This is a genomic window from Rhodococcus sp. DN22 (genome assembly GCF_036669995.1).
In the GTDB taxonomy this organism is placed as follows: domain Bacteria; phylum Actinomycetota; class Actinomycetes; order Mycobacteriales; family Mycobacteriaceae; genus Rhodococcus_F; species Rhodococcus_F erythropolis.
This window is the reverse complement of sequence record NZ_CP133326.1, coordinates 4,210,172-4,266,808: the sequence shown is the minus strand read 5'-3', so window position 1 is coordinate 4,266,808 and position 56,637 is coordinate 4,210,172. Positions and strand designations below refer to the sequence as shown.

The following is a 56,637-nucleotide window of genomic DNA, read 5'->3' as shown; positions in this document are numbered from 1 at the left end:
CACAAAAAATCTCGCTGAGCCGATGGCATTCGACTCAGCGAGACTTGGGTAACGACTAGTTGGTGGGCAGGGCCTTCAACGACTTGACGGTGACGTCGACCGCACGCGCAGCCTCGGCGCCCTTCTTCACGAAATGCGTGCTGAAGTAGTCGACGTGCTCGGCGTGCTCGTGGAAGTGATGCGGCGTCAAGACCACCGAGAAAACCGGAACGTCGGTGTCGAGCTGCACGCGCATCAGACCGTCGATGACAGCCGTCGCCACGAAGTCATGCCGGTAGATACCGCCGTCGACGACCAGACCTGCGGCAACGATCGCCTGGTAGCGGCCGGTCTTGGCCAACCGCCGGGCGTGCAGCGGGATCTCGAAAGCTCCCGGTACCTCGAAGAAATCAACCGTGTCCTTGGGGTAGCCGAGCTCGACGATCGCGTCGGTGAATCCGTCGCGTGCACGGTCGACGATGTTGCGATGCCACGTCGCCTGAATGAACGCGATGCGCTGTCCCTGGATCTCACTCATAACCATGAAACTAGCGCACTGGGAAGCATCGACGCGACCACCCGTCCTAGTCCTGCTGACGGGGGAAGGCGGTCGAACGACCCCAGCCGGCGTCATTGGTGAGGTGCTCGAGGAGAGGCTGAATTCGATACGGAAGGGGATTGGTCAGAGCGATGGTCGTGGTCGAATGCGTGACGCCTGGAAGTGACACGATCTGCTCGGCCAACTTCTGCAGGGCCGCGTGCGTCGAGGTGGCGACGCGAACGAGCAAATCCTCGCGACCGGTCGTGGCGTGAATTTCGATCACCTCGGGCAACTCGGTCAGACTCCGAGCGACTGCACTGATCTTGCCCTGCTCGAGTTCCAGACCGACAAATGCCTGAATCGGGATACCGACCTCGGGGAGATTGAGATTCGGCCGAAACCCGGTGAGAAGTCCGTTGGATTCCATGCGCTTCATTCGCGACTGGACGGTGTTGCGGGCGACGCCCAACGAGTTGGCCAACTCGGCCACACTCATCCTCGAGTCCTTGCTGAGCAGACCGAGCAACTGGACGTCGAGCTTGTCGATGCTGAGCACTTTGTGAACCTCTCCTCAGTGATATGAGTCACTGGATGATCGAATTGACTAGTTCAAGAGATTTGCATTGACCAAATCGTAACTCAGGCAGAGCATTGGTTCCACGAATTGCTCAGCGGGATTCTCTTTGGGTTATTTGTCCCCAATAGTACCCAACGGCCAATTCGTCCCAATATTTCGACTGCGCCCCGTTTATCCTTCGGAAAGGTCTATCCCACAATGACTCTCACCGCCGAGCCCGTGAACTCCGTTGTTTCCCATGACGACACTGCGGGCGTGTTCGATCGCGCCGACTACCTGCGCGATTACCCCCACGAGCAGGTGAGCTTCTTCCAGGATCCCGCGAGCGGCCTCAAGGCCATCGTCGCCATCCACTCCACGACGCTCGGTCCCGCGCTCGGCGGAACGCGCTTCTACCCGTACTCCGACGAATCTGCCGCAGTCACAGACGTTTTGCGCCTCTCGCGCGGCATGACCTACAAGGCTGCGGTTGCCGGCGTCGACCTCGGCGGCGGCAAGGCTGTCATCATCGGCGACCCCGCAACGGCCAAGACCGACGAATTGCTCGGCGCCTACGCAAAATTCGTCCAGACCCTCGGCGGTCGCTACATCACCGCTGGTGATGTCGGAACCAACTCCAACGATCTCGACATCATCGGTCGTAACACCGACTACGTCGTCGGCCGCAACGCTACGGTCGGCGGTTCCGGCGACAGCGCTCCGATGACGGCCCTCGGCGTATTCCAGTCGATGCGCGCCGCGGCACAGTCGCATTGGGGCACTCCGTCGCTCGCAGGCAAGACTGTTGGTGTCGAGGGCACAGGCAAGGTCGGCTACGAGCTGATCAAGCTTCTCCTCGCAGACGGCGCAACCGTGTTGGCGACTGACGTCAACGCCGGAGCGCTCGATCGCGTCAAGGCGGACTTCCCGCAGGTGAGCATCGTCGACAGCATCATCGACGCTGATCTCGACGTTTACGCACCGTGTGCGATGGGCGCAACACTCACCGACACGACCGCACGCTCGATCAAGGCCGAGGTTGTCTGCGGCGCTGCCAACAACCAGCTCACCGTGCCCGAGGTCGAGAACATCCTCCGCGACCGCGGCATCACCTGGACCCCCGATTACGTCGCCAACGGCGGCGGCCTCATCCAGGTTGCCGGCGAGCTGAAGGGCAACTCGGCCGAAGAGGTCAAGCTCAAGGTCGAGAAGATCTTCGACACGGTCACCGAGATCTTCGCGAAGTCGAAGAACGACGGAATCCTCGCCGGCGAGGCTGCTGACGCGGTCGCCGAGGCTCGGATCGCCGAGGTAGCTCGCGTAGCCAAGGGCTGACATCCCTCTCGCAGTCATGTAGCGCGGCCGGTCCCGACTAGTGTGGACACCAGACGAGCAGATTTTGCAGATCTGGACCACATCAGCCGGTAGACCGGCCGCTATGCGTCGGACGCCGGAAGGGCTTACATGACTGAACAATTCGCAGTGTGGACCGAGAACGACGTCGAGCAATCGGCCCGTTGGGGTTCGACGAGCAACGCCCCGGTGCCCAAGCGCATCGTTGTCGCCGACGACACGATGAAGGCCGACGACGCCTATCGCTTGGCATGCGAAGGCACGGCGTTGTTGTGGCGCGGAGATTTTCAGAACGCTCGCCAACTGTCGAAGGCCGTCGCGTCGCGCATCGACCGCAAGCCGCGCCGAGCGTCCGACGACCCAGCCAAAGCCTTCCATCTCCACCGGCAGACCCAAGGACGCCGCGCGCAGATCCTCGGCATGCTGCTCATTCCCTTGGATGCAGATCTGTCGATTCCACTCCGGCGAGCCCCGGACGCGCAAGTCGCGTTGACCGAAGCTTTCGGGATTACCGGTGAGCCTTCGGTTCGCTCGTTGCGTGACATCCTCGGCGCGATCGGCGCTCACGAGTGGCACCGCAAAGGTGTTTTCATCGAGGCTCTCGACGCACGAGTGCATCCCGCCTTCGGAGTGTTCTCACCCGTCCGCGGGGAGTATGTCGATCTTGTCGCGTCTGCGCCACTGCCGTCGACGGAATCGGCTTTCGACATCGGCACCGGCACCGGCGTTCTTGCTGCCGTACTGGCGCAGCGCGGTGTCAAGGCAGTGACGGCCACCGACCAGGACCCCCGGGCACTGCAATGCGCTCGTAGCAACCTCTCGCGGCTTGGCTACGGCGATCAGGTGACCGTGGTGGAAGCAGACCTCTTTCCCGAAGGCACCGCTCCGTTGGTGGTCTGCAATCCTCCCTGGATTCCGGCCAAGGCCACCTCGCCCATCGAATACGCCGTCTACGACCCCGCTGGAGCGATGCTGAAGGGCTTCCTGACTGGTGTCGCAGCGCATCTGGACGACGGGGGAGAAGCGTGGCTGATCCTCTCGGACATTGCCGAACACCTCGGTCTCCGAACGCGATCCGAACTACACGACCTGATTGCGGCCGGTGGACTCACTGTTGTCGATCGCATGGACGTCAAACCGACGCACGCAAAGGTCAGTGACCGAACCGATGCGCTTCACGCTGCCCGGGCACGAGAGACGACCTCGCTCTGGCGGCTTCGCCGTCGCTGAATTCATTCTCAGTCAGCGGTATTTCCTTGCCATGAAATGGTAATGAACGAGTAACAAATCGGGTCTAGCTTTCTTCGCAGTCGCACATCGTCACGCACTCCGGAGGAATCTCGATGGAATACACTCTTGCCCGCAACGCAGCCGAAGACCTGACGAAAGGTCTTGGCCGACGCGGATTCATGAGGGCAGTCGCTGCCCTCGGTGCGGGCGTAGGAGTTGCCGGTGTGGCTTCGGGATGCGCGCACTCGAACGCGTCACCGGCTGGATCGTCCTCCTCTGCACTACCGTTCGCCGATGGCATTCCGATTCTGCAACCGGGCAGCGGAAACGTCAGTGGCGATCACTATCTGAGTTCGGATCCGTCGGACGTCATGTGGGGTTATGTGCCCAACATCCACACCCGCGAGGTGATGCGGATGAAGTCGGGCCAGACCGTCACGATCGACGCCCTCTCGCACGAGGGAATTCTCGAGGATCAAGGGCGCAATCCTCTCGAATACTTCGGTAGCAAAGGCGTTTCCGAGAAGGACGTGCTCGAGGATGCGATTGCCGTTGCGGCCGAATACAACCGAACCGAACGAAACTTCGACAAGGACGGACCGCACGTCGTCACCGGCCCGGTCTTCGTCGAAGGCGCCCAGCCTGGAGACGTACTCAAGATCGAGACTCTCGAAGCCATTCCCCGCGTGCCGTACGGCGTTGTGTCGAGCAGACACGGCAAGGGCGCTCTCGCCGTCACAGCAGACGGAACCGCTCCAGCGGGAATCACTCTGGACGAAGTCATGCCGCCGGTCGCCACAGACGGGCGCGCAACAAAGGACCCGTTGAAGTACGGCGGTGTTTCCACTTTCACGGCGATCGAAGACGGCAAGGGCGTGATGCCTTTCGGACAGTCGAAGGTGCGGTTTCCCCTGCGGCCCTTCATGGGAATGATGGGAGTTGCCTATTCCTCGGATGCCGACCCGACATCCCCGTCGTCGAACTCCATTCCTCCGACGCTGGGCGGCGGAAACATCGACATCAGGCATCTCGGTGTTGGATCAACCTTCTATTTGCCGGTCTTTGCCGAAGGCGCCCTGTTCTACGTCGGTGACCCCCACATGGCGATGGGAGACGGTGAGGCAGCGTTGACCGCGATGGAAGGATCGCTGCGCGGCACGTTCCGACTCAGCGTGTGTAAGAAGGATTCCGGTGACGCTCCATCGGTGGCTTTCGGATACCCGTTCGCTGAGACCGAGGAGGCCTGGATTCCGATCGGCCTGTCCGACCCCAACGGTTCGGTCGATGGGCAGAACAGTGACCTCAACGGCGCCATGCGGCGCGCGGTGGTCAACGCGCTCGACTTCCTCGAGCATGATCGCGGAATGGATCGAGCGACGGCCTACGCCTATCTTTCTGCCGCAGCCGATTTCACGGTCTCGCAGGTAGTCGATCGAACCGTGGGCGTCCACGGACAGATCGTCAAATCCCACTTCGAATAGCGGGAAAGGCGATCCGTGTTATCAGGACGGATCGTCGAAGAGGCTCTGTTGCAAGGGATCGGCAAACAAGCCCATCTGCTCAGGTTGCGGCTTTGCCGGCGTCTCGGTCCGAGAATTGGGCAGGACCACCAGTCGCAAAGCCCCGCGCAGACGGTCGACCATGAGTTCCCACCCGCCGACCTGATCCTCGTAGCCCGCCGCCTCTTCGGCGTCCCCGCGACTGTGGGCGTCCACAGCCTGACTACGCAGCTGAATCTGCCATTCGTTGCTGATGTGGAGGAGCTGAAGAATCAGATCGCGATCACGACCGCAGACATCGGCTACCGCGTCGAGATCCTCGGCCACATCCAGATCGAGGTGCAGCAGGGTCTCGAGTTCGGGAGGCAGGTCCTCGGCTGTCAGATCGGGCTGCAGCGAGGAGGAATCACCGCTCTTGTTCGCGAAGAAGAGGTCTCCGCCGACGCGTGCGGCGAACTCGTCGTCCACGGTACGCAGGAACGATGTCAGGGCGGCGCACGTATCGGTGAGTTGCTTGGGAACGAATGGTGAACCCGCCACCTCGAGGAACACCGACAGACGGTCGTCGATCAAGACGAACTTGATGCGCGACCACTTGCGGTTGAGATCGGCGATGACCTCGGCTGCACGGGTGCGGTTGCTGATGTCCTGAACGAGCGGCGAGAACAACTGCACGTCCATGGACTCGGAAAGTGGACCGACGAACATGACAGTCGAACCGACACGAATGGGTATGTCGCCGTCGCTGTCTCGCTCGGGAAGAGTGCCGAGCATGGGAAGCAAAGCGAGAGTGACCAACTCCTTGAGATGGTCGATGTCGTTGGGCATGTAGGCCGCGGTGGGGTCGAGGGTCGGAAGTTCTGTCGACTCGACGACCGACGGATCGAAATCCGGAGTCTGCTCGTTGCCGGTGAGATCGCTGGATAGAAAAGCCGGGTGCTGCACACCGAACACATCACGGAATGCAGCGACAGTCATCGCTGCGAGCTGATCGGCCCAGTTCTGTGCCTTGTCGACGCAGAAGGCGGGGGAGTTGTTCGGATCCTCGAGATTCTCGGAAGGCGGATTCCAGCCGAGTGCGATCAACTTTTGTTCGTCGGCATCTTCGAGTCGATAGCGTGGATGAAGGAAGTCGTTGGAAGGAACCTCGCAGCGGACTGTGTTCTTGTCCCACACGAGGAACTGAACGCATGGCGCTGCGCCGTCAGCTGGATCGAAGTCGCCGGTGGACGATTCCACGGCAAGCACGTCGCCGTCGACCATGATGGAAATGTGATCGCCGAGGCGACGTTGAAATTCTGCCCACGCCCGGTCGACACTGACATCGAGATCGAAGCCCATTGCGCTCATCAGCCACCTCCTTCCGCAAAAGCTCAGACCTATACGGTATCGCGAGGCTCCGACAATGCTGCTGTCCTTTTCCGGTCGACCGGATTGCAGCGGACCACGAACCGTGACGGCGAGGAAGGTAGTCGCAGGTAGATCGGTTATTCGAGAGCGGCGACTGAAGTGTGCCTGTAACCGCCGTCACGCCAGGCGGTGTGCGGGCGAAAGGGCGAGGGTTATCCGGCGAGAACGGGCGAGACCTCGACGACGGGCGGCGTGGACCCGGTCGTGACAACGGGGGTGGTGCTGGTCTTGGTGGTTGTGGCCGTCGCGGTCGGTGACGAGGTCGCGGTAGCCGACGCAGTTGTGGTGGATGAGACGGGTGTTGTCGTACTGGTGGCCGTCGTAGTCGAGGTGGCGGAGCTCGTGCTTGTCGCGGTCACCACAAGCGGCTGATTGCGAGGAGCGGTCGTCTCGTCGGCGATTCGCCAGGTCGGCGTCGGCGGGATGACAACCGTGGGGACTGCAACCGAGCTGTAAAACGCGGCCGGTTCGATCCCGGCGACGGACTCCACGGAAACCGACGAGACCAGAGTGGGAGGCTTCACCACAGGGCCGCCGGCACCGAATGCGCCGGCTGCTCCGCCGAAAACGAGGCCTGATGTCAGAGAAAGAGCGGCCACTGCGACAGCGCCGATCATGACTGTTCTGTCTTTCATGCACACCTGTCCTTCGGGAGCAGTACGGAAGTACTGTAGGCGAAAAGATGCCGCAATGGAGTATCAGGGTCTGCTGGGCGGGACGCGAATCTGTGTGGCGTAGAACACAAAAGGCCCTGGGTGCCGACGCGGACGTCGGCACCCAGGGCCAGGTCAAGCAGTGAATCAGGCGGGGATCGTCAGTACCTGACCGGCGTTGATGAGATCCGGGTTCGGGATGCCGTTTGCATCCGCGATGCGCTGGTACTGGTTGCCGTCACCGTAGAAACGCTCTGCGATCGCCCACAGGGTGTCGCCGCTTTCGACGGTGTAGCTCTGCGCTGCCGGAGCGGCGGGGGCAGGCTCGGGCTCGGGTGCCGGAGCGGGCTCCGGGGCAGCCTCGGCGGCCGGCGCTGCGATTGCAGTGTCCGACGACCACAGAGCATTTCCGCCGGCGGACAGAACGACGTTGCGATCGTCTTGAACCGAGAGGGAGGCACCGTCGTTGCCTGCGGTCTGCGATGCCCACACGGCGTCGGAGTCCTTGTAGATGACGAAGTTTCCGTCAGCCTGCACCTCGGCGCGGTTGGCGCCGGATCCGTTGGTGCCTGCGGCCCAAACAGCCTGTCCGCCCTCGGACAGAACCAGGTTGCCGTCGTCCTGCAAGGTGAGGGTGTATGCGCCGTTGTCGGACTTGAGTTCCTGGCCGACTCCGAGGCTCTGACCTGACTGCAGTGTGCTCACGCTGTCCCTTTCCAAATCTGTTGCGATGACTGTGCCTCCACGATTCCGCTTTACCGTCCAGTTACCTTCTGGCCGTTGGTCTCGTAGGCGACCGAGTGTACGTTACCGAAGAGTACAGAGAATTGTGCAGCGTTGACGGATTGCGTGTCGAGCGTTCGGATCTTGCTGACATTAAGGCGTTTTGGGCGAACGCGCCGCGACATCCTACGCGAAGTTGCACCGTTGCGATGCACTTTCTCTTGAACGGCAGGTGAAATCGGCGCGCTCTCAGCGCATTGTCAGTAACCGCTAGGGGTGTAGCGACTTGCGAGTCTCGTCGTGGAGTACGGCAAGCAGCTCACGCTCGACGTCGGCGAACTCGGGCGAGGTGATCATGTCCAGTTCGCGTGGCCTCGGCAAGGGAACGTCGACGACGCACCTGACCGTTGCCGGCCTCGCCGACAGAACGACCACGCGATCGGACAGATAGATCGCTTCACGAATATCGTGCGTGATCATCAGCACGGTCCACCGGTACTGCTGCCACACGTCTTGTAACCAGGCCTGCATCTCGGTCCGAGTCAACGAGTCCAGTGCGCCGAACGGCTCGTCGAGCAGCAGGACAGGTTTGCCCTGAACAACGGTGCGCAGCATCGCCGCTCGCTGGCGCATGCCGCCGGACAGCTGTGACGGCCGGGCGTCCTCGAATCCGGACAGTCCGAACGCCGGGAACAACTCGCGAGCGCGCTCGCGTGCTTCCTTCTTGCCGACTCCCTGCACTTCCAAACCGAGGGCCGTGTTGTCCAATACCGAACGCCAAGGGAACAGAAGATCTTTCTGCGGCATGTACGCGGTATGCACCTCGGTGGCTGGTTCGGATTCCGTTGCGCGCGTGCCCACACGGACCGAACCCGCGGTCGGGGATTCGAGCCCGGCCAGGACGTTGAAGATCGTGCTCTTGCCGCAGCCGCTCGGCCCGATCACCGACACGAATTCGCCCGCGTCGGCGCCAAAGGACACCGAATCGAGCACGAGACGCGATTCTCCGGCCGTGTCGAACCTCTTGGTCAGGTCCTGGATTTCGACCATTGCATCCTCGACCATCGGGTCAGTCATGTCCGCGACCTTTCGTTCATCGCCCATGGTGCAACGATGCGCTCGATGGCGAACGTCAGCAAGTACAGCGTGACGCTGATCAACGCGGTCACCAGTACGGCCGCCAACACCAGGTCGGTGCGGAAGGAGTTCTTCTGGGTGCTCATGTAGATACCCAAACCGGAAGTAGCGCCGACGTATTCGGAGAACACCGCACCCACGACCGCATACGTGATGCCGATGCGCAGGGCAGTGAAGAATCGCGGAATTGCCGAAGGAAGGCGAACGTATCGGAACTCCTGCCAGCGAGTGCTGCCCATACTGCGCAGGAGAGCGCCCGCTTCCCGGTCGGCTGCGGCAAATCCCTCGATGAGTCCGATGGTCATGGGGAAGAACGTCGCAAGGGCGATCACCAACACCTTCGGCAACAGCCCGAAGCCGAACCAGATGATCATCAGCGGCGCGATGGCGATGATCGGCAGCGTCTGCGAGACGACGAAAAGTGGTACCAGCGCGCGTGACAACCACGGCGAAAAGTCCACGACCACGGCAAGAATCCAGGCCAACACCAATGAAACAGTGAAGCCGACCAACGTGACCTGCAATGTCGACCAGGCGTGGCCGGAGATGATCTCGCGGTTGTCCCACCCCTGGGACAGAACGCGCCCCGGAGACGGAAGTACTTGCGGCCGAATCCCACTGATCTCGACGTAGATCTGCCACGCCGCCACGAGGAGCACCACCACGGCGAGCGCGGGAAGCGCCCGCCGCATGGTCGAGACCAACCGTCCGCTCACGTCAGGACGCGTCGAGATACTCATTGGTGAAGTACTCCGACCAGTCCGGCTTCTGGGTCAACGGCTTCCCATCGGGTCCGGCGAGCAATCCGTTCTCGAAGAGGAATCCCGAGTAGCCCGACCAGGTTTCGAGATTCTGGGCGCCCACAACGCCGTTGGCGTCTTTCATGTAGTCGGCGGCGAGCATCCGCTGACTCTCACGCACGAGGTCTTCGTCGGTGAATGCTCCGGGGTTCGCGTCGATGAGATCCTGCGCGGCCTGGTCCGGGTTGTCGGCAGCAGTCTGATATCCGCGTTGAACGGCTTTGACGAACTTGCGTGCCTCGTCGGGATGGTCCTTCAACCACTGCTGGTTGCCGTTGATCACGATCGAATATGCATCGGGGAAGCCGTAATCGGTGTACTGGAAGTACCGCATCGGAGTTCCGTTTCGCTCCGCTTCGAGGCCTTCCCAAGCAAAGTAGGAGACGGTGAAGTCTGCCTGGCCCGAGTACACGGCTTCGTACGCGGAAGTTCCGAGCGTGACCGTCGTGAAGTTCCCGGTCCCGCCGTCGTTGCGGATGATCTGCTGCAGCGTTTCGACTTCGCCGGGATCACCGAACCCGGCGTACGTCTTCCCGTCGAGATCACGTGGGCGCGTGATGTCCGCACGATCCGCCTTCACGCCGATGCCGGTGGCGCGGTGCTGAAGTGGCGCGATGACGGACGTCGTGGCGGCGCCGGCTGCACGGGCGAACGTGGCCTGACTCTGTGTGCTGATGCCGAACTCCGCATTGCCGGCATCGACCAGGGTGTCGGGCGAGGTGTTGTTGTACGGCAGGATCGAGACGTCCAGGCCGGCGTCCTCGAAGTAGCCCTCTTGGAGTGCTACGTACAAACCGGTGTGGTTCGTGTTCGGTGTCCAGTCGAGTGCGAACCGAATGGTCCCGTCGGAAGAGCCGGTGTCAGAGGCGCATCCGGTCAGAACTGTGAACGCGGCTGCGATCGCGGCAGACGTGGCAAGCGTGCGGCGCAGCGCCGCAAACGACATCACGACGCCGGCCAAGGCTGCTGGTGGAGTGCGGAATCCCAGAACATCAGCTCATAGCGGCTGGCGATGCGGAATGCTTCACTCATCGCCTCACGCTCTGTCTCGGTGGCAGCTTCGGCCGCAGCATCGACCAGTACGCGGGCCTGCGCCACCGACTCGTGGAATTCGGGTGCGTCGTAGGTCGTGACCCACTGTGCGTACGGATGCGACGGATCGGCGTCGAGTACCTCGCGCGCTGAAGCGGCAAGATCGCGGCCGACCTCGGCGTAGATCCAGAAGCAGGGGAGTACTGCCGCTGCGGAGACCGGGTAAGGCGCAGTTGCTGCAGTCGCCGTCAGATACGAGACGTATCCCAGGCAGGCCTGCGAATGCTCGAGCCTTCCCGATCCCGCTGGAAGAATTCCACCGGTGAGAAGTCCGTCGTGAAGCGCAGATTCCACTGTCGCTGCCGTGGACGCGGAATTCGACCAGAAGCCCGCGGACTGCGGATCCGGGGCATGGGCCGCGACCAGGGACAACGCTTTCGAATACCCCTCGAGATAAAGCTTGTCTTGCTCGATGTACGTGCGGAACGCGTCGAGAGGCAATGTTCCGTCGCCGAGGCGGCGGAGGAACTCCAGTGAGTCGATCGACTCGCGGAGGGCCTTCGTCTCGGCCCAGAGTCGATCTGTGAACCGATCCGTCGACGGCGCTGTGGCCACCGAGTTTTCGGCAGAATTGTATGCAGGCTGCGTAGTAGCCATGACATCCCTTCGTCAGCATTACCTGATCAGGTTCCCGGGTGTGTTCTCAGCCCCGCCCATGCGGAGCACCCCGTGTCAGAACTAGGCGACCTTAACACCGAGGGGTTGTGTACTCGGCGCACACCCGTCCGAGATTGGTAGGTTTGGTCTTGATTGCCACACGCGCGGGTCGGGAGGGGATTCAGACATGGAGACCGACGTTCGACCAAATCTCGGCGAGGACGGAACTCTGGTGATCCGGGCGCGAGGCGGAGAAGCCCGCGGGTATCCGGATGGCGGTGTATTCGCGTGGAAGGGCATGCCCTACGCAGCGGCGCCGGTGGGTGAGCGGAGGTTCCGAGCGCCACAACCCGCACAGCCGTGGGACGGGGTGCGCGACTGTCGTGAGTTCGGGCCGATCGCGCCGCAAGGCCAGAGTCCGGCGGTTCCGATCGATCGGGCCTTCAAAATCGACGAGGACTGCCTGTCGATCAACGTCTGGGCCCCGCGACCCGACGGCACGCCGCGACCGGTGATGGTGTGGATTCACGGCGGCGCCTACTGCCTCGGATCCGCCGCCCAAACGATCTACGACGGCCGTCATCTGGCTGAAACCGGTGACGTCGTTCTCGTCTCCTTCAACTATCGCGTCGGCGCACTCGGATTCCTGGACCTGTCTGCATTCTCCACCGCGGATACTGTTTTCGAATCGAACTGTGGTCTGCGAGACCAGATTGCGGCACTCGAATGGGTTCGAGACAACATCGACGCCTTCGGTGGTGACCCGAGTGCGGTGACCGTGTTCGGTGAGTCCTCCGGCGCAGGATCCATCACGACGCTCATGACCTGTCCGAGCGCCGAAGGTCTGTTCCATCGTGCGATTGCCCAGAGTCCGCCCGCGACCTCCGTCTACGGGGCCGAGCGCGCCAAGACCGTGGCGGAGCGGTTTCTCGAACTGCTCTCGATCGACCCCGAAGACGCAGGCGATCTGCTGACCACGGATCTGGAACTGCTCGTCAAGGCAAGCGATGATTTGGTCAACGAAATTCCGACCCGGATTCCGGGAACTTTGGCGATGGCACCCGTTGTCGATCGCGATCTGGTGCCGCACTACCCGGTTGCGGCTTTCCAGAAGGGTTACGCGCACCGAATCCCACTGATCATCGGTTCCAACAAGGACGAGGCGTCGATCTTCAAGTTCATGAAGTCTCCGCTGATGCCGGTGAGTGCGCAGTCCGTCGAGGCAATGCTCCAATTACTGGCCGACGATCACCCCGACATCTCCGCGACCAAACTTGCCGAGATCATGTCGGCTTACCCTGACCATGCGAAACCGAGTGGCGCGCTGGCACTGTCACGGGACGCTGCGTTTCGCATGCCGACCCTCTGGATCGCCGACGCGCACTGCAGGCATTCCCCTACATGGGTCTACCGCTTCGATCACGCGACGCCGATGCTCAAGGCGGCGCGGATCGGCGCGGGCCACGCGACCGAATTACCTTATGTATTCGGCAATTTCGGAACCCTGAACGTCGACCCCACGTTCTGGCTCGGCGGTCGGAAGGCCGCGATGGAGGTGGCCGGCCGTATCCAACGGCGATGGTTGGCCTTCGCCAGGCATGCCGTGCCGGCGGCCCTCGACGGCTCGAAGCACTGGGCGCCGTACGAGGAAGAGAAGCGGTCGACGCTGTTGATCGACTCCGCCGACACCCTCGTCAGCGACCCCGATCACGGATTGCGCGTCGCCTGGGGCAACGACGTGATGGGGTTCAACTGACGTCGGTCGAGTGCCGCGGACGATCCAGTTCGCGAAGCACCGGCAGAGAGGCACAGACTGCGGCGATCAGGATGATCGGAATCGACAGGGCCACAAAGGTCGACGCGATTCCGAGTTGATCGAGCAGCGGGCCGACCGCGAGGTAGCCGAGCGGGCCTGCGGCGTAGGCCGTCGACGTCATGACACCGACGACGCGTCCACGCATGTGCTCCGGGCTGTGCGTCTGCATGGCGTAGTTGGCGATCGGGCCGACTGGTCCGTAGACGAGGCCCTGCAGTCCGGCAAGTACGAGGATCACCCACAGTGGAGGTAGGAGCGCCATGGCCAGCATCGCTATGCCGAGAACGGCGACGGCAAAAATCATGATCAGCCGCCGGGACATGATCGGCGCCAGTGGGGCGTAGGCGAGAGAGCCGATGATGCCGCCGATCGCCAAGGCCATCAACACCGATCCGAGTTGGGCCGGTTGATCCAACTCTGTGAAGTACACCGGGAACACGACACTCTCCACAGGCATGTAGAGCGCGACGACTGCCATGTCGATCAGCGCCAGGGTGCGCAGCAGTTTGTTGTTCCAGACGAACCGAAGACCGTCGAGTGTGCCGTGCCAGATCGATTTCGGACGGTGTTCGTGTTCGGGCACTCCGGCGCCGGGAAGCCGGATGAAGGCGACCACGACTATCGAGAACACAAAACCTGCCGCCGTGACCCAGAGCGTGTTCACCGCTCCGATCGTTGCGATGAGGACACCGCCGATGCCAGGGCCGATCAGATACGCGACGTTGAAGTTGGCCTCGTACACACTGTTGGTTCGATCGAGCTTCCACTTGGCGGTCCGAGTCGCTGCAGGCAGCATGGACTCCCTCGCCGCCATTCCGGCGGGGTCGAACACGGCGCCGAGTGCGGCCAACGCCGCGATCACCGGGATCGTCAAGCCCGCGGTGGCCGCGATGATCGGAATCGCTGCAACGGACATCGCAGAGAGAGCGTCGGAAATCATCGACGTTCGACGGCGTCCGAACTTGTCGACGAATGTCCCCGAAAACAGGCTCGACACGAGTAGCGGAATGGCTGCTGCGCCGGCAACTATCGCCGCGTCGGTAGCCTTACCGGTTCGTTCGAGAACCAGCCAGGGGAGCACGACGATGGCGATACCGTTGCCGATCGCCGAGAACAGCGTCGCGAGATTGACCAGTACGAGAGGGAGATAGCTGGGGATAACTACGTCCGTGGACGCAGGTGGACGCCGATCTGCTGAGGCGACCACGTTCTTTCCTTCCCCGAGATGGTGCCGCCCAGGATTTCGACGACGGCACCATCGACGCTAGCAGCGGGGTCTGCAGGTTCGCGACTGGTTTTTCGCCGGCCGTTCTCGTTCGGTTATGCCTGGTAGACGGGGTTCTCCGCAACAAACTTCTCGACGTACGAGCACGTCGGAAGGATCTTCAATCCCTCGTTCCGGGTCTGATCGAGCGCTTCACGCACCACGATGGCGGCAAGCCCGCGCCCACGAAACTGCGGATAGGTCACCGTGTGGTGGAAATCACGGACGCCGGAATGGTCCGAGTGCTCGGCGAAACCGGCGAGTTCGCCGTCGACTCGGATCTCGAAACGCGTTTCCGCGGGATTGTGCGCCACTGTCTCGGTCATCTTCGGGCTCCGTTTCGAAAGGGCGGCCGGTTGCGCCGCGCCGCGTCTACGTTCTCTGGAGCACGCTACCTGGCAGGCCGTCCGCAATATCGGTTGCCGACGTGGGATCCGTTACTTAGCGCAACTACAACTGGACGACCGTTCAAGGGACCTTCGTCGCCATGGAGAACGAACAAAACTGGTCTGTACGTGCCGATTTGCCCGTACTTTTGTGCCCACAACGGGTGATACATATGCATCACGATCGTAACTATCCCAATATGTGGGACCGGTCACAAAGTTTTTTGTCGTCTGTTCGGATGGATTAAGTGGAGGGCCTGAAACGGGCAAATTGCAGGTCAGCGGCGCGCTGGTTGCGTGTCGATGATGGGTGCGAGCGGCCGGAAACCCCAGGGGTATTGCGTTGGTCATCAGATCGTTTCTCGGACGTGATCCCAAAGACCCGCTCGGGGGGTTAGCGTTTGAATCGTCGGGGATAGAAGAAGCGTTACAACTTCGCCAAAAAAACTTTGGCGTCGCTGCTCAACGGTTCGATTTCGAGTCTTCGTCGGACAACTTCGAGGAAGGAACGCACATGATTTTCGGGCAGCGTGAGTCGAACAGTTACTTTGCCGCAATTTTTTCGTACGACTTCCTTGACGAAGGTCTGGGATACGAGACCATCGCACGGATTCACCGAGGCGAGATCTGCGAATGGATTCGTGATCTCGAGGCTTCCGGGTTGTTCTCGGCTGCGGAAGTCCATGCCGCTGAACTGGCATGGCGCGAAAATCCACGCCTGCTCCTCGACGCCCTTCTCGAGGACGCTGACGAGGTCTCTGTCAAGCGCTGGGAGATCGCGTGGACGAGGCTCGAGCGTCAGTCGCCGGCAGCCGGAACCGCGGTGGCAGAGCACGGCTGATCCGGTCGGGCCGAGTCGACTGCTCAGTCTGCGTCAAGATCAACTGTCTGCGTTACATCAACGGTCGACGAGTATCACCTCGTGATCTGTAAGCACGGTGAATTGCGAGCCCGCCGTGGTCAGGGTCGCAACCGTCCGCGCAGTCACCTGTGGATCTTCGAGTAGCGAATCGCCGCCGTGCGGCACTATCGCGAAGTCGATCAGCGCGAGCCCGGACCAGATCGGGTCGATACCGCACGTTGGCATGACTTCAGCGGGGTCGTCCGACGCGTCCAGCCCGATCAGAGTCGGAGTCGCCAGGCACGCTCCGGCGCTGTATCCCGCATAGGCCACGACGCCTGAACGAACCAGCATCTCGATGACCCTGTCAGCGCCACTTCGAGCTAGCTGAGCTCGCAGGACGAACGTGTTTCCGCCGCGAACCCACAGGCAGTCGAATTCGCGGAGCCGGAGTTCGAGTGCTTCCGATGCACCCAGGAAGTCTCGGACATCCACTTCCTCTGCGGTGAAGCCCGCTGCCCGTAGCGGAGTCAATTCGCTGGTGACTGCTGAACTGCGGGCATTGGCGGGCCACGAATCTGCAGCCGCGGCGATGACCGCGATGCGAGCGCCGCGGCCTACGAGATCGACAAAAGCCTCGCGGTGGTCGCCGAATCGGTAGGACGAGAGAAACAGTTTCACTTCTCAGTACCTTCGCGACCTACCCACCCAGCCCTCAAATCGTGAACGCCAGATTGTCGACGACGCGTGTGCCCACCGTGGTGTCACCGCGAAGCGAGATGTCGGTTCGGTGATCCGACGCGTGGACGCGGCCACCGGCAATTCGGGTGAAGAGCGGTGAGCTCATCGAGATGGTCGTGGTCGCCGGACCGTCCAACTCCGGGACGAGTGTTGCTCGCGCGTCGACCGAGACGTGAAGTGAACGGGCAAGTGGCCCTTCGAGTTCGAAAGTGATCCGTGCTCCCTCTGGCGCCTTTCCTCGTTTTCCGACGACGAATCCGAGCGCGCTGGTGATTTCGCCGAATGCAGTCTCCGCGCGCAATCCGCCTTCCTCACCCCGAATGCCAACTGCATCTCTGATGTCGAGTTCGTGCATCCAACAGTCGAAGGTCCGAATACGCATGAACCGGCCATAGGGCGCAAGACCGACCGGTGTTTGTGTCTCGGCGTCCCAGTCCGCGCTGGTCATCGAGCGCAGCGCTTCGGTTCGTTCGGCGGTGATCTCGCGATATCGGGTCAGCAGGTCCGAGTGCAGTGTCCGCCGCAGGCCTTCGACCCAGCGCTCGTTGAACGCCGCAATCTCGTTGTGGACGTGGGGCAATGCGTGCACGTCCAGATTGATCGACGGCGGATTGATGCCCGAGAGCAGTGATTCCGTACCGATCAGATGGGACACGATGTCGTGAACCGTCCACCCCGGAAGGTTCGACGGTGCCAACCACTGATCGCCGTCGAGTTCGGCCAGCAGTGCGTCGATGACTCTCCATTCCTCGGTCAATGCGTCGACTACTGAGTCCTGGGGCCAACCACTCATGTGGACATCTCCTGTTTCGGACGGTGCGGTTCTCCTCACTGTATGTCCCGGCGGATAAGTGAGCGGGCATTCCCATGCTTCGAGTCGGTGTCACCAAACCTCCGAGGGTGGCAGAGTTCCTGTGGTAGACCAGGATTGTCGACGCCGAAGCAGGCTCACGCGGCGTTGTCGTCACCGACAGAGGAGTCTTCGTGTTTCCAGGAAATTTTGTCCAGTCCACGCCGGACAAGCCCGCCGTCATTCGCCCTGCGACGGGTGAGTCCATCACCTATCGGGAACTCGACGAACGGTCGACGCAGTTGGCGCGATACTTCCGAAGTGTCGGTGCCAAGCCTGGGGACCACGTCGCTCTCATCTCGAACAACGATCTCCGGGCGTTCGAGGTGTACTGGGCAGCGTTGAGATCCGGCCTCTACATCACCGCGGTGAACTGGCATCTCACGGCTTCGGAGGCTGCCTACATCGTCGACGACTGCGAGGCGACAATTCTGGTGGCGTCGGGGCAGGCGTCCGCAGCAGTTCCGTTGGACGAGAAGCTGATTCCACGCGTGCGGCACCGATTGGTGTACGGCGGCGCCCTCGAGGGCTTCGACGACTACGAAGAAGCGGTCGATGCGCAGTCCACTGCTCCACTCGACTCGCAGCCGCGTGGGGCTGACATGCTGTATTCGTCGGGAACCACCGGCAGGCCGAAGGGGATCAAAGGAGATCTCCCGGAGGGTGAGGTGAACACCACCATGGATCCGTACACCGCGGTGTTCGCACCGATGTACGGGTTCGATTCCGACACAGTCTATTTGTGCCCGGCTCCGGTCTATCACGCGGCGCCCCTGCGTTTTTGCGGCGTGATCAATTCGGTCGGCGGAACCGTGATCTTGATGGATGCATTCGAAGCCGAAACCGCGCTGGAGTTGATCGGTAAATACGCTGTGACGCACAGTCAGTGGGTACCGACGATGTTCGTTCGAATGTTGAAACTTCCGAAGGAGACCCGTGATCGTTACGACGTCTCGACGGTGAAGGTCGCCATTCACGCTGCTGCTCCCTGCCCGCCCGAAGTGAAGACGGCAATGATCGACTGGTGGGGGCCGGTGATCTACGAGTACTACGCCTCGACCGAGGGTTCGGGCGCTACCTTCATCAACAGTGAGCAGGCCTTGTCGCATCCGGGTTCCGTCGGGCGTGACGGAGTGATGGGGATCGTGCACATCTGTGACGACGCCGGGCGCGATCTTCCGGTCGGCGAGATCGGTACCGTGTTCTGGGAGCGGGAGACTTTGCCGTTCCGGTACCACAATGATCCCGAGAAAACGGCTGCCGCGCAGCATCCGGATCATCCGACGTGGACGACGAGTGGAGATATCGGCTATATCGACTCCGAGCGTTTCCTTTATCTGACCGACCGCGCCGCGTTCACGATTATCTCCGGTGGTGTGAATATCTACCCACAGGAGTCCGAGAACATCCTTACTTTGCACCCGAAGGTGTTCGACGTGGCGGTCATCGGTGTTCCCGACGAGGAAATGGGTGAGCAGGTCAAGGCGGTTGTCCAACTAGCGGAGGGAATCGAGCCCGGTGCCCATGTCGCCGAGGAATTGCTGGAATACGTTCGCAGTCAGGTCGCACATTTCAAAGCTCCGAGAAGCATTGACTTTGCCGACGAATTGCCTCGGACCGCTACAGGAAAGCTCGTCAAGCACAAGTTGCGGTCTCAATATGTGAGCAATTGATGCTCTAGTGAAATGCTAGGACATCAGAGTAATTCTGCGAGATAGTCGGCAAGGACCTGCGCGTGACCGTACGGCAGGTCCTTGCTTGCTGTCAGTAGAACAACGGGTCGAGCATCCGAGGACGGTGCGAGGCGTACTGCAGGTTTTCGCGTTTGAGGCCGCGTGGCCGGAGTCGGTCTACGCGGAGTCGGACGGCGTTACATTCGGAAGCCGGTTCGTAAACTCGCTCGACGGTGATTATTCGGCGCGTCATTCTGATGCCTTTACGTCTTTCGGCCGTTTCAAATAGTGGAATAGTCCGCCATTCCGGTGTGATCGGCCTCACAGTAGGCTTCTTCAGGTATGTCCAAACATACTGTTCGGACTCGATTCAGATGGAGAAAGTGCGTCGTCGGTTTCCCTACGCCGCGTTAACTCTGGCTACTATCAGTCACCATTCACCCAAAAGCGGGTCATCTTCCGCTCATCACATGCTGGTTGCCGCTCGTCGCAGCAGGCGAACCACCAACCGCAGAAGGTAATGGAAAATGGAAACATCGAAGAGCGCACAAGTGCGTCCGTCGGTCGGCGTCCCTCGAGAATCGAGTGATGGTGAGCGTCGGGTCGCATTGGTGCCGAAAATTGTGTCCGCTTTGATCGGCAAGGGTGTCGACGTGGTCGTCGAGTCCGGGGCCGGTCTCGGGGCGTTGATTCCCGACGAGTTGTACACCGCTGCCGGCGCGAAGATCGGCGATCCGTGGACTGCTGACGTGGTCGTCAAGGTTGCGCCTCCGTCGACAGAAGAGATCGCCCGGATCAGTACCGGCGCGAAGCTCATCGGTTTCCTGAATCCGCGTAATGCGGACAACCGCATCGCCGAGTTGAAGGCCGCCGGCATCGAGGGATACGCCGTGGAGGCGATTCCTCGTATCTCCCGCGCGCAGGTGATGGACGCGTTGTCCTCGCAGGCGAACGTGTCCGGGTACAAGGCTGTTCTGTTGGCAGCATCGGAGTCGACGCGGTTCTTCCCGATGCTCACCACCGCTGCGGGCACGGTGAAGCCTGCGACGGTTCTGGTCCTCGGAGTGGGTGTGGCAGGTCTGCAGGCGCTGGCGACAGCCAAGCGTCTCGGTGGCCGCGCTACCGGGTACGACGTGCGTCCTGAGGTCGCCGACCAGGTGCGTTCGGTGGGTGCACAGTGGCTCGACCTCGGAATCGATGCGGCGGGCGAGGGTGGATACGCCCGCGAGTTGACCGACGACGAGCGAGCGAAGCAGCAGCAGGCACTCGAAGATGCGATCAAGGGCTTCGACGTTGTGATCACCACAGCTCTGGTTCCGGGTCGTCCCGCGCCGCGCCTGGTGACCGCTGCCGCGGTCGAAGGCATGAAGCCGGGCAGTGTCGTGGTCGACCTCGCGGGTGAAACCGGTGGTAACTGCGAGCTGACCGAGCCGGGTCAAACCGTCGTCAAGCACGGCGTGACCATTTGCTCTCCGCTGAATTTGCCGGCGTCCATGCCGGAGCATGCGTCCGAGTTGTACTCGAAGAACATTTCCGCGCTGATCGAACTCATGTTGGTGGAAGGTGCCTTGGCGCCTGATTTCTCCGACGAGGTTCTTGCCGGTGCGTGCGTCACCCGTGAAGAGAAGGGCGCCTGATGTACACATCACTGCTGGCGAACATCGCGATCCTGGTGTTGTCCGGGTTCGTCGGTTTCGCTGTGATCTCCAAAGTTCCGAACACCCTGCACACCCCGTTGATGTCCGGTACGAACGCCATCCACGGCATCGTCGTCCTGGGTGCGTTGGTCGTCCTGGGCAAGGTGCACGATCCCTCGATCGGGTTGCAGATCATCTTGTTCGTCGCGCTCGTCTTCGGAACCGTGAACGTTGTCGGTGGTTTTGTGGTCACGGACCGCATGTTGGCGATGTTCAAGGCCAAGCCGGCCGCCAAGTCTGTGTCGAAGGATGGTGACCAGTAATGGAATACCTGGTCAATGCGCTCTACATTGTCGCGTTCTCGATGTTCATCTACGGCCTCATGGGTCTTACCGGCCCGAAGACTGCAGTCCGCGGTAACCAGATCGCCGCGGTCGGCATGCTCATCGCCGTCGTTGCAACTCTGATCTCCATTCGTGATGCGGAGATGGGGAACTGGATCCTCATCGCTGCCGGCCTTGTCATCGGTGTCGTGCTCGGTGTGCCGCCGGCGCTCCGGACGAAGATGACGGCCATGCCGCAGTTGGTGGCGCTGTTCAATGGTGTGGGTGGCGGCACGGTCGCGTTGATCGCGTACGCGGAGTTCTTGGACTCGGACGGTTTCACGGCATTCCAGCACGGCGAGTCGCCGACGGTGCATATCGTCATCGCTTCGCTCTTTGCCGCGGTGATCGGATCGATCTCCTTCTGGGGCAGCGTGATCGCGTTCCTGAAGCTGCAGGAAACTCTGCCTGGTCGTCCGATCGGAATCGGTAAGCTCCAGCAGCCGCTCAATGCTCTGCTGCTCATTGCCGCCGTCGCGTTCTCGGTGATCATCGGTATCAAGGCGATCTCACCGGAAGGCCCGACCAGCTCACTGTGGATCGTCGGCGTGCTCGTGCTCTCGGGCATCCTCGGACTGATGGTTGTGCTGCCCATCGGCGGCGCGGACATGCCCGTCGTCATCTCGCTGCTCAACGCTCTGACCGGTTTGTCAGCTGCTGCTGCAGGTTTGGCGCTCAACAACCAGGCGATGATCGTCGCCGGCATGATCGTGGGTGCTTCGGGCACCATCTTGACCAACCTCATGGCCAAGGCCATGAACCGGTCCATCCCGGCCATCGTTGCCGGCGGCTTCGGTGGTGGTGGCGGTGAAGCCGCATCCTCCGACGGTGTCGTGCGCACGGCAAAGGCGACTTCGGCCGCCGACGCGGCTATCCAGATGGCCTACGCCAACCAGGTCATCGTCGTACCCGGCTACGGACTTGCGGTCGCGCAGGCTCAGCATGCCGTCAAGGACATGGCGAAGTTGCTCGAGTCGAAGGGTGTCGAGGTCAAGTACGCCATTCACCCGGTCGCCGGCCGTATGCCCGGTCACATGAACGTTCTTCTCGCAGAGGCGGATGTCTCGTACGACGCGATGAAGGAAATGGACGACATCAACGACGAGTTCTCTCGTACCGATGTCACCTTGGTGATCGGTGCGAACGATGTCACCAACCCGGCGGCGCGCAACGATCCGAGCTCACCGATTCACGGAATGCCGATCCTCAACGTCGACCAGTCGAAGTCGGTCATCGTGCTCAAGCGTTCGATGAACTCCGGTTTCGCCGGTATCGAGAACCCGCTCTTCTTCGCGGAGGGCACTTCGATGCTCTTCGGTGACGCCAAGAAGTCGGTCTCCGAAGTAACCGAGGAGCTCAAGGCGCTCTAGCGCTGGTACTCGGAAGGGGCGTCCACTCGCAGCTGCGAGTGGACGCCTTTTTTCGTGGCCGTGTGTTGCAAAGATGTCGTGTGTTGCAACGACTTCTTGTGCTGAAACGACTTCTTGTGCTGAAACGACAAAGGCGCCTGGTCCGAGACGAAACTCGGAACAGGCGCCTCTGGCGACGTTTTACGGAACCTCGGGGGTTTCGGGGTCGGAAGAGAAGCCGGAAAGTAGTTCGATCAACTTCTGGATCAGTTCGAGCGGGTTCAGATCTTCGAGGCTCACGGTAAAGACTCCTTCGCTGTGGAACTACTTGATTCGGACATTTCAGAACATACGTCATGTCCAACCGTGGCGGGAGAGCTATCGGCGAAAATCTCTGAATCCCAAAGATTTAGGACTAAAGTCGGATGCTCCGGTGCCTGGAGAACGCGATGGCTGCCGTATCTGGGCGCAGCTCTTCACGTTTCGCGGCGATGGGCGATCGTGCCATCAAAATGGCTGCGGCACAGGCCCATACCAGGGTGATCAGAATGCCAGCTATCACTCCGAAAAGGCCGCTCAGCTCGGCGGCGAGCGCGCTGGCACCGATCGCAGCAACTCCGACGAATCCGAGCCCGGCGACCACCGGACGCCACTGCGGGGCGGAGATCAAGATCGCCGAGCAGTACAGCGCGGTCGCCGCTGCGACGTGACCGCTGGGCAATAGGTCCTGGGGAACATCGGGGAGCCAGGAACCGAATGCCGCGTTGGTGAGATTGGCGCCCATTCCGAGGAGCAGGATCGCGCCGATGCCGTATGGCAGTCCGCGGACCATCGAGACGACGGCCAGAGCGGTAGTGGCTGCGAGTACAGCGGTGACGTCGAATCGGCCTACCGTCCACTCGGCAAGTGCGCGCACCTGTTCCGGGACGCTCAAACCGGGCGAGGTGGGTCGCACGAAATACAAGACGCCCAGCGCTACGACGGCGATCGCGGCAAGGACGAGGAAGCGAGTGGTTGTGGAGGGAGCGGGGTGCTGGGTGGAGGTCGAGACGGTCACGAGTACCAGCATCCTTGTTGAGTCTGTGCCGATCGTGAGGATCAGCTGTGAGGTCTGTAGGCGGTCGGAGAATCGCGCCGAACGACACCCGCACAACCAGCTGCGACCAGGACGCATGCAAACGGGATCAACATTGCTGTGGTGAGAGGCACAAGCTTGGTGACCCAGCCGATGGTTGCCGGACCGGCGAGGAATCCGATGTATCCCATGCCGACGACGCGAGACATGTTGGTGCCGGCCGAACCTGAGCCCAGATTTCCGGCCGTGGTGAAGATCTGCGGAATGCAGCCCGACAGGCCGGCGCCGAACAGGGCCCAACCGAGCAACGTCAGTGGTAGCCAGCCGGATACCACGACGGTCAGCATTCCGATGGACGACAGCAACGCACCGTAGCGAACCACTGCCACCGGGCCTACCGCCGCGCTGATCCGATCCGCGGTGAACCGGCCGACGGTCATCATGGCGGAGAATGCGCCGAACGACAGTGCGGCAACGGCATTCGAAACACCGAGATCTTCCTTGACCTGCAGCGCGCTCCAGTCGTTTGCCACTCCCTCGGCCAGCATCAGAACAAAGGCGAGGGTTCCGAGGGCAAGTACGCGAGCCGAGAATCTGCCGTGTGTCTTTCCGGTAGTCGACGCGGTTTCGGCATGCACGTCGACGTGAGGGAGAAGGGGTCGCGAGCACAACCAGACTGCCAGCAAGCCGATTGCCGACGCGATGCTGAGCGTGACATACGGCGGAAGATCCAGTGCGAGAGTGCCGAATCCGATGACAGAGCCCAATACGCCACCGACCGAGAACATGCCGTGAAAGGCCGCCATGATCGGGCGCCGGTACAACTGTTCGGCCTCGACGGCCTGCGAGTTCATCGACACGTCCAACGCGCCGTTCGCAAAGCCGAACACGACAAGTGCAGCGCCCAGTTGCCAGGTGTTCGTGGCAAACCCCGGGCCGAGAGTGGCGAATGCCAGCCCGCTACCCGCCAGGACGACCATGCGTCTGCTGCCGTATCGATCTGCGAGCGGACCGCTCAACTGCATGCCGGCAATGGCTCCGACTGCAAGAAGGAGAAGAAGTGAGCCGAGCGTCGAGTGACTGATTCCCACACGGTGTTCGATGGACGGAATGTGGACGACCCACATCGCGAGTAGAAATCCGTTGATGCCGAAGATGCCGAAGATGCCGGCCCGGGCGCGTACCAGGGCGGAGGTGGGGACTGCTCGGTCGGTGGGGTTGACGCTCACTCGTTCCTTTTTACAGGTGAGACAGCAACAGGTCCGGGTCCGCGAGCATCTGTGCGACAAATGAGAGGAATCTCGCGGCCTGCTCACCATCGAGTACCCGGTGGTCGAACGTCAACGTCAGTGTCGCGACGCTCCGCACTTCGATCTTGCGCTCGATCACCCACGGACGCTCGCTTACCGAGCCCAGGCAGAGGATGACGGCTTCTCCTGGATTGAGAAGCGGAATGCCGCCGTCGACGCCGAAGACTCCGACATTGGTGATCGTGACGGTGCCACCGGTCAGGTGACGGACGTCCGTCTTTCCCTCACGGGCAGCGACGGTCAGTTCGGTCACCGCGCGTGCGAGTTGGACCAGGCTCAGGGTCTGGGCGCTCTTGATGTTGGGCACGGACAGTCCACGTTCGGAGGCGACGGCGATGCCGAGATTCACGTGATCGTCGATGACGGCGCCGCCGCGGGCCTCGTCCCAATGCGCGTTCACCATCGGGTGCGAGGCGATGGCGGCCACCATTGCCTTGGCAGCGAGAGTCAGCGGAGTGAGGGACAGTCCGGTGAACGCCTCCGAGGAACGGAGCCTGCCGAGCAGTTCCATCGAAGGCGTGACATCAGCGGTGAGGAAGACGCTGGCCTGCGGAGCGCGGGTGCTGGCAACCATCGCCGACGCCATCTGTTTTCGTATGCCGGACGGGGCCAGGCGTGTCGCGTTATCCGAAGGCGCCTGCACGGTAAGCGCGTCTGCGACGTCAGCCGCGGTGACGGCACCGTCGAATCCGCTGCCGGTGATTTCGCTCAGATCGATGCCGGCTTCGCGGGCCGCGCGCCGCGCCGCGGGGGTTGCGGGCCGTCGCTCGGTACTCGCCGCGGATTGCGAGTCCGGCGTGATCCTGCTCCGTCGTCGGCTCGGTCTCTCGGCCGCGGGTCCGTACCCGACCAGCACACTCGGAGACTGCGAATCACTTGGAGACGGTGAATCTGAAGACTCCTCGATGCGGATGATCGGAGTGCCGACCGGGACGGTAGAGCCAGCTTCGACGAGGAGTGACCTGACAACGCCGACGTAGGGCGACGGTAGTTCGACAAGAGCTTTGGCTGTCTCTACCTGGGCGAGAACTTGATTGAGTGCCACAGTGTCGCCGACGCCGACCGCCCACTCGACCAGATCGGCGGACGTCAGGCCCTCGCCGAGATCCGGTAACCGGAATTCGTGCGCCGTGCTCATGCTGCCAGCGTTCGATCGAGCGCCGCGAGGATCCGGTCGGCGTCCGGAAGGTGAAATCGCTCGAGCTTGGCGGGCGGGTAGGGGATGTCGAATCCGGTGACCCGCAGGATCGGTGACTCCAGCTGATAGAAGCAGTGTTCCGCGACGTGTGCTGCGATTTCGGCGCCGACGCCGAGAAACTTCTGCGCCTCATGGACGACGACAAGCCGGCCTGTCTTGTTCACCGAAGCCTCGATCGTGTCGAAGTCGATGGGCGAGAGTGAACGCAGATCCACGACCTCCAGATCGTGGCCTTCTTCTTCGGAAATCCTCGCGGCGTCGAGCGCGGTGGCGACCATGGATCCGTACGCAACCACTGTCGCGTCGTTCCCCGAGCGGGCGACGCGAGCACGGTGGAGCGGAAGCTCGGGCGCGGCATCGGTATTCACGTCGGCGGTATCCCAGTAGCGCCGTTTGGGTTCGAGGAATATCACCGGGTCGTCGGCCGCAATGGATTGGCGGATCATGTGAAAACCGTCGATCGGATTGCTCGGGTACACCACCCGCAGTCCCGCGGTGTGAGCGAAGTACGCTTCGGGCGACTCCGAATGATGTTCCACCGCACCGATTCCGCCGCCACTGGGAATCCGAATCGTCAGTGGCGCAGAGGCAGCGCCTCGGGTGCGGTACTGGATCTTGGCCACCTGCGAGACGATCTGATCGAAAGCCGGGTAGACAAACCCGTCGAATTGAATTTCGCAGACAGGCCGATATCCGCGCAAGGCAAGCCCGAAAGCTGTTCCCACGATCCCTGATTCGGCGAGGGGCATGTCGATCACCCGAGTGTCGCCGAAGTCCTTCTGCAGGGCGTCGGTAACCCGGAATACGCCGCCGAGACGGCCGACGTCCTCGCCCATGATGACAACGCGACGATCGTCTTCGAGTGCGCGTCGAAGGCCGGTGTTGAGCGCGGTCACCAGATTCATGACGGTCATGACGAAGCCCCTTCCAGGCTGCCCAGATACGCGCGATGCTCTTCGCGTTCAGCGTCGACCAGTGGGTGTGCCTCGGCGTAGACGTGATCGAAGAGCGCTGACGGGGGCGGATCGGCGAGCGCGATGGTTGCGCGTCGCAGTCCAGCGGCGACGTCGTCGGCGGCTGCCGCGATGGTGCTGAGTTCGTTTTCTCCGAGAAGATCGCGACGGCCGAGGAGCAGACGCATTCGCTCGAGCGGATCGCGGCTTTTCCACTCCGACATATCCGTATCGGTGCGGTACCTGCTCGGATCGTCGGAGGTCGTGTGCGGGCCCATCCGGCAGGTGATCGCCTCGATGAACGTCGGGCCGCTGCCTTCGCGTGCGCGATAGAGCGCCGAGCGCGTCACGGCGAGCACGGCAAGGACGTCGTTACCGTCGACGCGGATCGCCGGAATACCGTAACCGATCGCCCGATGCGAGATGGGTGCACGGGACTGCAGGGATACCGGTTCACTGATTGCCCACTGGTTGTTCTGGCAGAAGAAGACAACGCCGACACGGAAACTGGCGGCAAATCCCATCGCCTCGGCGATGTCACCCTGACTTGTGGCGCCGTCGCCGAAGTACGCGATCGTTGCGATCTCGGCGCCGTCCAGGTGTGCGCCGAGTGCGTATCCGGTGGCGTGCAGCCCTTGGGAGCCGACGACGATCGCCGGATTGGTGACGTTGAATTGTTCTGGATCCCAACCGGAATGGGAGATTCCTCGCCACATGGTGGTCAGCAATTCGGGGGGAACACCCCGGCAGTACGCGACGGCATGTTCGCGGTAGCTGGTGAACGCGAAGTCGTCTGGGGCGAGCGCTCTCGCGGAACCGACCTGGGCGGCTTCTTGGCCTAGCATCGGAGCCCATAAACCGATTTCGCCTTGACGCTGCAGGGCAACAGCTTCGGTGTCGATGCGGCGACTCACGACGAGATCGCGATACAACGACAGCAGTTCGTCAGGCCCGATGTCTGTTATCAGGCGGTCGAATTCGGGACGGCACACCCGTGCGCCGTTCGGTTGGATGAGTTGGACCGGATAATCGAGGTTGTCGATCATCTTCGCTCACCTCGGTTTCTGCTCATGCCCGGCGCGCCTCGTGAGTACGCCGCACAATCCCGATGTGTCGTATGCAGTTGTCGCTCTACCATCAGGATCCCCCTGATTGGGAAATCCGCAAGTATTTTCACTGCCGTATCAAGACCTGAACTGCGAACTGGCGAGTAACAAACGTGTCGGTACGGCCAACCGATCGGACTTCAACCGCTAGCATCGGTGCGGTGACTGCAGTCGGTTTGAACGAAGAAGCTGTTTCCGCGTGGATCGCCGGACTGGGGGTCGGCGCCACGACACCACTGACTTTCGAGAGGATCGGTAACGGGCAATCGAACCTGACCTACTCCGTGACGGATGCGGGCGGAGGACGGTGGGTACTGCGCAGACCTCCACTCGGCACGTTGTTGGCGTCCGCGCACGACGTCGTTCGCGAGCACCGCATCCTGTCCTCGCTCCAGGGAACCAAAGTGCCGGTTCCGAAGATCCTCGGCATCACGGAAGATCCGGAGATCACGGACGCTCCGCTGGTCCTCATGAGCTACATCGACGGCGTTGTGATCGACGGCGTTCCGGTTGCTCAGAAGTTGACCGAGGACGAGCGTCGCGCGGTCGGCTTGGCGATGCCCAAAACCCTCGCCAGCATCCACGGAGTTGACCTGGAAGAGACCGGGCTGGACGACCTGGCCAGCCGCAAGCCTTTTGCCGAGCGTCAGCTCAAGCGGTGGTCGGCGCAGTGGGAGAAGTCGAAGACCCGCGATGTTCCGGATGTCGACCGATTGGCCGAGATTCTGCACCGAAACATTCCGGAACAGAACGAAGTGACGTTGGTTCACGGCGACTTCCACCTCAACAACGTCATCACCGATCCGGCCGAGGGGCGCATCGTTGCCGTCGTCGACTGGGAGCTGTGCACGTTGGGGGAGCCGCTCGCGGACCTCGGTGCGCTACTCGCGTACTGGCCGGAAGCCGGTGACAAGGTTGCCGGTCCGTTCATGGCGTCCACGCTGGAAGGCTTCCCGAACCGTGACGAGCTGGTCGCTGCCTACGTCGAGGCGACTGGCCGCGACGTGTCAGCGGTCGGATACTGGCACGTACTCGCTCTGTGGAAGCTCTCGATCATCGCGGAGGGCGTGCTGCGACGCATCCTCGACGATCCGCGCAACAAGGCCGAGCACGGCGGCCCGACCGTCGCGCTGATCGACGGAATCGTTGCACGCGCCGTCTTGACGGCAGATCAGCTCGGCCTGAGCTAGTTTTCGGTCAAGGTCCCGGCTGCCGATCTGATGGCCGCCGGGATCTCCACCGGCTTACGGGTGTCGGCGTCGACGTAGACGTGCACGAAGCGCCCGGTCGCGGCAGGTTCCCAATGGCCGCTTTCGACCTCGTGGAATATCGCCAGCGCGTAGACGATGCTCTTGGTGCCGAGCTTCTCGACGGAGATACCCACCTGCAACTGCTCGGGGAACGACAGCTCGCTCAGGTACCGGCACGACGTCTCGGCGACGACGCCGATGGCAGGCAGGGTGCGGATGTCGGTTCCAGTGGAAGACATCAGCCAGGCGTTGACCGCGGTGTCGAAGTACGAGTAGTAGGTCACGTTGTTGACGTGGCCGTAGTGATCGTTGTCGTCCCACCGCGTCGGGACGGGCCAGAGAACGGGAAACTCGCTGATCGACGGGGGCGTCTGCGCTGTGCTCACGGCTTCGACTGTAGTGAGGACTTTCGCGAGAGTGAGGGCAGGGTGGTGCCCTGTAGGACTGCACGCACGATCAGCCCCACCAACAGTGCCCAGAATGCCGAACCGATTCCCAGGATACTGACCCCGGATGCGGCGATCAGAAACGTGACCACGGCGCCTTCACGTTCACTCGCCTCGCTCAGCGCCGACGTGAGGGCGCCGGCAAGCGTTGCCAGGAGCGCCAGTCCGGCAACAGTTTCCACGACTCCGGCCGGTGCGGCGGCTACCAGAGCGGCCACCGCGGCCGCGCCGGCAGCGAGAACGAGATACGCCCAGCCTGCGGTGAAGGCAGCGATCCATCGACGTTTGGGATCCGGATGTGCGGTGGGGGCGGCGGCCAGGGCTGCGCTGATCGCCGCGAGGTTGATCGCATGGCCACCGGCCGGTGCGCCGACGATGGTGCCGATACCCGTCACGATCATCGACGGTCGCCAGGGAACGGTGTATCCGAACGAATTCATCACGGCCACACCGGGAATGTTCTGCGAAGCCATCGTGACGATGTAGAGGGGAATCGCAATGCCGATCATTGCCTGCCAGGTCCACGACGGCGCGGTGAGATCGATGCGGGGAATCATGGCGCCGGCGTCGAGCACTCGATCCGACGTGACGAGGCTGATCCCGATCACGACCGCGGCGGTGAGGAACGCGAGCGGAACCGCCCATCGCTTGGAGAAGCGCTGCGCGGCAAGCCAAACCAGGATGACGGGCGCGACCGCTGCGGGGGCGTCCCGGACGGCGATGATCGGCGCCAGGCACAACGGCATCAGAACCCCGGCGAGCATCGCCTGCGCGAGGGGCGTCGGGATTGCCGAGATGATCCTTCCGAGCGTCGGCCACAGTCCGGTCAGAACAATCGCGATTCCGACGACGATGAATGCTCCGACCGCCGCCGGCCACCCACCCTCGACGGCTCCGGCGCCGGCGAGCAGAGCGGCACCGGGAGTCGACCAGGCCAGGGTGATCGGCATCCGATACCGGCGTGAGAGCCAGAGCATTCCCAACGCTTGGGTCACACACAGAACCAGCAGTCCGGACGCCGCCTCGGTCGCGTCCGCGCCGACAGCGGCGAGGCCGGTGAGGACCACCGCGAACGAACTGGTGAAGCCGACGAGGGCCGTGACGATGCCTGCGCTCATCGGTTGCGAGTTGCTGCGAACGGCTTCCGGTTCGGTGGTATCTGTGGAGTCCGACATGGTCAGTGATTCTGCCCGACCCGCTCGAGGCCCGATTTACCTGTCCGGTCGGATGGGTGAGGTGACCGCTTTGCCGTAGATGAGGTGCGTTTGGGCGTGCCAGACCTCGGGATGTGCGGCGAGGTGGTCGATCAATACCCGTTGTAGATGAGCGCTGTCACGGACCGCGACGTGGAGGAAGAAGTCCTCGGGCCCCGAGACGTTGAAGAGCGCAAGCGTTTCCGGCAGCGCTAGCGCGTCGGCGGTGAACCGGTCGACGAGGTCGCGGCGGTGTGGTCGCAATTGAACGGCGATGATCGCCTGCATCGACCGGCCAACGGCTGCCGGATCGACAACCGCATGGATGCCGCTGATCGTGCCGTTGGCGCGTAGGCGTCGTACGCGCTCGTGGCACGAGGACGTCGCCAAACCGACTCGATCGGCCAACACCTTGTTGGTGATCGACGCGTCGTTCTGCAATTCGGCCAAAATCTTCCAGTCCACCGGATCCAGAGGCTCATTCTTCGTCATCTGCCGAACTATATCCGGAGTCGTTTTGAACTTCCCGGATCCAGTTGCACACTCCTGGCATGAACATGTGTCTCGAATCAGCTCGGGTGTGAGGTATTTCGGATGAGTGTCGGTCAATGGCTCGCTTTCGGCTCCCTGCTATCCATCGTCCTGTTCACGCCGGGACCGGATTTTGTCCTGATCCTGCGTCATTCTCTAGCAGATCGTCGGACCGGCGCGGTGGTGGCCGCCGGTGTGATTTCCGGGCTCTTCGTTCACACCGCTGCCGCGTCACTGGGTCTCTCCGCACTTGTGGCGACACGGCCACAGTTGCTCTCCGCGCTCACCTACGCCGGGGCGGCATATCTGACCTGGCTCGGCATCTCCGCGATTCGAAGTGCTTTCAAAGCCCGCGCCTCGGACGAGGGAATTCCGGCAGCGAAAGAACCGATCGCGGTCACCACGGCATTTCGCTACGGCTTCCTCTCGAACCTGCTGAACCCGAAGGCGTTGTTGTTCTTTCTCGGGCTACTCCCGCAATTCATCGAGCCGGGTGAAGGCGCAGGGCTGCGGACGTTGATGTTGGCGGGCGCGACGGTGGTCGCCGCGGCACTGTGGTGGGCGATCGTGGTGGTGTTGGCGGCCGGAGCCGGCAAGAAGCTGCGTCGCCCTGGCGTCGGGAAGCGAATCGACGTGGTGACGGGAGTGTTGTTGGTGGGCCTCGGTGCCTTCTTCGGGGTTGCATGAGTGGTCGTGTCAGGATGGGCTCATGACACTTCCCGTGCTGATCGACGTCGAAGAACTGTCCGCTCTCATCGAGGCCGGCGCTGCGCCGCGATTGCTCGATGTCCGATGGGCGCTGGGTGATTCGAACGGCGAGCAGCATTTTCGCGACGGCCATATTCCCGGTGCGGTATTCGTGAACCTCGACGAGGAACTTGCCTCGCCGCCGTCGCCGGACGAGGGGAGGCATCCGCTGCCGAGTCTCGAAGACCTGCAGGCCGCTGCGCGTCGTTGGGGAATCGACGACGGTGATTCGGTGGTGCTCTACGACGCCACCGGCAACACGGCCGCGGCCCGTGGTTGGTGGCTGCTGCGGTGGGCCGGGCTCTCGGACGTCCGACTGCTCGACGGCGGGCTGCAGGCCTGGGAGTCCGCAGGACTGCCGTTGGCGGCCGGTATCGGCGAGTCCGTCAGCCCGGGCAACGTGACTGTCACCGGCGGCAACATGCCGACTGTCGACATCGACGGTGTCGGCAACTGGACGAGCGAGGGCGGTGTCCTTCTCGACGCCCGAGCCGGGGAGCGGTACCGCGGCGAGGTCGAGCCGATGGATCCCGTCGCAGGGCACATCCCCGGTGCGGTGAACGCGCCGACCGCCGAGAACATCACCGGCGACGGGCGATTCCTGGATACGACCCACCTGCGTGAGCGATTCGCCGGACTGGGCGTCGGAGACAAGGTGGCGGTGTACTGCGGATCCGGAGTGACTGCCGCGCACGAGATCGCGGCGCTCGCGATCGCTGGTTACGACGCGACGCTGTTCCCGGGCTCGTGGTCACAGTGGTCCAACGACAGCACTCGCGCCGTCGACACCGGAGCCTGAGTCAGCTCTTGGTGCGATCGATGAATGACGGCACGAGAAACCACAGTGCCGTGAACATGATCGCGGCGCACGCTGCCAAAACCTTTGCGGCAACTCCGCCGACGGCGACCTCGGCGATCAACAGGACCGTGCCGGTCATGGAGGCGGCCAGAAAGGCTATGCCGCACAGGGCGAATCGGTTGGCCACGGGCAATATGTTCTCGCGGTGCCCACGGCGGAAAAGCATGCGATGCCAGACCGCGGGTGCCATCAGGAACCCGAACGAGATGGCAACAAGGATCACCGTCACCAAGTGGATGCCGCGGATGTACGCCGACGCTTCCTCGTAGCGTTCGGTGAATGCCACGGCTAGCAGGAAGGCAAACAGGATCTGCACACCAGAGAGCGCGACGCGCAGCTCTTGCAACAACTCGTTGAAGTTCCGCGCGAGTTGTTGAGGTGGAGTCTCCCCGGTCTCGTTCACGGCGACGTGGTTCCTACGCCCGTGAGTATTCCGACGCTCGCTGGATCTGCTCCGCGCTCGGACGCACACCGGTGTAGAGCACGAACTGCTCGGCGGCCTGAAGGGCAATGACTGACGCTCCTGTGATCGCCGTTTTGCCGAGTTCGGTCGCCAACGCGATCAGTGGCGTCTTCGCAGGCATCGCGACGACGTCGAAGACGACATCGGCGGCGCGCACTGCGTGCTCGGGGAACGACAGTGCATCTGCTTCTGCGCCGCCGGACATACCGATCGGGGTGGCGTTGATCAGCACACCGGGACGAAGCTCACCGAGTTCGGCCTGCCAGTCGAAGCCGTACTGCTTCGCAAGCGATGACCCCACTTGCTGGTTGCGGGCGATCACGGTGACGTCGGTGAATCCGGTGTCGCGCACCGCGGCGACGACTGCTTTTGCCATGCCACCGCTGCCGGCGACAGCGACGGACAGGCTCGTGTCGACGTTGTTGTCACGCAGTAGATCGGCCACCGCCTGATAGTCGGTGTTGTAGGCGTGCAGCACTCCGGACTCGTTGACGATCGTGTTGACGGAGTCGATGGCGCTGGCCGAATCATGCATGACGTCGATGTGCTCGATGACCTGTTCCTTGAACGGCATCGACACCCCACAGCCTCGAATCCCGAGTGCTCGTATGCCTGCGATCGCGGCTGGCACGTCTTCGGTGGTGAAGGCTTTGTAGACGAAGTTCAAGCCCAATTCTTCGTAGAGGTAATTGTGAAATCTGGTGCCGATGTTGCTCGGTCGCCCGGAGAGCGACATGCACAGGAGCGTGTCCTTGTTGAGGTCGACGGTCATCGTTCCCACTCTAATCGCGAGTTCGGAGTAGTTCTTGATGGAGGAGTGCACCCATCCGGATGGCCCGCAGCGCCGAATGTCGGGTATCCGATCGAAGCACCACTCGCACCGACAGAGCCGAGACGACATGGTCACACAGAACATCGACGAGCACCCGAGCACCGAATCTCGTCCACTGCGTCGTAGATGGGCTGCTCACGCGATCTCCGGGGTCTTGGCCGCGGCTGTCGTCCTGGGCGTCGGTGAACTGGTTGCGTTGCCGATCAACCCGGACGCGTCGCCCTTCTACGCGGTAGGTGCGACTACCGTCGACCGAACGCCGGCGTGGGCTCGCGAGTTCGCGATCGATACTTTCGGTACCAATGACAAGCCGGCGCTGTTCATCGGAATGTCGATCTTGATCGTTCTGCTCGGTGCGGTGGCCGGGCTCCTGGAACGGCGACGCCGCCCGATCGGCAGCGTCATTCTCGTTCTTCTGGGCGCGGTTGGTGTGTATGCGGCGATGCAGCGCCCGACTGCCGACGCGATGTACGTGTTCCCGACACTGGTCGGTGTGGTGGCGGGCGTCGCAACCTTGCGGTTGCTGATCACACAACTCGAAGTGCCGCTCTCGCCGGGCGTCGCCGACTCGTGGTTGCCTCGTCGTCAGTTCCTCCTGCTGGCAGGTGCGGCGTTGGCAGTGGCTGCGGCAGCGGGTGCGGCCGGGAAGTTCGTGGGGCAGAGAATCGCCGGAGCAGTAGCGAATCGTGAAGATTTTGTCGTGCCCACCGCCGCTGACCCGGCGCCGCCGATTCCGGCGGGTGCGGACATCGCGATTGCGGGTGCGTCGACATACATCACGCCCAACGACGACTTCTACCGAATCGACACGGCACTCCTCGTTCCGCAATTGACGACGGATTCGTGGGAACTGCGGATTCACGGAATGGTGGACCGCGAGATGACGTTGTCGTTCGACGATCTGGTGGCGCGAACGCCCATCGAGCGAGTCATCACGCTGACGTGTGTCTCGAACGAGGTGGGCGGCGTTCTGGCCGGGAACGCGAAGTGGATCGGTTATCCCATGAAGGACCTGCTCGACGAAGTCGGTGTCCATCCCGACGCCGACATGCTCCTCTCGACCAGCGTCGACGGCTTCACAGTCGGCACCCCGGTCGAGATAGTCACCGACGGCCGTGACGCGATTCTCGCCGTGGCGATGAACGGTGAGCCGTTGCCGTTCGAGCACGGCTATCCCGTTCGGCAGGTCGTTCCCGGTCTGTACGGTTTCGTCTCCGCCACCAAGTGGGTGACGGAGTGGGAACTCACGCGTTTCGACAAGGTCGAGGCCTATTGGACCCAGCGCGGTTGGGGTGCGCAGGCACCGATCAAGACGTCCTCGCGTATCGAGGTGCCGGCAGCTCTGGCTCCCATCGAGCCGGGCCAGGTGCTGGTGGCGGGAACGGCCTGGGCGCAGCATCGCGGGATCGAGAAGGTCGAGGTTCGCGTCGACAACGGTGAATGGCAACCGGCGACACTGGCGCAGGAGTACTCGATCGACACCTGGCGTCAATGGTCGTGGATGTGGGATGCAGGCTCGGGTTTGCACACGGTGCAGGTCAGAGCGACGGATTTGGACGGGAACGTTCAGGTGGAAGAGCGCACTCCGCCGATTCCCGGTGGTGCCACGGGATGGCACACCAGGTCGTTCACCGTGAAGTGACGTCGGAATCCGAATGAGGTTCGGTATACAGACGAACAACGCGTTGAGCCATCCATCCGGCGATCAGGGTTCGCAGGCCGAAGTCGAACGTGTCGTCGGTTCGCAGCGGGGTCGTAGCCTCGCGCGTGACCTCGCTCGGGTTCGAGGATTGAGTCCACGCGACATCCGGCGTCGAGAGTTTCACGACGGATCCGAGAACCAAACTGTCCAGCGTGGAGATTGCGTGACGAGTGTCGGTCGGATCGAAACCGCCGTCCGAAAATGCTTGAACCAGTGCAGTATCGATATCAAAAGTCACCTCGGTGCGGACGCTGCGTGTCATGAGTAGCGGGATGAGGCGCCAATGTTCGACGGCAGCTCGGCGATAGGCCCACCCCCACGCGCTGATCCGTTCGCTCCATCCTGGGGGTGGGTGGGGGACAGAGATCGACGACATCACGCGGATGCGCATGAGTTCGACGATCTCGGATCGACCCGAAATATGTGTGTAGAGCGAAGACGGAGTCACGTTCAATTGCTTGGCGATCCCGGGCATGGTGAAGTCGCCGGTCGCGTCGACAGCATCCAGAGCCGCGTCGGTGATGTTTCGCGTGGACAGTATCGGCTGGGTGGGACGCGGCATCGATTCTCCTGGTGAGGGATTCGTCAGCAATCTCGGACTTCATCGAGTGATGACAACTCCTTGATTTCGGGAGCCGATATGCATCATACTAACCGAACCCTATTCGGTATGTCGGCGGAATCTTCCGGCGATCGGTACACGTCGGAGGAACATTCAATATGTCTGTCGTATGGCTGACCGGTGCAACGATCATCGACGGGACGGGCGCCGACCCGATCGAGAACTGCGCTGTTGCTGTGGAAAACGGGCACATCAGTGCACTCGGTGGCACGCCACCCACGGGGGCGGAGGTGCTGGACTGCACCGGGCTGACAATCACGCCCGGCCTCATCGACGCACACGTTCATCTCGGTGGATCGAGCGATCTCGCACCGAGCCTGCGGCGTCAGATCTCGGTAGCCGAGCTCGCTGCAGACATGTTCGCGACCTGCGCATCGACCCTCGACGGGGGATTCACCACTGTTCGTGACTGCGGCGGAATCGACGGTGGACTCGCCGGAGTTGTCGCCTCGGGCAAGATTCCGGGTCCGCGGATCATTCAGTGCGGCCCGATCCAGTGCCAGACCGGTGGACACGGGCACCTGGCGGCCGAATGGGAGCCGACTTCGGACTGGTCCGATCATGACATCCCCGGATTACGTTGTATGTCTCTGCTTTCCGACGGTCCGCACGAAATGCGAAAGAACGTTCGCGAGACGTTCCGCAGGGGTGCGGACTTCCTCAAACTGTGTGTTACCGGGGGAGTGGTATCCACTCATGACAAGCTCACCGATACCCAGTTCACGGTCGACGAGATCGAAGTTGCCGTCGAGGAAGCCAATGCGCGCGGTACCTATGTCACGGTGCATGCTCACAACAACGAGGGAATCCGTAACGCTGTCACTGCCGGGGCAAAATGCGTCGAGCACGGCTCCGATATCGACGACGAGACCGCCAAGTTGATGGCCGAGCACGACGTCGCGTTGGTGCCGACGTTGGCTGTGGTGCAGGCGCTCTCGGACAGCGCGGCGTCAGCAGGTCTACCCGAATCGATTTCGGCTCGGATCGGCCAGATGATGCAGGGTCAGATCGACGGGCTTCTTGCTGCTCGAAATGCCGGCGTCAGAGTGGGATTGGGATCGGACCTCATCGGTACCGATCAAACGGGCCGGGGAATGGAGCTGGTCCTGCGCGCCAAGGTCGAAACCCCGATGGACGCATTGGTTTCCGCTACCCGGATCAACGCCGACATTCTCGGTATCGCCGACGAGGTCGGCACCATCGAAGTCGGCAAGTTCGCCGACCTCGTTGCATTCCGCGGCAATCCGTTGACGGATCCGTCCATCTTCGCCGATCGTGAGCGCATCGCACTCGTCATTCAGAGCGGTCGAGTGGTGAAGGACGGCCGGTAGCTCAACAGCGAGTGGCGAGTTCTGTCAACGCCGAGTGATCCGCCCGGCTGACCGGTAAGCCGTAGGAAATCGCGACGGTCAAGTACTTGCCGGCGTAAAAGCATCGGTACGCAGGATCGGGCGGCAACCACTCACTGGGCGTGCTGTCGCCTTTCGACTGGTTGTCGGGGCCGTTGACGGCCAACAGGTTCAGAGACATGTCGTTCGCGAACCTCATCCGCAACGCAGGAGTCCAGGAGTTCGCGCCGAAGTCCCAGGCCGCGGCGAGCGGGAAGACGTGGTCGATCTGGACGGACTTGGCCTGGCTGCGTTCGAATTCGATGCGATCTCCGGAGTACGGGTCGGTCATCGCGCCCGACAGTACGACGCAGTCACGTGTTCCCGGTTTGAACACCACGTCCGAGAGATCTTGGGCCAGAACGTTGTTGCGGGTATCGCACCCGTCGTGGCCACCAGGTGCGTCCTGGTCGTCGGACCACGCGGGGCCGAAGACGCAGGCTTCTCTGAACAAGAATTCAAGCTTGGTAATCATGTGGAAGTCCTTCCCGAGATCGATCCGAATCCAGGCATTCCGAGGTCAGTTGTTGCCGATCCTCGTTTCATCGTGGCATCGACCTGTGCGATCTTGTCCCTGACTCCGGTGTAGCTGACCTGCAGTCCTTCGACTTCACCCAGCCAGCCTTCCTGTTTGGCTTCGATGATGCGGGCTTCGAGGTTGTCTCGGATTTCTTCGAGCCTGCCTCGCTGCGTTGGATCCGGCCGCAGGAGTGAGCATCTGACGCAAGCATGCTCATGGATGCAGGGTGTGCCGAACGACCGTGCGCAGGTCCCGACCGATACTTTCCGCTTCTCGAAATGAGACAAGAACGCATCCCATTCCTCGTCGGTCGGTGTCCGGTATTCCTCACTGGGTCTCATCGAACGACGACGCGCGATGAACGCTCGATGCGCTTCGATCGTTTCCGAGGGGTAGACGGCCTTGTAGCCCATCGTCGTGTCAATTGTCTTGTGCCCGCAAATAACCTGTGCGATATGGGGTGGCAGGCCGTTCATGATCGCGTCGGTGACGAATATTCGCCGGAAGTCGTGGGGCTGAAACATCAACGGATCGCCACTGGCATCGGTGAGAGCTGCCACGGTGAGCGCATTGATGAGGAGCTTGCGGACGAAACTCGGTGGGATCGCTCGGCGTTCGTTTCCGATTCCCCGCTGAAAGAGCAGCGGCATCGGCGGATTCCACAGCTTCTCCTGCGTATCGTAGGCAGCCACGAGCGGTATCGATCCGTTGGGTTGCCGCGAACGCTGAACTACCGCACTGAGGACTTCCGCAAGCTCGGGACTGACCAAGATCAGCCGCTCGGTATCGGTCTTCGATGGAGCTATCTGCAGCAGCGGAACCAGTTCACCGGTACTAGGTAGTCGATATTCGGTGATGCTGTGGTGACTGAGCTCGAGGAGCTCTTCATGACGGATACCGCTGAGCCGCAACACTTCGATAGTGGCGAATGCCCAGAATGCTTCCTCGTCCTCGTAGGTGAGATCGCGGCGAACACCGGTAACAGTATTGTCGGCCCATACGACGCGGCCAGTTCCCCGACGGATCAAGGATCGTCGCAGTTCTCCGTCGGTTCCCGCGATCACCTCACCTGGTTCGGTGTTCTGCGCCGCAACAAGTAGAGCCGCTGCGGCCGCGCGGCGGTCAGCTGCGGACCGAACCAACTGCGACAGGACAGGCAATCGCTCGCGAGTGCGCTGATCCATCCGCGCTTTACGGTGTTTGAGTTCCTTGCCTCTTTTGACCTCGGCGTCGCTGATCGGGCAGGGCGCCACCCACTGCGCCCAGCGTGCCGGATCTTCGACGGCCCAGTGCGCGAGGTCGAGATAGAACGCACGCACTTGCAACAGATTGTCTTTGTAATTCTTTCGGGGCGAAGTTGTTTCGTGCTTTCGTCCCGCCGCGTCGACGGCGGTGCGTGTGATCGATCTCAGGTCGTCCTTCCATGCTCGGGCAACGTCAGGCGGCAGCGCCAGGGTGTCGATACCGGGGGCGAGTGTCTCGACGCGGCTCCAGAACAGCCCGGCGAGTCCTCGGGCACGAGAGTTGAGACTGGTGTAGTCCAGCGCGGGTTGACGCTCGCGCAGATAGTCGATGAGCAGAGCTCGGATCGGTTGGTTCTCGATCGGGTAGCGGTCGACGAGTTGTTCGATCGTCAACTGTCCGACCGGAGCGCCGAACGCACGGATGCTGTGTGGTGCATCCTCGGGAAAGATGCCCATCGCACGTAGTCGCAGGTAGAAATCGATCTTCTTCTGACCGCGGCGGGAGTGCACCTGCGCCATCGTTTCGATCAGCTCCACGCAATCGCCGACAGTGATCTCCGCGACCGTCCCGCCTTTGGATACCAGCAGGGTCGCGATTCTGGTCGCTGCGATTCGTGCATCGTCTCGCGAGGTATCCGGCTGAGTGGCAGCAAGCTCGTCCAACCGCGCGAATCCGTCCGGATCTCGCAGCTTTGCCATCATCGGCGCGAGAAACGGGTGCGCCCGGGAGAGCATCCACGGCAACTGCGGCCGGATCACGTCCAGGCACAGCAACATCAGCAGTCCTGCAGCCAGGTCGTTGCGATCATGTCTGACAGGGCGCCCGTGTCCGGCAATCCATTCCACCGGGAGATCGGCCCAGGAGGTTGTCGCGCCGTAACGAGACCCGCGGATGTTCTCGGCGCCGCTGGCGAGCCACCGGGCTTGCCAGGTATCGCCTGGCACCGAAGCCAACCAGGTCAGTATCTTGATCACGCCCCGGTGCCGTCCGGCTCGGGTGGTGACCGCAGCCTCAGCAAGCACCGAGCAGTTCAGTCGGGCCTCGACCTCCTCAGCAGAGGCAGCGGTGTGCGGCCACCAGAGTTCACCTTCGCGTGGTGGAAACTGTTTGTGCAGTTGGCGAATCCTCGAATGCGGCACCGGTGTGACCTCGAAGCGTTCCGGGCGGGTCATGTGCTTGACGGCAGTGCTCACAACGGCCTCCCGAACAGCACGCTCAACGCTGCCGGATCGTATCCAGGAGCAGGAGGCGGCGACGGAGCCCGCGGATGTTCCCGCTGATCAGCAGTACGAGCGTGGTGGGCCAGGACGCTGGCGATCACCTCGTCCTTATCGGGTGTCAGATAAATTTCGGTCGTCGACAAATGGGCGTGCCCCAACACCTCTTTGACCTCCACCAAGGACAAGTGCGGGTCGTTGGCCATCCGCCTCGCTGCACTGTGACGTAAGTCGTGCAGAGTCCAATCCGAACCGAGGGTAGCATTCGCACGCTCGAACATCCGATGCGCCGCATGGTAATTCAACGGGCGGCGAGGCCTTCGCAGTGTCCACCACAACGGTTGCATCCGTCCGAGTGGCACCTCGCCCCGCAACTGCTCCTGATACAACCGCAACCAGACGAACGCGTCCGCCGACGCGGGTACCTGCTCCACCGCACGTGTTCCCTTGCGCACCACAGTAATCAACTGCTGCCCCGGGTCGACATCGCACTCGCGGACTCCCAACAGCTCCGACGCTCGCACCCCCGATGAAATCCAGAACGCCACCAACGCCCGGTCCCGATCCGACGACAACGCCGCGAACAACTTATCGAACAGATCCTCGGGAATCGCTCGGGGAATCCGCTGCGAGACCCGAGGCCGGTAGCGCCCCACACGCTCAGGTGCCCAATGATCCATCGGATTGTGGTGCGCATGAGCCCGTCTCGACCGGCGAGAGAGATCGAGAGGGAACGGATTCAGAAGCGGGCCAGTCCCCGCGTCCCGATGAAAATCGTAGAAACTTCGCAGCACCGTCTCACTGTGCGCCACTGTCGCCGGCGAGTACCCGGCCCCCAGAGCCGGTTTGCCGGTGACAGGATTCGGCGATGCCGCAGCAGTAGCAGCCGCCTCGGCGCTGGCCGGCACCACTGATCCTTGTCGTGCCTTCGCCGTCAACTGGATCCAACAACTGAAATCGCGGGCATCGACCCGATCGGCACGATCCCACGCCACGTCCACAGCGTGAAGGAACCGCCACCATCTGAGCAGATCCATACCGTACGAACGCACCGTCGCCACCGACCTCCCGGAAGCGATCAGCTCCCGGAAGAACACCTCGACGGACTCCACTCGTTCACCGTCGCTGCCCTGCAAGACGTAAGGCTCCGCCGCCTGACCTGTCGCTATCAACCGACCCACTCGGGCCACCACAAGCCCCGACAGATCTCTCGAACTTTCCCCTTCGCTCATGTCCGCAAGCTACCGACCCACATCGACCCCACCCCTTCAGACCTGCACCATTCGGCATTTAGTTCAGTCAACGGGGCCTCGCCGTTACCGCAGCCGCGCTCGTATCCACCCGGATGTGGGCGGTTGTCGACAATCGCGGTCCGGGACAGCAGCGATTCGAGCTCCGATCGTGTCGGGCTGCCCGGGGCCGACTCGAGACGCTCGTCCCCGAACCATCCGCAGGACGCGACGAGACATACGAGCACGAGCGTCGACAGGATCGCAAATAACCGTGCAACCACCTGTGCCCCCGTCCGTCGTAGACGGTGATTCAACGCCGCCCGTCGTAGACGGTGATTCAACGCCGTCCGTCGTAGACGGTGATTGAACCATCGGGGGCCGACAGGAATCAGCCGAACTCGATCACTACTTTGCCGGCGGCATGGCCGTCTTCGACTGCAGCGAGCGCTTCCCCAGCGCGGGAGAATGGGTACCGCCCGGACACGGACGGGTCGAGGATCCCGTCGGCCACGAGCGCCGCGACCTCCGTGAATACTGCTGTAGTTCTTCGGCGTTCGACACCACCGCCGCCGAGTCGGCTCGCAGCCAGAGGATCGGCGATGCTCAGGATCGGTGCGTCCGGTCGGGCGAGCTCAGCGCCGCGAGTGAGAGTGTCCCCGCCGACCAGGTCGAAAACCGCGTCCACTCCGACTGGGGACAACGCGGACACGTCGTCTGCGAAGCCGTCCCCCGACGCAACCCAACGTGCTCCCGCTTCCTCGATCGCGGTTCTCTTGGACTCGCTCGCGACACCGATCACGTTGATACTCCGCGCCAGAGCAAGCGCGATCGTGCTGCGACCAACGCCGCCGCCGGCGCCGAGCAGCAGGAGTGTCGCCCCGGGTTTCAGACCGAGATCGTGGAGTGCGTCGTAGGCCGTTCCTGCCGCAACCGTCAGCACTGCGGCATCGGCCCAGGACACGGTAGGCGGCTTGTGTGCTGTCGAGGAGACGTTGAGCAATGTCGACGCGGCGTAGCCGCCGAAGCCGGTCGCGGTAGCGCCGAACACTTCGTCGCCGACCTCGAACTCGGTGACCCGCGGACCTACTCCGATGACAACACCGGACACTTCGCGGCCCAGAACCGCAGGCAGCGTCACCGGGACAGTATCTTTTCGAGTACCCGCGCGAACTTTCCAGTCAGCGGGGTTGACGCCCGCCGCTCGGACCGACACCAGCAGTTGGCCGGCACCCGGTGGGGGCAAGGTGACGTCGAAGTAGGATTGTGTGTCGGGTCCGCCGTACTCGGTGAAGCCGTATGCCGTCGTCATGCCTGCCAGCCTATTGCCCGGTAGGCGGGAAGTGGTGTCGGTGGCACCTGATTGGATGGTCGGATGCTGCATGGACTCTGGTCACCGGGATCGGGGCTCAAACTGTGGGTCGACGGGCACGACGGTGCCGGGACCGACGATCCCCGTGATCCGGTCAGTGCTGTCCTGCATCGCAAGTTCCGTCATCGTGTGAATGTCGCTATGCCGCCCGTACCTGGCGGGCCTTTGCAGAGTGAGTACGCAGCTGTTGCGTTAGCGCCGCCGGACGCAGTCGATCTCCTGCTGCGGTTCAAGGCCGACGATCAGCGAATTGCGGGAGACCTGCACTTTCTCGTACATGTGGCGCGAGGAATAGACCGTTGGGTGCGCGCCGGACGGGTGGTCCCCGCACTGACGCGGGCTGAAGGAAGTTGGTGGCCACGCTGGCAGTTGTCGGTGGGGGAACGCCAGCGCGCCTGGATCGGCGAATTGGTAGTGGCGATGCCGCCGGTGCAGCGGGCGGTCGGTTCGCCGAGGGCGACGATCGAAGACATCACGAACGAACTCACGGACCCGATCGTCCGTCGTGCTCTCGGGGACTCGCATCCGGTGGTGCAGACCCCGCTGTGGCAGGCCGTGTTGTCCGGGGATGCTTTCGACGACGTGTCGGTACGAGCGGCCGAGGGACTCGCCGAATGGGGGTCGACGTTCACCGCCGGAGAGCCGGACCTGGTTCTGCGGCTGATCGAGCCTGAACTCGACGACAATTCCGATCCCGACGACGATGCGCTGTGGCGTCTGCAAGTGTGTTTGCGTCCTGAAGGTGAAGCGCCCGAACGTGTTCGACTGCACCGGGCCGATCCCAAACGTATCCAGCTCGGCAGCCGCAAACTCGAAGAGGCAATCAAGGCTTACCCACGTTTTCGCGACGTGCCGCGCGACGAGGACAGTCTCGACCTGTTGCTGCCCACTCCTGTAGTGATGGACCTGGTCGGACACGGCGCGATAGTCCTGCGAGAGCGAGGGATCACGCTGCTGCTTCCGCGTGCCTGGAACGTGGTGTCTCCATCCCTGCGTGTGCGGGTGACCTCGGCGGCGTCTCCGATCGTTGCGGAGAATCGTACGGTCGGTATGGACCAATTGCTGGAATACGATTGGGAATTGGCGCTCGGAGACAAGGTACTCACCGCCGAGGAAATGACCCGACTGGTCGATGCGAAGTCCGATCTGGTCCAGTTGCGCGGCGAGTGGGTTCAGGCGGACAAAGACGTCCTGGCCCGCGCGGCTCGTTTTGTCAGTCAGCGGCATTCGAGCGGGGACCGAGCGATCGTCGATCTGATCAAGGACTTGATCGCCGACGACCTCAAAGACCTGCCGGTCGAGGAAGTGAAGGCAACCGGATGGGCCTCTGCACTGCTCGACCAGTCGGTGGCTCCGCGGCAGGTCGCGGTACCGTCGACGGTCAACGCGACTTTGCGTCCGTATCAACGACGCGGTCTCGACTGGTTGGCGTACATGAGTGCTCTCGGGCTCGGCGCTGTTCTGGCCGACGACATGGGTCTGGGTAAGACGCTGCAACTGTTGGCGTTACTTGCGCACGAGAAGTCCAAGACAGCAACCCTTTTGGTGTGCCCGATGTCGGTTGTGGGTAACTGGCAGCGTGAATCGGCGCGATTCGTGCCGAGCTTGCGCGTCTACGTTCATCACGGTTCGGATCGCGCTACCGGGGCGGAGTTGGAACAGGCAGTTCGTGAGAGTGACCTCGTGATCACCACCTACGCGCTCATGACCCGCGACGTCGCGGCCCTCAAGGATCTCGACTGGCGGCGCGTAGTGCTCGACGAGGCTCAACACATCAAGAACGCCAAAACATCTCAGGCGAGAGCTGCTCGCAGCATCCCCGCGGATCATCGCGTTGCTCTGACCGGAACGCCGGTGGAGAACCGACTGGACGAGCTGCGGTCAATCCTCGATTTTGCCAATCGCGGTGTACTCGGCTCGGAGCAGATGTTCCGCAAAAGGTTTGTCGTACCGATCGAGCGGGAAAAAGATCAGCTTGCCGTCTCGCGACTGCGAGCCGTCACGTCCCCCTTTGTGCTGCGGCGCGTGAAGACCGATCCCGCCGTGATCGCGGATCTCCCGGAGAAGTTGGAGATGACGGTTCGAGCGAATCTCAGCGAAGAGCAGGCCGCGTTGTACCGCGCCGTGGTGGACGAGATGATGGCGCAGATCAAGGGGACGGAAGGGATGAAGCGCAAGGGCGCCGTCCTGTCTGCGCTGACCAAACTCAAACAGGTGTGCAATCATCCCGCGCACTTCCTGCGCGACGGTTCGCCGGTGATGCGCCGCGGGCAACACCGTTCGGGAAAGCTCGGACTGGTCGAGGACATCGTCGAGTCGGTCATCGGCGACGACGAGAAGGTTCTGTTGTTCACACAGTTTCGTGAGTTCGGCGAATTGGTGGTGCCGTACCTGGCCGACCGGTTCACCACCGAAGTTCCGTTTCTCCACGGCGGAGTGTCGAAAGCCGGGCGCGACGCAATGGTCGAGGCATTTCAAGGTGAAGGCGGCCCGCCCATCATGGTGCTCTCGCTCAAGGCCGGCGGCACGGGTCTGAATCTCACGGCGGCCAACCATGTGGTTCACCTCGACAGATGGTGGAACCCGGCGGTAGAGAACCAGGCGACGGACCGTGTCTTCCGCATCGGTCAGAGAAAGAACGTTCAGGTACGCAAGATGGTGTGCGTCGGAACCTTGGAAGAGCGAATCGACACGATGATCGCGAGTAAAAGTGAACTCGCCGAACTTGCAGTCGGGACTGGTGAGAACTGGGTGACGGAGATGAGCGTCGAGCAACTGGACGAGTTGTTGCGACTCGGCGACGACGCGGTGGGCGAATGAGTCCGCGCGGTAAAGGCCCCGATTTCAGTGAGTACACCGGGCCTCGACGGCGAGCACCCGCGCCGGTCAAGCCTCGTCCAGCGTTCGGGAGGACGTTCTGGGGCAAGGCTTTTGTTCGGGTCGTCGAAGAGATCGGCGACAAACCTCGTGTCACGCGTGGGCGTACGTATGCGCGTTCGGGTCAGGTCTTGGCGCTCGACATCGAACCAGGAGTGGTGACGGCCGAGGTTCAGGGCAGCCAACTTCAACCGTTCGTTTCCACGCTGTCGATCGACACCCTTGACCAATCGGATATCGACGACATCATCACCAAGATCCGCCGCGTGCCGGGAAGTCTTGCCGCACTGGTGTCCGGCGTTGTCCCGGACATGCTTGCTGCTCAACTGATACCGGACGGCCCGTCGGCTTTTCGCTTCGACTGCACCTGCCCCGATGTCGGTTGGCCGTGCAAACACGCTGCGGCCGTGGCGTTCTTGACCGCGGAGCGAATCGACACCGATCCGCTCAGGTTGCTGAGACTTCGCGGGGTCGACCTGGAGCAGTTGATCGGGGGAGTGGAAGACGAGTCGACTGTTTCGGTGGACGTCGAGAATTGGTTCGGAATCGCGGCTGCCCTCCCTGCGCTACCGAAGGTGCCTTTTCGCGCGGCGATCGACGATCTGGATATCAGGCGGTTGCGCGAGGCGGTTGCGGCATTGGGATTGGACATGGCTCAGCAGAACGTCGCCTTGGACGAAATACGGTCCATCTACCGACGGTTGGACGGTTGAAATCGGACAACTCCGGACTGGTGCTAGTTTCCTGTCGTAAATTCCAGTATCGTTAATTGGACCGGTCCGGTCGGGACCTGCCTGCGATTTCAGGTCGTTGTCGTCGGCGAATAGACGACTATTCATTTCTCGGAGGGACAGTCGCTGTGATGCCCGTTCATTTGCGCGACAGCGCAATACCCAAACACGAACAGTTGCGCACCATTCTCCTGCGCAAGTGCACCCAAGAACTCCAGCCTGGCGACTTGATGACCAGCGAGCGAAACCTGATGCAGGACTACGGCGTCAGTCGGATCACCGTTCGCGAGGCAATCGGGCAACTGGTCAATGACGGACACCTCGTTCGCGTGCGTGGCAAGGGAACCTTCGTTGCGCACCGTGCTGTCCAATCCAAGCTGCACCTTGCATCCTTCACCGAGGAAATGCGCGCCCAGGGGCATCACCCCACGACAGTGGTCCTGGTCAGCGAACAGGGGCCGGTCCCCGAAAACACTGCTGCCGCACTGAATATGCGACCGGGTTCCGACGGTTACCACGTCAAGCGCTTGCGCCTTGCCGACGGCGAGCCGGTGAGCGTGGACGACGGCTGGTTCAATCCCGAACTGTTGCCGGGTTTACTCGACATGGACTTGACGGGTTCGATCTATCGGGCAACCGCCGACAAGTACGACAAGCCGATCGATCGGGCAGAGCAGACAGTCAGTGCCGATGGTGCCAGTACGGAGATCGCGACTCTCCTGGGCACTCGTAAGGGCGCTCCGGTTCTGTACTTCGATCGAGTGTCGTTCAGCGAGATCGCACCGGTCGAGCACACTCGCAGTTGGTACCGATCCGACCGCTACCAGTTGCAGATGGAAGTCCAGGGCCAAGCGCGGCCCAAAACGCGCGGCGACCAATAGTCATCGTTCGAAGCGAAAGGGCGAGCACACCTTCCGGTGTGCTCGCCCTTTGCGTTACGCCGACCAGTCGAACAGAGTGTCGCCAGTGGCGACGTCCCCACCGACGGAAGGGGATTCGACGGTGTCCGGTTTGGAATCCATTACGACAACCGGGCAGATCGCCGAGTAGCCGGTCGTGTCGATGTGCGCTGGATCGAAGCTGACAACGGGATCACCCGCATCGACGGTGTCACCCTCGGCGGCGATGAGCGTGAATCCGTCGCCTTCCAGCTTGACCGTGTCGATGCCGATATGGACCAGCACGCCGGTGGCCTTCTCGCCGAAGATCACAAACGCGTGGGGGTGCAGTTTCAGGATCTTTCCGCTGATCGGCGCCACGACCGTGAGCGGGCCTTGACCGCGGGCGGGTTCGATCGCGACGCCCGAGCCGACCATCTGCTGAGCGAACACCGGGTCCGGGACGTCCGCGAGTGCGACGACCCGGCCGGGCAGCGGGGCGAGGACGACCGTCACAGGATGTCCTCGATGTCCTCGGCAAGGGTGTCGGCCTCGGGCCCGACGATGACCTGGACAACCGTTCCGGCTTTGAGCACGCCGTGTGCGCCGGCAGCCTTGAGAGCGGACTCGTTCACCTTCGCTCCGTCCTTGACCTCGGTACGCAGGCGGGTGATGCAAGCCTCGATCTCGACGATGTTCTCTGCGCCGCCGAGGCCCTTGATGATTGCTTCCGCTTTCGACATTTGCTGCTCCTGATTGTCGGGTTGGTCGTGATCGTTGAACGGTCGTACAGGTGGGCTGACTAGTTGCTGGTCAAGGCTATCCCGGTTACGTATGTCACATTTGGGTGTTGACAACTCGCCTCCACCAGGTAAAACTACAACTGGTTATGACCGGACAGTACCCGTTGGAAGTCCGGCTCCACAACAGTTTCGACAAAACGGTTTCGGCCTCACTTCCGAGCAAGAACCGTGACCTGCATTTTCACGAAACCTGCACGTGTACGACACCCGAATTTCCAGAACCAGCGGCCGATCGCGACGCGGCCCGGCGAACGAAGAAGGTCCTTGATGACTCTCGAAGACACCCCGAAGAAGGAATCGAAAGTGTTCGCCGGGGTTCAACGCCTCGGCCGAAGCTTGATGCTTCCGATCGCCGTTCTGCCGGCTGCGGGAATCTTGCTCCGCCTCGGCCAGGACGACCTGCTCGGGCGATTCAGTTCGATGCACAGTGCTGCTGCAGTGATCTCTGCGGCAGGACAAGCAGTCTTCACGTGGCTGCCGCTGATCTTCGCCGTCGGTATCGCGATCGGCTGGGCCAAGAAGGCCGACGGATCGACTGCCTTGGCAGCCGTCGTCGGCTACATGGTGATCGACGGCGTGTTCAAGGCGATGTCGCCGATCGTCCTCGAAGGGAAGACGGACCCGAACGGGGATCAATCCCTGATCAACTACGGTGTGCTCGCCGGTATCGTGATGGGCTTGCTGTCGGCGATCTTGTGGCAGCGGTTCTATCGAACGAAGCTTCCCGATTATCTCGGGTTCTTCAACGGGCGCAGGCTCGTTCCCATCCTGACAGCGATCACCGGTCTTGTGGTCGGTGTCCTGATGGCATTCGTGTACCCCTTGTTCAACTCCGGCCTCAACTGGGTCGGTGAAGCAGTTGCTTCCAATACCGTTGTGGGCGGCGGCATTTACGGCGCAGCGAACCGCCTCCTGATCCCCACGGGCCTGCACCACATCTTGAACTCCGCCGTGTGGTTTCTGATCGGCGACTACCAGGACGCGAGCGGTCAGATCGTTCGCGGTGACCTCAACCGGTTCTTCGCCGGCGACCCCTCCGCCGGTACGTTCATGACCGGCTTCTTCCCGATCATGATGTTCGCCCTCCCCGCTGCAGCCTTCGCAATCTGGCGCAACGCCAAGCCTTCTCAGAAGAAGCTCGTCGGCGGCATCATGCTCTCCACCGGCCTGACCGCATTCCTCACCGGTATCACCGAGCCGCTCGAATTCTCCTTCATGTTCGTCGCGTGGCCCCTGTACGTCATCCACTCGCTCCTGACCGGAACGTCGATGGCCTTGGTCAATGCGCTCGGGATTCACGACGGATTCACGTTCTCCGCAGGCTTCTTCGACTACGTGTTGAACTTCGGCAAGGCAACCAACGCATGGATGTTGATCCCGATCGGACTCGGCTACGCCGTGATCTACTACTTCCTTTTCAGCTTCGTCATCAAGAAGTGGAATCTGCGCACGCCAGGACGAGAAGAAGAGGTCGAGGTGGCCGCAGGTGAGCCCGACCCAGCGCTGCTCGAGGCCGAACTGGCACTGGCTGCCGAAGGTGACAGCCGCACCGACGCCCCGCTCGTCGCCGAACTGGAAAACAAGCTCGACAAGGAACTGGAAGGACGCTGAACATGGCGATCGCAACCACGACAATCGGATCCCGCGTCGGACTCCACGCACGACCCGCAGCGCTCTTCGCGCGCGCCGCAGCCGATCTACCGGTAGACGTCACCATCGCGCTCGGCGACGGCGAACCCGTCGATGCCTCCAGCATGTTGTCTGTCATGACTCTCGGTGCAGCATTCGGGGATTCGGTGACCTTGCGTGCTGACGGTGACGGCGCCGACGCTGCGGTCGGTTCGCTCGCAGAGCTTCTCGCATCCGAACTGGACGAAGCCTGATGACGGCGAGTGTGGACAACCGCATCGCGGGTATCGGAGTGAGCGCGGGTTCGGTCTGCGCGCCGTGGTTGCGATTCTCCACGCCTGAGCCAACCTCGGCGGCGGACCCGATCACGGGCAGTCCCGAGGCGGAGCTGATCAGGATCCGTGAGGCACTGGACGCCGTCGCGGAGGAACTGCTCTCGCGTGCAAAGACAGTCGAGGGCGTCTCCGCGGAGATCCTGACGACGTCGGCTGCGATGGCGCGCGACGCGGGCATCGTGAAGGCGGCCAAGGCGAACCTGGAATCGGGGCTGCCGACCGCACACGCCGTCGCAGTTGCCTTCGACGCATTCTGTGAAAAGCTCACGGCGCTCGGTGGGTACATGGCCGAGCGGGCAACGGATTTGCGCGATCTCGGGCAGCGAGCCGTGGCCGTTCTTCGCGGGGAACCGATGCCCGGAATCCCCGCTCCCGGTCATCCGTACATCCTGGTGGCGCGCGACCTCGCTCCGGCGGATACAGCGACGTTGGGCACCAGTGACGTGGTCGGATTGTTGACTGCCGAAGGAGGTCCGACCAGCCACACCGCAATCTTGGCGAAGTCGCTCGGAATCCCGGCCGTGGTCAACTGCTCGGGAACCGATCTGCTGGCGGAGGGAAAACTTCTCATCCTCGACGGCACCACCGGGACGGTCACCATCGATCCCTCGGCAGAAATGCGCGAGCGCGCTGTCCTCGAAGCATCGTTCGTGGCAGAGCAGTCGGCTTCGGCACAGGGTCCAGGACGCACGCGTGACGGGTTCGCGGTGAGGTTGTCGGCCAACATCGGAACCCTCGAGGACGCCGCGCGGGCCGGAGCGGCGGATTGCGAGGGCGTCGGACTGTTCCGTACCGAATTCTCGTACCTCGGGCGTCACGACGCGCCGTCGGTGGAGGAGCAAGCACAGACGTACGCGTCGGTGCTCGGGCACTTCGCCGGACAGAAGGTGGTGGTCCGCACTCTCGATTCGGGTTCGGACAAGCCGTTGCCGTTTCTCGATCTCGGGGTCGAGGAGAATCCGGCCCTTGGTATCCGCGGGCTCCGTGTCGGCACGGTTTATCCCGACACGCTCATCAGCCAGCTCGACGCCCTCGCGGCGGCAGGCAATGCGACGGGTGCCGATCTGTGGGTCATGGCGCCGATGGTAGCTACGGCCGACGAGGCGAAAGACTTTGCAGAACTTGCGCGTTCGCGGGGGATCGGCAAGGTCGGAGCGATGATCGAGGTTCCAGCTGCAGCGTTGCGGGCGAAGGATATCCTCGAGCACCTCGATTTTGTCAGTATCGGTACCAATGATCTGAGCCAGTACACCTGCGCCGTGGATCGTATGGCCGGAGGCCTGGCGCAACTGCTCGATCCGTGGCAGCCGGCGGTCCTCGATCTGATCGCGATGGTCGGTCAGGCGGGCGCCGATGCCGGAAAACCTGTTGGTGTGTGCGGAGAATCCGCGTCTGACCCGCTGTTGGCTCCGGTTCTGGTCGGTTTGGGCGTGACGAGTCTGTCGATGTCGGTCCCGGCATTGGGCGCAGTTCGCGCGCAACTGGCCTCTCTCGATCTGGCGGTGTGCAAGGACATGGCCGCGGCGGCGCGGGGCGCGCGAAACCCGATCGAGGGTAGAGCGGCCGTCGCGCGGATTCGCGAGTCGGCATGAGTACATCAGGCTCGGCTGCTGCTGTCGGCGATCCGATCGTATTGCGGGGAACGGTGATCGGATCTCCGGCCGGGAAGATTCACGACGGAGTCGTCGTCGTGGACGGCGAAAAGATCAGTTGGGTCGGCTCGGCTGCGGACTACGTGGCTTCCGCACCCGTCGTCGTCATTCCGGAACGCACCGACACGGTGATCATGCCCGGCTTGATCGATGTCCACAGCCACGGCGCCGCGGGTGCTGGTTTCCCGAACACCGACGCCGATGGAGCGAGCCGCGCGGCGGCGCACCATTGTGAGCACGGCACGACCGGAATGCTGGCCAGCCTGGTCTCCGCACCGCGCGCAGATCTGGTGCGACAAGCAACGATGCTCGCCGATCTGGTCGAACGCGGAGAACTTCTGGGTATCCACCTCGAGGGGCCGTTCATCAACGGCGTCCGCTGCGGTGCCCAGGATCCGGCAGCGATCATTCCCGGTGATCCGGATCTGCTCGAAGCCGTGTGTGACGCTGCGCGGGGGACCGTGCGGTCCATGACCTTGGCGCCCGAGACCGAGAATTTCGAAGAGTTGCTCGCGATCATGCGTCATCGCAACATCGTGCCGAGTTTCGGTCACACCGATGCCGACGCGGCAACGACGTCGGCGCGCATCGATGCTGCGGTGCACGGGGATTGGGCCGGACAGATCAGCGCGACCCACCTCTTCAACGGGATGCCGCCCCTGCACCATCGATCTCCGGGTCCCGTCGCGGCGTGCCTGGCGGCTGCCGCGAGAGGCGAGATGGTGGTGGAACTGATCGCAGACGGTGTGCATCTTGCGCCCGAGACCGTGTCGATGGTCTTCGACGCTGTCGGACCGGACCAGATCGCCTTGGTCAGTGATTCGATGGCCGCGGCGGGAATGGACGACGGCGACTACCAACTCGGTGCGCTCGACGTCACCGTACAGGCGGGCGTCGCACGGCTCGCGACGACCGACGGCTCGGTCGGCGCGATCGCCGGAGGGACCGCGAGGTTGCTCGACGTCCTGCGCAGCACCGTCTTCGGCGGCGGCGTCGCGCTGGAAGATGCTGTCGCAGCGGCAACTCGGAGCCCAGCGCGTCTGCTGGGACTTGGCGACCTGATCGGATCGCTGGCCGTGGGCTGCCGAGCCGACATCGTGGTCACCGATCGTCAATTGCGCCTGGGGCGTGTACTACTCGGCGGAAAAGCCGCCGGAAAGGAAAAATCATGGAAATCGTAATTCAGCCGACACCCGCGGAGGTCGACTCGACCGTCGCGGACATCGTCGAAGGCTACGTCAGAGCCGGGGCGACGACGCTCGGTCTCGCAACGGGGTCGTCGCCGATCGGAACCTATCGTGAACTGGCAGCGAGGCATCGCGACGCCGAACTCGACTTCTCGCTGGCTCGGGCATTCCTGCTCGACGAGTACCTGGGATTGCCGAAACGCCATCCGCAGTCGTACTACTCGGTGATTCGGTCGGAGTTCGTCGATCACGTCAACCTGGATCCCGCGATGGTGTCCAGTCCCAACGGTGAAGCGCCGTGCCCGGAGCAGGAGATCGCCCGGTACGACCAGAGCATCGCGGCGGCCGGGGGAGTGGACGTGCAGTTGCTCGGCATCGGTACCGACGGCCACATCGGCTTCAACGAGCCCGGATCGTCGTTGACCTCGAGAACTCGCGTGAAGACGCTGACCGAGCAGACCCGGATCGACAACGCACGCTTCTTCGACGGTGTGGACGACGTCCCACATCACGTGCTCACCCAGGGCCTCGGAACCATCAGCGATGCAAGGCATCTGGTGATGATCGCGACCGGAGAAGGCAAGGCTGATGCGATCGCCGCTGCCGTCGAAGGTCCGTTGTCTGCTTTCTGCCCGGCTTCGGTGATGCAATTGCATCGCCATGTCACCGTCGTCATCGACGAAGCTGCGGCCAGTTCACTCAAACTTGCCGACTACTACCGGTATGCGCTCGAACACAAGCCGTCGTGGCAGCCCTTCTGACATGACGGTTCTGGAGCTGGCAGTGCAGGACGTGCGGGGGGCGAGGATCGCGCGTTCGGTGGGAGCGACTCGAGTCGAGTTGTGTGCGGCACTCGGCCCGACGGGGGGATTGACGCCCAGCATCGGAGTGATCGAGGCTGCGTCGGAAGTGGGGATCGCGGTTCACCCGCTGATCCGTCCGCGCGCCGGAGGTTTTGTGTTCTCACCCGACGAAGTGTGGGTGATGGAGCACGACGTACATGCTGCTGTGGCCGGTGGAGCTTCCGGCATCGTGATCGGCGCGCTGACAGAAGATTATTCGATCGACACCGTCGTGCTGCGCCGCATCATCGGATGCGTGGACCGTGCGCGGGTCGAGGTGACAGTACATCGTGCGATGGACGTGGTGACCGACCGTCTGACCGCGCTGGACGAACTGATCGACCTGGGCGTGACCCGCGTGCTGACGTCCGGGGGTGCGAACACTTGCAATGAGGGACTCGACGAGATCGGTCGAATGGTCGAACATGCCGCGGGCCGGATCCAGATCATGGCCGGTGGCGGAATAACCGTCGACGACATCCCGGCAATCGCTGCCGTCGGCGTCGATGCGGTGCATCTCTCGGCGCGCAAGGTTGTCGCAGTTTCCGGCGGACCTGGTGGGGGATCGGACGGATACGACGTCACCGATGCAGTAGTCGTGCAGGAAGCGGCAGCCGCGCTCCGCGCTGTGCGCCTTTATTAACCCCCCGCGGTTAATAAAGGCGCACAGCCCTTGGGCTCTAGACATACATGGACATCCAACTATAGGATGGTAGACATATTCACTGCTGCCTCCTGGGCGGTCCATACGAGCAAGGAACGGGTTAGCACAATGGTTGAAAATGCGACGGTTCACGAGTTGACGCACTTCGTCGGTGGCAAGCGTGTTCCCGGGACATCTGATCGATTTGCGGACGTGTTCGATCCCAACACCGGCAAGGTGCAGGCCCGCGTTCCCCTCGCGAGCAAGGCCGAGACCGAAGCCATCATCGCCAATGCCGAAGAGGCGCAGCAGGTGTGGGCAGCGTTCAACCCGCAGAAGCGTGCCCGCGTGCTGATGAAGTTCCTGCAGCTCGCCCAGGCCGAGATGGATTCTCTGGCCCGCCTCCTCTCGTCCGAGCACGGCAAGACCGTCGCCGACGCCAAGGGCGACATCCAGCGCGGCCTCGAGGTCATCGAGTTCGCCGTCGGCGCTCCGCACCTGCTCAAGGGTGAATTCACCGAGAGTGCCGGCACCGGCATCGACGTGTACTCCATGCGTCAGCCGCTCGGCGTCGTTGCCGGCATCACGCCCTTCAACTTCCCCGCGATGATCCCGCTGTGGAAGGCCGGCCCCGCCCTCGCCGCCGGTAACGCCTTCATCCTCAAGCCCTCCGAGCGCGACCCCTCCGTGCCGCTGCGCCTGGCCGAGTTGTTCCTCGAAGCGGGACTGCCCGCGGGTGTGTTCAACGTGGTCAACGGTGACAAGGAGGTTGTCGACGTTCTGCTCACCGACGATCGCATCAAGGCCGTCGGCTTCGTCGGCTCCACGCCGATCGCTCAGTACATCTACGAGACGGCCGCAGCTCACGGCAAGCGCGCACAGTGCTTCGGTGGCGCCAAGAACCACGCGATCGTCATGCCGGACGCCGACCTCGACGAGGTTGCCGACGCCCTGATCGGTGCGGGCTACGGCAGCGCCGGCGAGCGTTGCATGGCCATCTCGGTTGCCGTTCCCGTCGGCGAGGAGACCGCGGACTCTCTTGTCGCGAAGCTGAAGGAGCGCGTCGCGAAGCTCAAGATCGGTCGCAGTGACGACGAAGGCGTCGATTTCGGACCGCTCGTTTGCCAGGATGCCCTCGACCGCGTCAACAACTACGTGCAGATCGGCATCGACGAGGGCGCAACGGCAGTCGTCGACGGCCGCGGCTTCACCCTCGAAGGCCACGAAGGTGGATTCTTCGCCGGCGCAACCCTGTTCGACAACGTCACCTCGGACATGCGCATCTACAAGGA

General features: G+C 62.5%; 53 protein-coding genes, 2 pseudogenes and 1 riboswitch (1 of these 56 running past the window's edge). Of the genes and pseudogenes, 24 read left to right on the top strand and 31 right to left on the bottom strand.

The window, feature by feature from the left end:
* Positions 1 to 55 precede the first annotated feature (55 nt).
* Both RA302_RS19420 and RA302_RS19415 read right to left on the bottom strand, forming a co-directional pair.
* Positions 56 to 517, bottom strand: a complete 462-nt coding sequence (locus RA302_RS19420; protein ID WP_338477591.1) for a 6,7-dimethyl-8-ribityllumazine synthase — start codon at positions 515 to 517, stop codon at positions 56 to 58.
* A 46-nt stretch (positions 518 to 563) separates the two neighbouring features.
* A complete protein-coding gene (locus tag RA302_RS19415; protein ID WP_003941343.1) occupies positions 564 to 1,076 on the bottom strand; it encodes an Lrp/AsnC family transcriptional regulator in 513 nt (170 codons plus the stop codon).
* A 219-nt stretch (positions 1,077 to 1,295) separates the two neighbouring features.
* On the opposite strand from RA302_RS19415, the gene RA302_RS19410 reads away from it, so the two are divergent.
* From RA302_RS19410 to RA302_RS19400, 3 genes are all read left to right on the top strand, one after another.
* Positions 1,296 to 2,411, top strand: a complete 1,116-nt coding sequence (locus tag RA302_RS19410; protein ID WP_070159800.1) for a Glu/Leu/Phe/Val dehydrogenase dimerization domain-containing protein — start codon at positions 1,296 to 1,298, stop codon at positions 2,409 to 2,411.
* Between the two features lie 129 nt (positions 2,412 to 2,540).
* Positions 2,541 to 3,659 (top strand): class I SAM-dependent methyltransferase, encoded by a 1,119-nt coding sequence (locus tag RA302_RS19405; protein ID WP_070159798.1) that lies wholly within the window; start codon positions 2,541 to 2,543, stop codon positions 3,657 to 3,659.
* Between the two features lie 113 nt (positions 3,660 to 3,772).
* Entirely contained in the window at positions 3,773 to 5,140 is a 1,368-nt protein-coding gene (locus tag RA302_RS19400) for an acetamidase/formamidase family protein (protein ID WP_065351158.1), read from the top strand.
* A 21-nt stretch (positions 5,141 to 5,161) separates the two neighbouring features.
* Here RA302_RS19400 and RA302_RS19395 read toward each other — a convergent pair whose 3' ends face one another.
* The 7 genes from RA302_RS19395 to RA302_RS19365 form a co-directional block, all read right to left on the bottom strand.
* Positions 5,162 to 6,508, bottom strand: a complete 1,347-nt coding sequence (locus RA302_RS19395) for a hypothetical protein (RefSeq protein WP_030536824.1) — start codon at positions 6,506 to 6,508, stop codon at positions 5,162 to 5,164.
* Positions 6,509 to 6,720: 212 nt separating this feature from the next.
* A complete protein-coding gene (locus tag RA302_RS19390; RefSeq protein WP_003941346.1) occupies positions 6,721 to 7,203 on the bottom strand; it encodes a hypothetical protein in 483 nt (160 codons plus the stop codon).
* Between the two features lie 165 nt (positions 7,204 to 7,368).
* On the bottom strand, positions 7,369 to 7,926 hold the full coding sequence (locus tag RA302_RS19385; protein WP_003941373.1) for a LysM peptidoglycan-binding domain-containing protein: 558 nt from the start codon (positions 7,924 to 7,926) through the stop codon (positions 7,369 to 7,371).
* Positions 7,927 to 8,214: 288 nt separating this feature from the next.
* Complete coding sequence (locus tag RA302_RS19380; RefSeq protein ID WP_030536826.1) at positions 8,215 to 9,009, bottom strand: ABC transporter ATP-binding protein; 795 nt, start codon at positions 9,007 to 9,009, stop codon at positions 8,215 to 8,217.
* Between the two features lie 8 nt (positions 9,010 to 9,017).
* Positions 9,018 to 9,821 carry an ABC transporter permease gene (locus RA302_RS19375; RefSeq protein WP_003941393.1) on the bottom strand — a complete coding sequence of 268 codons (804 nt, stop codon included), beginning with the start codon at positions 9,819 to 9,821 and terminating at the stop codon, positions 9,018 to 9,020.
* Positions 9,799 to 10,827: an ABC transporter substrate-binding protein gene (locus RA302_RS19370; protein ID WP_030536827.1), complete on the bottom strand. Its 1,029-nt coding sequence runs from the start codon at positions 10,825 to 10,827 to the stop codon at positions 9,799 to 9,801. Before RA302_RS19370 ends, RA302_RS19375 begins: the two co-directional genes overlap by 23 nt.
* Complete coding sequence (locus RA302_RS19365; protein WP_007726090.1) at positions 10,827 to 11,570, bottom strand: TenA family protein; 744 nt, start codon at positions 11,568 to 11,570, stop codon at positions 10,827 to 10,829. Before RA302_RS19365 ends, RA302_RS19370 begins: the two co-directional genes overlap by 1 nt.
* A riboswitch (TPP riboswitch) is annotated at positions 11,558 to 11,653 on the bottom strand. Its footprint overlaps the gene before it by 13 nt.
* 104 nt (positions 11,654 to 11,757) lie before the next feature.
* Here RA302_RS19365 and RA302_RS19360 point away from each other — a divergent pair.
* Entirely contained in the window at positions 11,758 to 13,326 is a 1,569-nt protein-coding gene (locus RA302_RS19360; protein WP_007726092.1) for a carboxylesterase/lipase family protein, read from the top strand.
* Here the strand turns inward: RA302_RS19360 and RA302_RS19355 are convergent.
* Positions 13,319 to 14,545 (bottom strand): MFS transporter, encoded by a 1,227-nt coding sequence (locus tag RA302_RS19355; RefSeq protein WP_039972654.1) that lies wholly within the window; start codon positions 14,543 to 14,545, stop codon positions 13,319 to 13,321. The genes RA302_RS19360 and RA302_RS19355 overlap by 8 nt on opposite strands.
* A gap of 161 nt (positions 14,546 to 14,706) precedes the next feature.
* Complete coding sequence (locus tag RA302_RS19350) at positions 14,707 to 14,976, bottom strand: GNAT family N-acetyltransferase (protein ID WP_338477583.1); 270 nt, start codon at positions 14,974 to 14,976, stop codon at positions 14,707 to 14,709.
* Between the two features lie 574 nt (positions 14,977 to 15,550).
* On the opposite strand from RA302_RS19350, the gene RA302_RS19345 reads away from it, so the two are divergent.
* The gene (locus tag RA302_RS19345) at positions 15,551 to 15,877 is read left to right on the top strand and encodes a hypothetical protein (protein WP_003941297.1); all 327 of its coding nucleotides are present in this window, start codon (positions 15,551 to 15,553) and stop codon (positions 15,875 to 15,877) included.
* Between the two features lie 57 nt (positions 15,878 to 15,934).
* Here the strand turns inward: RA302_RS19345 and RA302_RS19340 are convergent, their stop codons facing one another.
* Together RA302_RS19340 and RA302_RS19335 are read right to left on the bottom strand one after the other, a co-directional pair.
* Entirely contained in the window at positions 15,935 to 16,558 is a 624-nt protein-coding gene (locus tag RA302_RS19340) for a Type 1 glutamine amidotransferase-like domain-containing protein (RefSeq protein ID WP_064444063.1), read from the bottom strand.
* 34 nt (positions 16,559 to 16,592) lie between these two features.
* On the bottom strand, positions 16,593 to 17,411 hold the full coding sequence (locus RA302_RS19335) for a maleylpyruvate isomerase family mycothiol-dependent enzyme (RefSeq protein ID WP_064444064.1): 819 nt from the start codon (positions 17,409 to 17,411) through the stop codon (positions 16,593 to 16,595).
* A gap of 191 nt (positions 17,412 to 17,602) precedes the next feature.
* Here RA302_RS19335 and RA302_RS19330 point away from each other — a divergent pair, with 191 nt between their 5' ends.
* The 4 genes from RA302_RS19330 (at position 17,603) to RA302_RS19315 (ending at position 22,531) form a co-directional block, all read left to right on the top strand.
* Positions 17,603 to 19,141, top strand: coding sequence for an AMP-binding protein (locus RA302_RS19330; RefSeq protein ID WP_003941397.1), 1,539 nt, complete (start codon positions 17,603 to 17,605; stop codon positions 19,139 to 19,141).
* Positions 19,142 to 19,668: 527 nt separating this feature from the next.
* Entirely contained in the window at positions 19,669 to 20,778 is a 1,110-nt protein-coding gene (locus RA302_RS19325; RefSeq protein ID WP_003941381.1) for a Re/Si-specific NAD(P)(+) transhydrogenase subunit alpha, read from the top strand.
* Positions 20,778 to 21,101: an NAD(P) transhydrogenase subunit alpha gene (locus RA302_RS19320; protein WP_003941319.1), complete on the top strand. Its 324-nt coding sequence runs from the start codon at positions 20,778 to 20,780 to the stop codon at positions 21,099 to 21,101. The genes RA302_RS19325 and RA302_RS19320 overlap by 1 nt, the downstream gene beginning before the upstream one ends.
* Positions 21,101 to 22,531: an NAD(P)(+) transhydrogenase (Re/Si-specific) subunit beta gene (locus RA302_RS19315; protein ID WP_003941368.1), complete on the top strand. Its 1,431-nt coding sequence runs from the start codon at positions 21,101 to 21,103 to the stop codon at positions 22,529 to 22,531. The genes RA302_RS19320 and RA302_RS19315 overlap by 1 nt, the downstream gene beginning before the upstream one ends.
* Before the next feature lie 394 nt (positions 22,532 to 22,925).
* Here the strand turns inward: RA302_RS19315 and RA302_RS19310 are convergent, their stop codons facing one another.
* Genes RA302_RS19310 through pdhA form a run of 5 tightly spaced genes read right to left on the bottom strand, consistent with a single transcriptional unit; the run spans position 22,926 to position 28,092 of the window.
* Complete coding sequence (locus tag RA302_RS19310) at positions 22,926 to 23,567, bottom strand: hypothetical protein (protein ID WP_003941332.1); 642 nt, start codon at positions 23,565 to 23,567, stop codon at positions 22,926 to 22,928.
* A gap of 41 nt (positions 23,568 to 23,608) precedes the next feature.
* On the bottom strand, positions 23,609 to 24,814 hold the full coding sequence (locus RA302_RS19305; protein ID WP_042447902.1) for an MFS transporter: 1,206 nt from the start codon (positions 24,812 to 24,814) through the stop codon (positions 23,609 to 23,611).
* Between the two features lie 10 nt (positions 24,815 to 24,824).
* Entirely contained in the window at positions 24,825 to 26,033 is a 1,209-nt protein-coding gene (locus tag RA302_RS19300; protein WP_338477572.1) for a dihydrolipoamide acetyltransferase family protein, read from the bottom strand.
* Positions 26,030 to 27,007: an alpha-ketoacid dehydrogenase subunit beta gene (locus RA302_RS19295; protein ID WP_070160839.1), complete on the bottom strand. Its 978-nt coding sequence runs from the start codon at positions 27,005 to 27,007 to the stop codon at positions 26,030 to 26,032. The genes RA302_RS19300 and RA302_RS19295 overlap by 4 nt, the downstream gene beginning before the upstream one ends.
* Positions 27,004 to 28,092: a pyruvate dehydrogenase (acetyl-transferring) E1 component subunit alpha gene (gene pdhA / locus RA302_RS19290; RefSeq protein WP_070160841.1), complete on the bottom strand. Its 1,089-nt coding sequence runs from the start codon at positions 28,090 to 28,092 to the stop codon at positions 27,004 to 27,006. The genes RA302_RS19295 and pdhA overlap by 4 nt, the downstream gene beginning before the upstream one ends.
* Positions 28,093 to 28,313: 221 nt before the next feature.
* On the opposite strand from pdhA, the gene RA302_RS19285 reads away from it, so the two are divergent.
* Positions 28,314 to 29,342: a phosphotransferase family protein gene (locus RA302_RS19285; protein ID WP_047270248.1), complete on the top strand. Its 1,029-nt coding sequence runs from the start codon at positions 28,314 to 28,316 to the stop codon at positions 29,340 to 29,342.
* On the opposite strand, the gene RA302_RS19280 is transcribed toward RA302_RS19285, so the two are convergent.
* The 3 genes from RA302_RS19280 to RA302_RS19270 are packed head-to-tail and all read right to left on the bottom strand — an operon-like array spanning position 29,339 to position 31,533.
* Positions 29,339 to 29,788 carry a thioesterase family protein gene (locus RA302_RS19280; RefSeq protein WP_007726113.1) on the bottom strand — a complete coding sequence of 150 codons (450 nt, stop codon included), beginning with the start codon at positions 29,786 to 29,788 and terminating at the stop codon, positions 29,339 to 29,341. The two genes, RA302_RS19285 and RA302_RS19280, sit on opposite strands and share 4 nt — an antisense overlap.
* The gene (locus RA302_RS19275; RefSeq protein WP_003941402.1) at positions 29,785 to 31,023 is read right to left on the bottom strand and encodes a benzoate/H(+) symporter BenE family transporter; all 1,239 of its coding nucleotides are present in this window, start codon (positions 31,021 to 31,023) and stop codon (positions 29,785 to 29,787) included. Before RA302_RS19275 ends, RA302_RS19280 begins: the two co-directional genes overlap by 4 nt.
* 36 nt (positions 31,024 to 31,059) lie before the next feature.
* On the bottom strand, positions 31,060 to 31,533 hold the full coding sequence (locus RA302_RS19270; RefSeq protein ID WP_003941284.1) for an Lrp/AsnC family transcriptional regulator: 474 nt from the start codon (positions 31,531 to 31,533) through the stop codon (positions 31,060 to 31,062).
* Between the two features lie 102 nt (positions 31,534 to 31,635).
* Here RA302_RS19270 and RA302_RS19265 point away from each other — a divergent pair, with 102 nt between their 5' ends.
* Together RA302_RS19265 and RA302_RS19260 are read left to right on the top strand one after the other, a co-directional pair.
* Positions 31,636 to 32,259: a LysE family translocator gene (locus tag RA302_RS19265; RefSeq protein WP_003941342.1), complete on the top strand. Its 624-nt coding sequence runs from the start codon at positions 31,636 to 31,638 to the stop codon at positions 32,257 to 32,259.
* A 22-nt stretch (positions 32,260 to 32,281) separates the two neighbouring features.
* A complete protein-coding gene (locus tag RA302_RS19260; protein ID WP_070160843.1) occupies positions 32,282 to 33,118 on the top strand; it encodes a sulfurtransferase in 837 nt (278 codons plus the stop codon).
* A gap of 1 nt (position 33,119) precedes the next feature.
* Here the strand turns inward: RA302_RS19260 and RA302_RS19255 are convergent, their stop codons facing one another.
* Positions 33,120 to 33,581, bottom strand: coding sequence for a DUF6328 family protein (locus RA302_RS19255; RefSeq protein ID WP_003941357.1), 462 nt, complete (start codon positions 33,579 to 33,581; stop codon positions 33,120 to 33,122).
* Between the two features lie 13 nt (positions 33,582 to 33,594).
* Positions 33,595 to 34,413: a shikimate 5-dehydrogenase gene (locus tag RA302_RS19250; RefSeq protein WP_042447990.1), complete on the bottom strand. Its 819-nt coding sequence runs from the start codon at positions 34,411 to 34,413 to the stop codon at positions 33,595 to 33,597.
* Between the two features lie 127 nt (positions 34,414 to 34,540).
* Between RA302_RS19250 and RA302_RS19245 the strand changes: the two genes are divergently transcribed.
* Positions 34,541 to 36,115 (top strand): molybdopterin-dependent oxidoreductase, encoded by a 1,575-nt coding sequence (locus RA302_RS19245; RefSeq protein WP_042447877.1) that lies wholly within the window; start codon positions 34,541 to 34,543, stop codon positions 36,113 to 36,115.
* Here the strand turns inward: RA302_RS19245 and RA302_RS19240 are convergent.
* Entirely contained in the window at positions 36,102 to 36,737 is a 636-nt protein-coding gene (locus RA302_RS19240) for a TetR/AcrR family transcriptional regulator C-terminal domain-containing protein (RefSeq protein WP_054187324.1), read from the bottom strand. The two genes, RA302_RS19245 and RA302_RS19240, sit on opposite strands and share 14 nt — an antisense overlap.
* A 158-nt stretch (positions 36,738 to 36,895) precedes the next feature.
* Here RA302_RS19240 and RA302_RS19235 point away from each other — a divergent pair, with 158 nt between their 5' ends.
* Positions 36,896 to 38,128 (top strand): amidohydrolase family protein, encoded by a 1,233-nt coding sequence (locus RA302_RS19235; RefSeq protein WP_338477560.1) that lies wholly within the window; start codon positions 36,896 to 36,898, stop codon positions 38,126 to 38,128.
* Between the two features lies 1 nt (position 38,129).
* On the opposite strand, the pseudogene RA302_RS19230 reads toward RA302_RS19235, so the two are convergent.
* The 5 genes and pseudogenes from RA302_RS19230 to RA302_RS19210 all read right to left on the bottom strand — a co-directional run.
* Positions 38,130 to 38,630: pseudogene (locus RA302_RS19230) on the bottom strand (HNH endonuclease family protein); the annotation flags it as partial.
* A 26-nt stretch (positions 38,631 to 38,656) separates the two neighbouring features.
* Positions 38,657 to 41,143, bottom strand: coding sequence for a site-specific integrase (locus RA302_RS19225; RefSeq protein ID WP_011133408.1), 2,487 nt, complete (start codon positions 41,141 to 41,143; stop codon positions 38,657 to 38,659).
* The gene (locus RA302_RS19220) at positions 41,140 to 42,399 is read right to left on the bottom strand and encodes a site-specific integrase (RefSeq protein ID WP_011133407.1); all 1,260 of its coding nucleotides are present in this window, start codon (positions 42,397 to 42,399) and stop codon (positions 41,140 to 41,142) included. Before RA302_RS19220 ends, RA302_RS19225 begins: the two co-directional genes overlap by 4 nt.
* A 74-nt stretch (positions 42,400 to 42,473) precedes the next feature.
* A pseudogene (locus tag RA302_RS19215) lies at positions 42,474 to 42,680 on the bottom strand (deoxyribonuclease); the annotation flags it as partial.
* Positions 42,681 to 42,787: 107 nt separating this feature from the next.
* The gene (locus RA302_RS19210) at positions 42,788 to 43,708 is read right to left on the bottom strand and encodes an NADP-dependent oxidoreductase (RefSeq protein ID WP_054827462.1); all 921 of its coding nucleotides are present in this window, start codon (positions 43,706 to 43,708) and stop codon (positions 42,788 to 42,790) included.
* A gap of 63 nt (positions 43,709 to 43,771) precedes the next feature.
* On the opposite strand from RA302_RS19210, the gene RA302_RS19205 reads away from it, so the two are divergent.
* The 3 genes from RA302_RS19205 to RA302_RS19195 all read left to right on the top strand — a co-directional run bounded on the left by RA302_RS19205 (position 43,772) and on the right by RA302_RS19195 (position 48,257).
* Entirely contained in the window at positions 43,772 to 46,588 is a 2,817-nt protein-coding gene (locus RA302_RS19205) for a DEAD/DEAH box helicase (RefSeq protein WP_058227690.1), read from the top strand.
* Positions 46,585 to 47,358, top strand: a complete 774-nt coding sequence (locus tag RA302_RS19200) for an SWIM zinc finger family protein (protein ID WP_047270178.1) — start codon at positions 46,585 to 46,587, stop codon at positions 47,356 to 47,358. The genes RA302_RS19205 and RA302_RS19200 overlap by 4 nt, the downstream gene beginning before the upstream one ends.
* A gap of 149 nt (positions 47,359 to 47,507) precedes the next feature.
* Entirely contained in the window at positions 47,508 to 48,257 is a 750-nt protein-coding gene (locus RA302_RS19195) for a GntR family transcriptional regulator (protein ID WP_007726130.1), read from the top strand.
* A gap of 54 nt (positions 48,258 to 48,311) precedes the next feature.
* On the opposite strand, the gene RA302_RS19190 is transcribed toward RA302_RS19195, so the two are convergent.
* Positions 48,312 to 48,770, bottom strand: a complete 459-nt coding sequence (locus tag RA302_RS19190) for a glucose PTS transporter subunit IIA (protein WP_070160845.1) — start codon at positions 48,768 to 48,770, stop codon at positions 48,312 to 48,314.
* A complete protein-coding gene (locus RA302_RS19185; protein WP_003941324.1) occupies positions 48,767 to 48,997 on the bottom strand; it encodes a PTS glucose/sucrose transporter subunit IIB in 231 nt (76 codons plus the stop codon). The genes RA302_RS19190 and RA302_RS19185 overlap by 4 nt, the downstream gene beginning before the upstream one ends.
* Before the next feature lie 327 nt (positions 48,998 to 49,324).
* Here RA302_RS19185 and RA302_RS19180 point away from each other — a divergent pair, with 327 nt between their 5' ends.
* The 7 genes from RA302_RS19180 to RA302_RS19150 form a co-directional block, all read left to right on the top strand.
* Positions 49,325 to 50,668 (top strand): PTS transporter subunit EIIC, encoded by a 1,344-nt coding sequence (locus RA302_RS19180; protein WP_003941307.1) that lies wholly within the window; start codon positions 49,325 to 49,327, stop codon positions 50,666 to 50,668.
* Between the two features lie 2 nt (positions 50,669 to 50,670).
* The gene (locus RA302_RS19175; protein ID WP_003941322.1) at positions 50,671 to 50,940 is read left to right on the top strand and encodes an HPr family phosphocarrier protein; all 270 of its coding nucleotides are present in this window, start codon (positions 50,671 to 50,673) and stop codon (positions 50,938 to 50,940) included.
* Positions 50,940 to 52,613 (top strand): phosphoenolpyruvate--protein phosphotransferase, encoded by a 1,674-nt coding sequence (gene ptsP, locus RA302_RS19170; protein WP_042445310.1) that lies wholly within the window; start codon positions 50,940 to 50,942, stop codon positions 52,611 to 52,613. The genes RA302_RS19175 and ptsP overlap by 1 nt, the downstream gene beginning before the upstream one ends.
* On the top strand, positions 52,610 to 53,854 hold the full coding sequence (locus RA302_RS19165) for an N-acetylglucosamine-6-phosphate deacetylase (RefSeq protein ID WP_070160847.1): 1,245 nt from the start codon (positions 52,610 to 52,612) through the stop codon (positions 53,852 to 53,854). The genes ptsP and RA302_RS19165 overlap by 4 nt, the downstream gene beginning before the upstream one ends.
* Complete coding sequence (nagB, locus tag RA302_RS19160) at positions 53,842 to 54,621, top strand: glucosamine-6-phosphate deaminase (RefSeq protein ID WP_070160849.1); 780 nt, start codon at positions 53,842 to 53,844, stop codon at positions 54,619 to 54,621. The genes RA302_RS19165 and nagB overlap by 13 nt, the downstream gene beginning before the upstream one ends.
* Position 54,622: 1 nt before the next feature.
* The gene (locus RA302_RS19155) at positions 54,623 to 55,345 is read left to right on the top strand and encodes a copper homeostasis protein CutC (protein ID WP_338477544.1); all 723 of its coding nucleotides are present in this window, start codon (positions 54,623 to 54,625) and stop codon (positions 55,343 to 55,345) included.
* A gap of 129 nt (positions 55,346 to 55,474) precedes the next feature.
* Positions 55,475 to 56,637, top strand: partial view of a CoA-acylating methylmalonate-semialdehyde dehydrogenase gene (locus RA302_RS19150; RefSeq protein WP_215515999.1) — the 5' portion only. It continues 355 nt past the right edge of the window; only the first 1,163 of its 1,518 coding nucleotides appear in the window; the start codon lies at positions 55,475 to 55,477; the stop codon falls past the right edge of the window.

Excerpts from the sequence above, each read along its gene's own strand:
- RA302_RS19350 (WP_338477583.1), bottom strand. The coding sequence starts at position 14,976 with ATGACCGAGACAGTGGCGCACAATCCCGCGGAAACGCGTTTCGAGATC.
- RA302_RS19185 (WP_003941324.1), bottom strand. The coding sequence starts at position 48,997 with ATGTCGAAAGCGGAAGCAATCATCAAGGGCCTCGGCGGCGCAGAGAAC.
- RA302_RS19220 (WP_011133407.1), bottom strand. The coding sequence starts at position 42,399 with ATGAGCGAAGGGGAAAGTTCGAGAGATCTGTCGGGGCTTGTGGTGGCC.
- RA302_RS19235 (WP_338477560.1), top strand. The coding sequence starts at position 36,896 with ATGTCTGTCGTATGGCTGACCGGTGCAACGATCATCGACGGGACGGGC.
- RA302_RS19295 (WP_070160839.1), bottom strand. The coding sequence starts at position 27,007 with ATGACCGTCATGAATCTGGTGACCGCGCTCAACACCGGCCTTCGACGC.
- RA302_RS19380 (WP_030536826.1), bottom strand. The coding sequence starts at position 9,009 with ATGGTCGAGGATGCAATGGTCGAAATCCAGGACCTGACCAAGAGGTTC.
- RA302_RS19315 (WP_003941368.1), top strand. The coding sequence starts at position 21,101 with ATGGAATACCTGGTCAATGCGCTCTACATTGTCGCGTTCTCGATGTTC.
- RA302_RS19240 (WP_054187324.1), bottom strand. The coding sequence starts at position 36,737 with ATGCCGCGTCCCACCCAGCCGATACTGTCCACGCGAAACATCACCGAC.
- RA302_RS19200 (WP_047270178.1), top strand. The coding sequence starts at position 46,585 with ATGAGTCCGCGCGGTAAAGGCCCCGATTTCAGTGAGTACACCGGGCCT.
- RA302_RS19205 (WP_058227690.1), top strand. The coding sequence starts at position 43,772 with ATGCTGCATGGACTCTGGTCACCGGGATCGGGGCTCAAACTGTGGGTC.
- RA302_RS19210 (WP_054827462.1), bottom strand. The coding sequence starts at position 43,708 with ATGACGACGGCATACGGCTTCACCGAGTACGGCGGACCCGACACACAA.
- RA302_RS19300 (WP_338477572.1), bottom strand. The coding sequence starts at position 26,033 with ATGAGCACGGCGCACGAATTCCGGTTACCGGATCTCGGCGAGGGCCTG.
- RA302_RS19165 (WP_070160847.1), top strand. The coding sequence starts at position 52,610 with ATGAGTACATCAGGCTCGGCTGCTGCTGTCGGCGATCCGATCGTATTG.
- RA302_RS19320 (WP_003941319.1), top strand. The coding sequence starts at position 20,778 with ATGTACACATCACTGCTGGCGAACATCGCGATCCTGGTGTTGTCCGGG.
- RA302_RS19390 (WP_003941346.1), bottom strand. The coding sequence starts at position 7,203 with ATGAAAGACAGAACAGTCATGATCGGCGCTGTCGCAGTGGCCGCTCTT.
- RA302_RS19180 (WP_003941307.1), top strand. The coding sequence starts at position 49,325 with ATGACTCTCGAAGACACCCCGAAGAAGGAATCGAAAGTGTTCGCCGGG.
- RA302_RS19395 (WP_030536824.1), bottom strand. The coding sequence starts at position 6,508 with ATGAGCGCAATGGGCTTCGATCTCGATGTCAGTGTCGACCGGGCGTGG.
- RA302_RS19365 (WP_007726090.1), bottom strand. The coding sequence starts at position 11,570 with ATGGCTACTACGCAGCCTGCATACAATTCTGCCGAAAACTCGGTGGCC.
- RA302_RS19375 (WP_003941393.1), bottom strand. The coding sequence starts at position 9,821 with ATGAGTATCTCGACGCGTCCTGACGTGAGCGGACGGTTGGTCTCGACC.
- RA302_RS19175 (WP_003941322.1), top strand. The coding sequence starts at position 50,671 with ATGGCGATCGCAACCACGACAATCGGATCCCGCGTCGGACTCCACGCA.
- RA302_RS19335 (WP_064444064.1), bottom strand. The coding sequence starts at position 17,411 with ATGAGTGGTTGGCCCCAGGACTCAGTAGTCGACGCATTGACCGAGGAA.
- RA302_RS19155 (WP_338477544.1), top strand. The coding sequence starts at position 54,623 with ATGACGGTTCTGGAGCTGGCAGTGCAGGACGTGCGGGGGGCGAGGATC.
- RA302_RS19270 (WP_003941284.1), bottom strand. The coding sequence starts at position 31,533 with ATGACGAAGAATGAGCCTCTGGATCCGGTGGACTGGAAGATTTTGGCC.
- RA302_RS19420 (WP_338477591.1), bottom strand. The coding sequence starts at position 517 with ATGAGTGAGATCCAGGGACAGCGCATCGCGTTCATTCAGGCGACGTGG.
- RA302_RS19195 (WP_007726130.1), top strand. The coding sequence starts at position 47,508 with ATGCCCGTTCATTTGCGCGACAGCGCAATACCCAAACACGAACAGTTG.
- RA302_RS19360 (WP_007726092.1), top strand. The coding sequence starts at position 11,758 with ATGGAGACCGACGTTCGACCAAATCTCGGCGAGGACGGAACTCTGGTG.
- RA302_RS19245 (WP_042447877.1), top strand. The coding sequence starts at position 34,541 with ATGGTCACACAGAACATCGACGAGCACCCGAGCACCGAATCTCGTCCA.
- RA302_RS19260 (WP_070160843.1), top strand. The coding sequence starts at position 32,282 with ATGACACTTCCCGTGCTGATCGACGTCGAAGAACTGTCCGCTCTCATC.
- RA302_RS19400 (WP_065351158.1), top strand. The coding sequence starts at position 3,773 with ATGGAATACACTCTTGCCCGCAACGCAGCCGAAGACCTGACGAAAGGT.
- RA302_RS19265 (WP_003941342.1), top strand. The coding sequence starts at position 31,636 with ATGAGTGTCGGTCAATGGCTCGCTTTCGGCTCCCTGCTATCCATCGTC.
- pdhA (WP_070160841.1), bottom strand. The coding sequence starts at position 28,092 with ATGATCGACAACCTCGATTATCCGGTCCAACTCATCCAACCGAACGGC.
- RA302_RS19410 (WP_070159800.1), top strand. The coding sequence starts at position 1,296 with ATGACTCTCACCGCCGAGCCCGTGAACTCCGTTGTTTCCCATGACGAC.
- RA302_RS19345 (WP_003941297.1), top strand. The coding sequence starts at position 15,551 with ATGATTTTCGGGCAGCGTGAGTCGAACAGTTACTTTGCCGCAATTTTT.
- nagB (WP_070160849.1), top strand. The coding sequence starts at position 53,842 with ATGGAAATCGTAATTCAGCCGACACCCGCGGAGGTCGACTCGACCGTC.
- ptsP (WP_042445310.1), top strand. The coding sequence starts at position 50,940 with ATGACGGCGAGTGTGGACAACCGCATCGCGGGTATCGGAGTGAGCGCG.
- RA302_RS19405 (WP_070159798.1), top strand. The coding sequence starts at position 2,541 with ATGACTGAACAATTCGCAGTGTGGACCGAGAACGACGTCGAGCAATCG.
- RA302_RS19325 (WP_003941381.1), top strand. The coding sequence starts at position 19,669 with ATGGAAACATCGAAGAGCGCACAAGTGCGTCCGTCGGTCGGCGTCCCT.
- RA302_RS19370 (WP_030536827.1), bottom strand. The coding sequence starts at position 10,827 with ATGTCGTTTGCGGCGCTGCGCCGCACGCTTGCCACGTCTGCCGCGATC.
- RA302_RS19250 (WP_042447990.1), bottom strand. The coding sequence starts at position 34,413 with ATGACCGTCGACCTCAACAAGGACACGCTCCTGTGCATGTCGCTCTCC.
- RA302_RS19275 (WP_003941402.1), bottom strand. The coding sequence starts at position 31,023 with ATGTCGGACTCCACAGATACCACCGAACCGGAAGCCGTTCGCAGCAAC.